The following is a 56,946-nucleotide window of genomic DNA, read 5'->3' on the forward strand; positions in this document are numbered from 1 at the left end:
GTCTAACCGGGCCCGGTCTAAGCCCGGCGGTTCTTTCGGCTGGGTCCCTCCTCCACCGGTTAACCGCGCCGGGCCGGGTTGACGGGTGCCCCCGGGGCGGCCGCACCCCCCCCCCCGGCCCCCGCGGCCAGGTGGTCCAACCCCCTCACGGGCTCAAGATTCCACCCGGACGAGTGGGTTGGCCGCCTGGTCAGGGGCCACGGACCCGGCGCGCCGCTATCAACGTCGCATGACCGACCATCCCGTACGCGGCGCCGCGGCCCGCGCCGTCACCCTGGCCGCCACTCTCGTCCTCGCCGTCGCCCCGCTGCTCACCACCGCCCCCGCGGCCGGAGCGGCACCCGCGTCGTCCACCCAGGTCTACCAACTGGAGGACGCGATCTCCTTCCTCGTCGAGGCCGACGAGGACCGCGGCGGCTACACCACGGCCTCCTTCCCCCACTGGAACCAGGGCCTCGACCCCGCCGACGGCTGCACCACCCGCGAGGAGGTGCTGATCGCGGAGGCCCTGGACCAGCCGGCCGTCTCCGGCGGCTGCGCGCTGAGCGGCGGCCGATGGGTCTCGCCGTACGACAACCAGTCCGCGACCGACATCCGGTCCCTGGTCGTCGCCCACGCCGTACCGCTCGCCGAGGCATGGGGATCCGGGGCCAAGGACTGGACCACCGCGCGCCGGGAGGCGTACGCCAACGACCAGGCCGCGTACCCGAGCCTGAACACCGTGACCGCGCGGACCGTCCGCGAGCGCGCCGACGCGGACATCGCGGGCTGGCTGCCGCCCTACGACGGCGCCGTCTGCCGCTACATCGGCGACTGGGTGGCCACCAAGCTCCGGTGGGGCCTGAACGTCGACAAGAACGAGAACGAGATCCTGAAGCTCTTCGCGGACAACTCCTGCGAGACGACCGTCATCTTCTACCGCCCCGCGCCCACATCCCTTTGATCCAGATGAGCCCGCTTTTTCCTACCGCCGAACGAGTGAATTGTATGTTCGCCGGGTTGTACGCCGTGACCTGTCGGCCGGTTCTGCGGATAACCCCGTGAACAGACCACGGTGCACGAACCGACATGGCTCCCGGAGGCGGAGAATGACCAGGGCGACGACGACCCGGCCGACCGAGAACGACCCCACCACCCACCCCATCGCGGAGAGCGCGGCGGCGCCCGCGCGGCGGTCCGACGCCCGGGGCCCGCGTTCCCGGCGGACCCGGCTCCTGCTGACGGCCCTCGGCGCGACGGCGCTGGCGGCCGCGATCCCGGCCCAACCCGCCGCCGCCGACTCCAGCCGCGAGGGCGACCAGTTCACCCTGATCTCCGTCGACCACATCGAGCTGGACGACCCGGCGGAGGACGTCCTGGAGCACGCGGTGATCCTGGAGAACGCCCAGATCCTGCCGGTCCACCACCACCGCTGACCGGGGCGGCGAGGGTCTGCCCCACAGATCGGGCCCGAGCCGCCCCCGCCGACCCACCGGGGTCCCGTCGTACACGGCGACGGGGCCCCGGTGCCGTTTGTCCGGGCTGTATGTCCGGGCCGAATGTCCGGGCCGGACGTCCGGGGGCCGTACCCGCCCCAAGGGTTATCCACAGGCCGCGGCGTGCCGCTGGCGGCCCGTGCCCGCCCGGGTGACCATCGAGAGCATGAGCACCGATCCCACGGAGAAGACCGGGGCCGCTCCGGCCCTCCACCTCGCCCAGCAGCCGGAGGCCGACGCCCTGCTCAGCCGCAGTCCGCTGGCCGCCCTCGTCGGCATGCTGCTCGACCAGCAGGTGCCCATGGAGTGGGCCTTCTCCGGTCCGTACACCATCGCCTCCCGGATGGGCCGGGACGATCTCGACGCCGCCGAGATCGCCGCGTACGACCCCGACGCCTTCGCCGAGCTGCTGAAGGAGAAGCCGGCCGTCCATCGCTATCCGGGCAATATGGCCAAGCGGGTGCAGACGCTCTGCCACTACCTGGTCGAGGAGTACGGCGGCGATGTCACCGCCCTCTGGCGCGGCGTCGACGACGGCGCGGAGCTGCTGGCCCGGCTGAAGGCGCTGCCGGGCTTCGGGGAGCAGAAGGCCAAGATCTTCCTCGCCCTGCTCGGCAAACAGCTGGGGGTACGTCCCCGGGGCTGGCGCGCGGCGGCGGGGGCGTACGGCGAGGCGGGCTCGTACCGTTCGGCCGCCGATATCACCGGGCCCGAGTCGCTGGCCAAGGTCCGGGCGCACAAGCAGGAGGCGAAGCGCGCGGCGAAGGCCGCGAAGGGCGGCTGACGACCGGATGAACCGGGTCCGGATAGGGCCGACCGGGCGAACCGGGCCACCCCGACACAAGGAACAAGCCATTCCGGGGAAGGAGAAGTATGTCAATGCCCTGACACGGGAAGTGAGTTGAGGCACAGACGTTCCCAGGGACGCACCACCCCGGCTAGCTTCCCGTTCGACATGTCCATTACGGGAAGGAACTCTGTGAAGGCAACCCGTCGCAGAGCCGTGGCCACCCTGGCCGCCGCCGCACTCGCGACCCCGCTGCTGCTGGCCTCCGCTTCACCCGCCGCAACGGCCGACCACCACACGCCGAAGGACCGCGGGAGCAGCGCCGCGAAGCTGGCGGCCAAGCTGGTGAAGAAGTCGTCCGCCGACGACGCCTTCGACCACCTGGAGAAGTTCCAGCGGATATCCGACACCACCGGCAACCGCGCCGCCGGTACGCTCGGTTACGACGCCTCGGCCGCCTATGTGTTCCAGCAGCTGAAGAAGGCCGGCTACAACGTCTCGTACCAGCCGTTCCAGTTCCCCTATATCGAGACGCAGGCCGAGAAGCTCGATGTCGTCTCCCCGGCGGCCCGTCCGGTCGGGGTCGTGGCGATGGACTACACCAAGTCCACCCCCGTCGGCGGTATCACGGCCGATCTGGCGGCCGTCCCGGTCGACGCCACCACCGGCTGCGAGCCCACGGACTACGCCTCCGGGACCTACACCGGCAAGATCGCGCTGATCAAGCGCGGCGGCTGCACCTTCGCGCAGAAGCAGGCCACGGCCGCCGACGCGGGCGCCGTCGCCGCCCTGATCTACAACAACCTCGACGGCTCCATGGGCGGCACCCTGGGCGACCCGGCCGGGGTGAAGATCCCCACCGGCGGAGTCGTCCTGACCGAGGGCGAGCGGCTGGCCGGCGAGCTGGCGAACGGTCCCGTACGCGTCAAGCTGGATCTGCGGCAGCTCCAGGAGACCCGGACCACCCGCAATGTGATCGCCGAGACCAAGCACGGCAACGCCGCCAACACGGTCATGCTCGGCGCGCACCTCGACAGCGTCTCCGAGGGCGCGGGCATCAACGACAACGGCTCCGGCTCGGCCGGTCTGCTGGAGGTCGCCGAGGAGCTGGCGAAGGCCGAGAAGCGGCCCACCAACAAGATCCGCTTCGCCTGGTGGGGCGCCGAGGAGAACGGCCTGCTCGGCTCCGAGGCGTATGTCGCGAGCCTGAGCTCCCTCGGCAAGAAGGAGATCAAGGCGTACCTCAACTTCGACATGATCGCCTCGCCGAACTACGGCATCTTCCTCTACGACGGCGACGACTCGGACGGCGTGGGCGCGGGCCCCGGCCCCGAGGGCTCCGCGCAGATCGAGCGCGATATGCAGAAGTTCCTCGACGGACGGAACACCCCGCACGAGGGCACCGACTTCAGCGGTCGTTCCGACTACGGCCCGTTCATCGAGGTCGGCATCCCGGCGGGCGGCACGTTCACCGGCGCCGAGGTCAAGAAGACGGAGGCCCAGGCGGCGAAGTTCGGCGGGACCGCCGGTATCGCCTACGACCCGAACTACCACGGTGCGGGCGACAATCTGAGCAATGTCAGCATGAAGGCGTTCGGGATCAATATCGGCATCATCGCCAACGCGGCCGGTACCTACGCCCATGACATCAGCTCGCTCACCAAGCCGGTGCCCCCGGCCGGCCCGACCGGCGGCCCGTCAGGCAGCGGCGGACTGCGCGACGGACACACGGTCGTGACCGAGTAACACCCCACGCACCACCCGGCGGAGGCGCGCTCGGCGCCTCCGCCGGAACGTACCGACCCGGATTCCCGGGTTCAGCGCCTCCGCCGGGACGTACCGAAGAGGGAGCGGGTGATCTCCCGCCCCAGCTGGGTACCGACCGAGCGGGCCAGCGACTTGAAGGCACCGCTCCCCACCACCTGCGCCACCAGCGACTCCCGTTCCGGCTCCGTCGGTTCGGGGTGCGGCTCCCGGGCCCGCTCGGGCTCGGCGGACTGGACGGGCTCGGCGGACTCGGCGGACTTCGCGGGCGCCGACGGCGTCGCGGTCAGCTTCTCGTACGCCGACTCCCGGTCCACCGCCCGCGCGTACGTCTCGTACGACGGCGACGACCGCACCGAAGCCTCCAGGGCCGCCGGATCGATCCGCCCCATCAGCGACTCCGGCGCCCGCAGCCGGACCGCGGCGACAGGCGTCGGCGCGCCCGACTCGCTCAGCACGGTCACCACGGCCTCGCCCGTCCCCAGACCGGTCAGCACCTCTTCGAGGTCGTACGGCGAGGTGGGAAACGTCCGGACCGTCGCCGTCAGCGCCTTGGCATCGTCCGGGGTGAACGCCCGCAGCGCGTGCTGCACCCGGTTCCCGAGCTGTCCCAGCACATCGGCCGGGACGTCCTTCGGCGTCTGGGTGACGAAGAAGACCCCGACGCCCTTGGACCGGATCAGCCGCACCGTCTGCGTGATCGACTCCAGGAACGCCTTCGACGCGCCCGTGAAGAGCAGATGCGCCTCGTCGAAGAAGAACACCAGCTTCGGCCGGTCCGTGTCGCCGACCTCCGGCAGATCGTGGAAGAGATCCGCCAGCAGCCACATCAGGAACGTCGAGAACAGCCGCGGCCGGTCCTGCACCGCCGCCAGCTCCAGTACGGAGACGATCCCCCGCCCGTCCGGCGCGGTCCGCAGCAGCTCCGCCGTGTCGAACTCGGGCTCGCCGAAGAAACCGGCCGCGCCCTGCTGTTCGAAGGCGGTCAGCGCGCGCAGGATCACCCCGGCCGTGGCCGGCGAGAGCCCGCCGACGGTCCGCAGTTCGGCCCTCCCCTCGTCCGACACCAGGAAGGCGACGACCGCCCGCAGATCCTTGAGGTCGTACAGCTCCAGACCCTTGGCGTCCGCGTAATGGAAGATCAGCCCGAGGGACTGCTCCTGCGTCTGGTTGAGGTCGAGCACCTTGGCGAGCAGCACCGGGCCGAAGTCGGTGACGGTGGCACGGACCGGGATCCCCGGGCCGATACCGCCGAGCGCGTAGAACTCCGCGGGACGGCCGTCGGCCCGCCACTCCTGCCCCACACCGGCCGCCCGCTCACGGACCTTGTCGCCCGGTTCGCCCGGCGCGGAGATCCCCGACAGATCGCCCTTGACGTCCGCGAGGAAGACGGGGACGCCGTGCGCCGACAGCTGCTCGGCGATCAGCTGGAGCGTCTTGGTCTTGCCGGTACCGGTGGCACCCGCGACCAGACCGTGCCGGTTGAGCATCGCCAGCGGTACGCGGACGGGCGCGTCGGGCCGGGGAACGCCGTCCCACAGCACCGCGCCCAGCTCCAGCGCAGGGCCCTCGAAGGCATACCCCTCGGCGATCCGCCGGACGGGCTCGGCGCTGTCGTCGGCCATGTCGTACCCCGATTTCCCCGGGCGGATTCCTTGTTTGTCAGCCTTCGCCCAGGATCGCACCGGCCCGCCATGGCTGCGCCCGGAGGGGCTTGACCGGTAGGCTTTCCGTGTGATCTTCAAGCGCATCGGAAACGGACGGCCTTACCCCGACCATGGCCGGGAATCCACCCGGCAGTGGGCGGATGTCGCACCGCGCCCGGTCCGCCTCGATCAGCTCGTGACCACCAAGGGCCAGCTGGACCTCGAAACGCTGCTCGCGGAGGACTCGACCTTCTACGGCGACCTCTTCGCGCACGTCGTGAAGTGGCAGGGCGATCTGTATCTGGAGGACGGGCTGCACCGCGCGGTGCGCGCGGCGCTCCAGCAGCGCCAGGTGCTGCACGCCCGCGTCCTCGAACTGGGCTGAGCGACCCGGGGTCGGACCGACGGTCGGACCGGGGATCGGGTCGGGGATCGGACCGCCTGATCGGCGGCGCCCGCTGGGCCTTTCGGGCCCTTTCCGGGGCCGTACGGGCGCAACCCGTAGATCATCTTGTAGGCATGGCGTCCCGGTCGCACTACGCTGCGCCCATGAGCATGCTGACTCCTCCCGGGATGGGGGGAAAGTACCGCATCACGGGCGAGGTGTATCCCCGGATGCGCCGACCCCGCAACCGCCGCAGGATCGTCGTCGCCGCGGTCGGCGCGGTGGTGGCCCTCGGACTGGCCGGCTGGGGAACGGTCCAGCTCATCGACGCCTTTACCGGCGGCTCCGACCAGGAGACCACCGCATCGCGCAAGCCGGGCTGCGCCCCGTCGAAGGGCACGGCCGGGGCGGTGCCCAAACCCCGGGTCACCCTCAAACCCGCGCAGATCACGGTGAACGTCTACAACGCGACCCCGCGCGGCGGTCTGGCGAAGGCCGCGGCCGAGGAGCTGAAGGCCCGCGGCTTCACCATCGGCAAGGTGGGCAACGCCACGGCCGACTACGACAAGAAGGTCCCGGGCGCCGGCATCCTGCTGGGCGCGCCCGGCGCGGTGAAGGGCCCGTTCCCGGTCCTGGGCACCCAGCTGCCCGGGGCGCCCACGAAGACCGACACCCGGACCACGGCCGACATCGACCTGATCATCGGTACGGCTTACAAGGCGCTGGCCCCGCGCCCGGCGGCGGACAAGGCCCTGACAACCCTGGCGAACCCGGCCCGCACCCCGGCCTGCTGACGGCACGCCGGGGCCCCGGCCGCCTGGTGACACGTACCACCGAAATCAAAAGGGCGATCGGGTCCGTCTCGTCGCGCCGTCGCTCCGCCGTGGGTTACTCCGCGGCCCGGCTACTCCGCGGCGCCGTACATCCGGTCGCCCGCGTCGCCGAGGCCCGGCACGATGTAGCCCTGCTCGTTGAGGTGCTCGTCGACCGACGCGGTGACGACGGTCACCGGCGTCCCCGCCAGCTCACGCTCCATCACCTCGACGCCCTCGGGCGCCGCCAGCAGCACGACGGCCGTGACGTCGTCGGCGCCCCGGTCGATCAGCTCGCGGATCGCGGCGACCAGGGTGCCGCCGGTCGCCAGCATCGGGTCGAGCACGTACACCTGGCGCCCGGACAGGTCCTCCGGCATCCGGGTCGCGTAGGTCGACGCCTCCAGCGTCTCCTCGTTGCGGATCATCCCGAGGAAGCCGACCTCGGCGGTGGGCAGCAGCCGCACCATGCCGTCGAGCATGCCGAGACCGGCCCGCAGGATCGGCACCACCAGGGGCCGCGGGTACGAGAGCTTCACACCGGTCGTCGACGTCACCGGCGTGTCGATGTCGACCTGCTCGGTCCGCACGTCCCGCGTCGCCTCGTAGGCGAGCAGGGTGACCAGCTCGTCGGCGAGCCGCCGGAAGGTGGGGGAGTCGGTGCGCCTGTCGCGCAGCGTCGTGAGCTTGTGCGCCACCAGCGGGTGGTCGACAACGTGGATCCGCATGTCCTCCACAGTAGCCCGGCCCCGCGACCCGGCTCGCATCAACCGAGGTGGGCGGGGGAAGGTGGAGGCATACGAGTGGCAGACGCAAAGCCGTTGGGTGGTGAGGCCCCGTGCCGGAACCCGGTCGCGAACGACGCGCGACACCGTGTGAGAAGCGCTACACAGAAGAAGGGGGCGACCCCGCGAAGGCCTGCGGGCCTCCCCCCGACGCCGACGGCGCCGGCGGTGCCGGGGTCGCCGACGGCGCCGGTGACGACCTCGGCGATCCCGAATCGGAGGAGACCCGCCGCAGGCGGCGCGCCGCGTTCCTGCGGGAGCTGAACGAGGCGAAGGCCCTGCGCGAGCGGGTCCAGCCGCGCCGCGCCCGCGCCGCGCGGATGCGCCAGCAGATGCGGATGCGGACCTTCCGCTGGTGATCCGGAAGCCGCCGGTACGGCCGGGAGAGGCTCCCCACCGGGTAACTCCGATGGCGCGCGGAAAAAGAACTGGTGGCCGACGCAACGACGGAAGACCTCTCGCAAAGCCCGGGTTTCTGCCACGATTCCGATTGGGGCGGGGCAGCCACGCCGCGCCGCCGGTCGTCACACCTCTGATCAGTGGGAGAGTCACGGTGTACTTCGCCGCACTGCTCGCGCGCACTCAAGACGGGTGGGAAGCGAGCGACACGGAGCTCGACGATGTGGAGTCCCTGGCCGATCTGGCCGATCTGGCCCGGGAAGCCGCGTCCGACGACGAGACGGTGATCGTCTTCATCGAGCAGGAGGACGTCTGGTTCGGCCTCGTGCGGGTGGAGGGCGAGGAGGACCCCCGGGTCTTCGTCTCGAACGCGGCCCTGGCCGCCCGCTCCTCGTACGGGGAGATCCTGACCAAGGAAGTGCTCGGCGGGGTCGAGGACGACCCGGCCGACGACCTCGACGCGCTCGACCTCGACGGCACCGAGGACGGCGAGCCGGAGCCCGACGCCGCCGAGGGCGATCCGGACGGCCCCGCCGGCCCCGAAGGCACGGTCCCCCCGGGCCCCGTCGGCGACGCCCGTATCCTCGCGGACCTCGGCGTCACGGAGCCCGATCTGCTCGCCCTGAGCGACGACGCCCTCGGCGAGATCGCGGAGGCCCTCGGCGCCGGAGAGGTGCTGGAGGCCGTCCGCTAGGGTCTTTCCTTTCACATCAGGCGGGAAAGAGAGGCCTTGGTGGCGGACGCACTGGATCCGGTACGGGCCCCCTGGGAAGCGCCGATGCGTCTCGCCGTCGCCGAGGCGGGACGCGCGGCGCTCGCGGGCGACGTCCCGGTCGGCGCGCTCGTCCTCGACGCCGACGGCCGGGTCCTGGCCTCGGCCCACAACGAGCGCGAACTGACCGGCGACCCCACGGCACACGCCGAGGTCCTGGCGATCCGCCGCGCCGCCGAACACCGCCCGGGCTGGCGGCTGACCGGCTGCACGCTGGTGGTCACCCTGGAACCGTGCACGATGTGCGCGGGCGCGATCACCCAGTCCCGGGTGGACCGGGTGGTCTACGGCGCCCGGGACGAGAAGGCGGGCGCGGTCGGATCCCTGTGGGACGTCGTACGCGACCGCCGCCTCAACCACCGCCCCGAGGTGATCGCGGGCGTCCTGGAAGAGGCCTGTGCGGCCCCCCTGACCGCGTTCTTCCGCACCCGCTGACCTTCCCTCCGCTCCACCCCTCATAAGGATTTCGGCCCCGGGCACACCTTGGGCTAAGCTCTCTCTCGGTAGCGTGTCCGAGCGGCCGAAGGAGCTCGCCTCGAAAGCGAGTGTGGCGCAAGTCACCGAGGGTTCAAATCCCTCCGCTACCGCTCTTGAAAACCGCCCCTGACCTGCGAAAACAGGTCAGGGGCGGTTTTGCGTTGGCCTCCGCGGCAACACCAGCGGGTCAGTGACGGAGACCGCCGCGCTCCACTGGTCCATGACGTTCCGGTGCGGCCGGCGCGCGGCCTCGCGGGTGTCGGCGAAAGACGCCGAAAGGTGCGGAGGGGCAGCAGGACATGGACCCGGACAGGGACAGAGACCGGGGCAGGAACGAGCCCCGCCGCGAGCCCCGCCGCCACTGGGCCGACCCCCGCTACCGCGATGTCGTGGACCATCTCATGGACGAGGTCCGGGCGACGAACCACGGCCGGGGCGGTCTTGCCTGCGGGCTCTGCGGCGGCCTGCGGGTGGTTCTGATGGTCCACCCGCAGGCCGGGGAGCCGTTCCAGCCGTTCAGCGTCCCCTGCTCGTCCTGCAATCCCGGCGGGGCGTAGCCGGAGGATCGCCTCCACATCACGCCGGCGCCGACCGCCGCGGCGGCCTGCACCACGTTCCCCTTGTCATGTCGTTCCGCACTGTTGTGACCCCGTTCTTACGGAACGGCCATGAGCACGAACGAGGGGAGCAGCGTGGCCAACGCGTTCAGCGGCCAGTACACCACCGCTGTCCACGACCAGGTCCGCATGCGCCCCATTTTTCACGCTCATGCCCGGCGTCACTGGCTGCGGGACATTGCTTCAGGGGGACCGGGCCGCTCCCGGACGGCATCGGACTTCTCGACTCACCTTGGGGCAGTGTCGACCAATCCCAGTACGACCGATTCCGTCGAAGTAGACTTCGACGGAATCGGTCGGAGTCTAGGAGACCTGATGAAGGACAACCTGCCGGCCAAGCCGGATGACGTGGTGGACCGGGACCGGGAGTGGACTCTGCTCACGGAGTTCCTGGCCGATCCGGATCCTGCGATGCGGCTCGGCATCGTGTCCGGGCGGCGGCGGCACGGGAAGTCGTATCTGCTGCAGGCCCTGTCCGAACGAGTCGGCGGTTTGCATGTGACGGCGGTCCGGGAAGAGGGGCGGCTGCCCGCCATCCGCCGGTTCAGTGACGCGATCGCCGCCCACGCCGGCCTGCGGCCGGGCAGCCTGAATCTGACTGACTGGTACGACGTGCTGTCCAATGCCTTGGACGTCACGGCCCGTTCGCCGCATCCGCTGCTGGTGATCGACGAACTTCCTTACCTGCTCCAGCACTCGCCTGAGATCCCGGGGCTGCTTCAGCAGCTCTACGACGAACGCCAGCGCGGCAACCGGCCCGGGGCCGGACCGGGCCCGCGCCTGATCCTGTGCGGCTCCGCGATGAGCGTCATGCACGAACTGCTCTCGGGGACGAAGCCACTGCGCGGCCGGGCCGTCGTCGACCTGCGCCTCGGCCCCTTCGGCTACCGGGACAGCCGCGCCTTCTGGCAGATCGAGGACCCGCTGACCGCACTCAAGGTGCACGCGGTCCTCGGCGGGGCGCCCGGCTACCGGCCGGTGGCCGGCCGTCCGCACCCCGATGACGGGTTCGACACGTGGCTTGCCCGGACGCTTCTCGACCCGGGCCGGGCGGTGTACTCGCGCACCGAGACCGAGTACCTGCTGCGCGAGGATCCAAGGATCACGCAGCACACGCTGTACTACGATGTCCTCACCGCGATCGCGAACGGCGCCACCACCCCCAGCAAGATCGGTGCGGCCCTGGAACGCCCGCGCAATGTCGTCGCACACCCGCTCGGAGTGCTGGAGTCGACCGGGTACATCAAGCGGGAACAGGACATCCTCCGCGCCCGGCATCCGGTCATCACCCTCGCCGACCCGGTCATCCGCTTCAACCAGCTGATCACCCTGCCGCAGGTGGCCGCTGTGGAGCAGGGCTTCGCCGAGCCGGTGTGGCAGCAGGCCACTCCGACCTTCAACTCCAAGATCCTCGGCCCGCACTTCGAGGACTTGGCCCGCGACTTCACGCGCCGTTACTCCCACACCCTGTTGCCCGGTGGACTGACCGGTCCGGTGGGCACGACGGAGGTCGCCGACCAGGCCACCCGGACGAAACACGAGGTCGACGTCATCGCCCTGGCCGCCGGGGAGCGTCCGCAGGCGCCCCGGGCGAGGGTCGCACTCCTCGGCGAGGCCAAGGCGACCGCCGCCCGCCGGGGAACCGGCGACCTACAGCGCCTGGAACGCATCCGCACTCTCCTCGCCGAGCAGGGATACGACGTCGACGGCACCACTCTGGCCCTGTACTCCCTGCACGGTTTCTATCCCGACCTGGCCGAGCTCGCCACCAGGCGCGACGATGTCCTCCTGGTCGATCTGCCTACCCTCTACGGAGGGTGATGCCTGTCGGCGCGGACCGTCGTCGGCCGCCCGCGAGCTGTACACGACGGCTTCCGGAATCCCTGGACAGGGCGCCGTCCAGCAGCGGCCGTGCCATGCATGGGGAGCCTGCCGAACGCCCCTCGGTACCAGCCGGCGCAAGAGGACGCAACAGAGCTCAGCGGGACGGAGACGCCCCAATTTTTCCGGCTCTCAGGAAAAACCGCAGGTGAGACCGGTCATGTGCTCCAGCCGGCCCCGCGGGGCTCACGTCCTCTACTTCGACCGCGGCAGGGGTTGGCTGCGGTTCACCTTCGTGGGCCGTGTGGAGGATCCGCAGATCGTCGTGGAGGAGATCTTCTGGCAGTGACGCGCCGGAGGGGCCGTCCGGCGCGGCGCCGGGACGAAGTCGGGAAGAGGTCGGGGGAAGCGGCATCGGGGGAGAGCCGCTCCCCCCGGCGGGGACCGGTACGTGCTGGTCGGGGCGCGGGCCGCGATCGGGGGAAGCGTCGGACCGCGCGGCCCGGGGCGCGGGCCGGTCGCCGGCCCGGGGATTCCTGCCAGATCCGTCCGGGCCTGTGCCCATCCTGCTGCCCCCGCGGCCCGGATCCGTTCGGCAAAGGGCCCGCGTTCACAGGCCCTTGGTCCATAAAGGCTCGGTTAGACTTCCGCGACCGCGCACGGGAACGGGACGGGGAGGCGTAGCAGATGGCCCAAGTGCAGAAGATCGCGTTCTATCTCGTCATCGTATTCGTGCTGTACACGATCATCACGGACCCGGAGAAGGCCGCGGACCTGGTCCAGATAGGCTTCGAGGCCATATCGGACGCGGCACAGTCCGTCGGTGACTTCATGTCCGGACTCGTCGACTAGACCGGCCCAGGCTCAGGCCCCGGCCCGGTCCAGGCCCGGTCCCGGAAGGCGTCACGGCCGTCCGTCGCCGCCGTCCGTGCCGTTCCTGCCGACCGACCCGATCGAGGAGTCCCGTGATCCGCCACCTGGTGCTGTTCAAGCTGAATGACGGCGTCGTACGGGACGAGCCGCGGGTCGCCGCGGGCGCGGCGGCGTTCGAGGCGCTCGACGGGCAGGTGCCGGAGATCGCGCAGTGGGAGTGCGCGTGGAACTTCTCCGACCGCCCCATCGCCTACGACTACGCGATCAACTGCGCCGTGGCCGACCGTGATGCGCTCCAGCGGTATCTGGAGCACCCCGCGCACCAGGCCGCGGCGGCTCTGTGGCGGGAGTTCGCCACGTGGGTCATCGCCGACTACGAGATCTGAGCCGCCCTCGTCTCACCCTTAAGAAGACGCCCCTTGCCTCCGAGGCAAGGGGCGTTTTGAGGTTTGAACCCCAACTTGCCTTCAACACGGCTTTATCAGGTGCTTGCACACAGTGGACATGTCTTGTGATGCTATGACCGCTTTTGATGGATGAGTTGACCGTAGTTGACCGCGAAGGGGTGGCGTTATCGTGCCGGCCAGTACAGCGCCTCGTCAGGCGCCGCCCCAGACCGCGATCCCGGACGGAAGTCCGGGCGCCGGTCCGCCCGGCCCGGCCCCGGCCCCGGATACCGGACCGGGCGCCGGGCCCGCGCCCGTACCCGCCCCCGGGGCCAGCACGGACTCCGGCTCCGGCGACGGCAACGGCCCGGGCGACGGCAACAGCAACGGCTCCGGCTCCGGCTCCGGCGACACCGCGCCCGCCGCCGATAGTGAGGGTGCCGACCAGGACTCTTCCGCCACCCCCGCCCGCGGCAGCCGGGGCGCCGACACCCGGGCCCTGACCCAGGTCCTCTTCGGCGAGCTGAAGTCCCTCCCGCCCGGCACCCCCGAGCACACCCGGGTCCGCGGCGCCCTGATCGAGGCCAATCTGCCGCTGGTCCGGTACGCGGCGGCCCGCTTCCGGAGCCGTAACGAGCCGATGGAGGACGTCGTCCAGGTCGGCACCATCGGTCTGATCAACGCCATCGACCGGTTCGACCCCGACCGCGGGGTCCAGTTCCCGACCTTCGCGATGCCCACGGTCGTCGGAGAGATTAAACGATACTTCCGGGACAACGTACGGACCGTCCACGTCCCGCGCCGCCTCCACGAGCTGTGGGTCCAGGTCAACGGCGCGACCGAGGACCTGACCACCGCCCACGGCCGTACCCCCACCACCGCCGAGATCGCGGAGCGGCTGAAGATCGGCGAGGACGAGGTGCTCGCCTGTATCGAGGCCGGGCGCTCCTACCACGCGACCTCTTTGGAAGCCGCCCAGGAGGGCGACGGGCTCCCCGGGCTGCTCGACCGGCTCGGATACGAGGACCCGGCGCTGGCGGGCGTCGAGCATCGCGACCTGGTCCGGCATCTGCTCGTACAGCTGCCCGAACGCGAACAGCGGATCCTGATGCTCCGCTACTACAGCAATCTGACGCAGTCCCAGATCAGCCAGGAGCTGGGCGTCTCGCAGATGCATGTGTCAAGACTCCTCGCCCGGAGCTTCGCCCGATTGCGATCCGCAAACAGGATCGAGAGCTAGCCGGAACGGGTAGAGACCGTTCGGAGGCATCCGCGCGGGTCAACATCCGTACACCCCCTGCTTCCTGCGTTGATTCGTTTCTCACATGTCGACTTGTCACTTCAGAGCGTTGCCGACATGTGACATTCTGCGGGAGACGCGTTTGCCGCAGCCTTCCCGCCGGTATCTCAGGGGCAGGCTGCGTTCCTCCGTTGGTCGCGGCCACCGCGACCGACCGCGACCTCTAGGGGGTGGCATGTCCGCAGAACAGGGCAGCTCGAAGGTGCTCACGCGCACGCCCGCGTCCGCGTCCGTATCCGGCTCCGTGTCGGAAGCGCTGACCGGCCTGCCGGAACTGACGGCGATGCCGGAACTGGCCGATCTGACGCAGACCGTTCCGGACCAGCCGGCCGAATCGCGACCCGAGGCGGGAGCCGGTCTCGACTCCGCGCCCGGACCGGACCGCGCCGCGGACGCCGGGGAACCGGCCGACAGCGCCTCCGGTGCCGCCGCCGTGCCCGACGTCGCACCGGTATCGGACGTCATCGACACCCGTACGCTGTCCCGCTCCCTGTTCCTGCGGCTGCGCGCCCTCGACAACCAGGGCACCGGCGACAGCCCGGAGCGCACCTATGTACGCGACACCCTGATCGAGCTGAACCTCCCCCTCGTCCGGTACGCGGCGGCCCGCTTCCGCAGCCGCAACGAGCCGATGGAGGACATCGTCCAGGTCGGCACGATCGGCCTGATCAAGGCGATCGACCGTTTCGACTGCGAACGCGGTGTGGAGTTCCCGACGTTCGCGATGCCGACGGTCGTCGGTGAGATCAAGCGCTTCTTTCGCGACACCTCCTGGTCGGTGCGGGTGCCGCGCCGCCTCCAGGAGCTGCGGCTGGCGCTGACGAAGGCGAGCGACGAGCTGTCGCAGCGCCTCGACCGCTCCCCGACCGTGCCCGAACTGGCCGCGGTGCTCGGGGTGTCGGAGGAAGAGGTCGTCGACGGTCTCGCGGTCGGCAACGCCTACACGGCGTCGTCGCTCGACTCCCCCTCCCCGGAGGACGACGGCGGCGAGGGCTCCCTCGCCGACCGCCTCGGATACGAGGACACGGCGCTGGAGGGCGTGGAGTACCGCGAGTCGCTGAAGCCGCTGCTGGCCAAACTGCCGCCCCGCGAGCGGCAGATCATCATGCTGCGTTTCTTCGCCAATATGACCCAGTCGCAGATCGGCGAGGAGGTCGGCATCTCGCAGATGCATGTCTCCCGGCTGCTGACGCGGACGCTCGCCCAGCTCCGCCAGGGCCTGACCGCCGACTGATCACCCGTCCGACCACCTGTCCCACCACCTGTCCGATCACCCGTCCGACCACCCGCCGGGGCCGTCGACCGGTCGTTCCGCACCCGGCCCGTCGCCTCCGGAAGGAACCGTGCTCCCGGGCGCCCCGCGCCCGGCGCCCGGCCCCTGTGGCGGAGGTGCGCCGTCGTGACCGGAGGTTCCCGGCCGAGTCCGGGGGGACCGGGTGCCGCGGGGTTCCGTGTTGACGGTGTGTCAGCCAGACTGGCGCGATGCGACGACGTCAGAAGGCGGTCATCGTGGTGACGGCGCTCTGTCTGGGCGGGGCGCTGACCGCGTGCGGGGGCAGTGACGACGACGGTTACGCGGCGGTCGGCCCGGCCGGTCCGGGGGGCGCGTCGCAGGGCGCGGTGCCGCCGAAAGGCGGGGTGACCCTGCTGCCGCTGCGGCCCGGGGCGCCGTCCGGCGGCCAGCCCTCCGCCGTGTCCGGCTCCGCGTCTCCCCCTTCTTCCGCCGCCGCCCCCGCCACGGACCCGCCGACCCGCCCCGGACCCATCCCGGGCGCCGACGCGCGCGGCGACACCGGTGACGGTGGGGCCGGAAGGACGAACGGAAGGACGAGTGGCGGCGGTACGGCTCCGGGGCCGGGCGCCCCCGCCACCACCCCGGAAGGCCCGGACGGTCCACAGGACCCCGGCGGCTCGGGCGGTTCGGGTGGTTCGGGTGGAACGGGCGGCTCCGGCGGGTCGGGAGGGTCGGCCCCGCCCGGCGGCAGCCCGCCGCCCGCCGGAACCCCGACGCCGAAGCCACCGCCCGGCCCCGCGGTGATCGCCGTCGGCGACCCGGTCCTGGCGAAGACGGACCGGCGCTGGTGCGAGCGGGTGACCGTGGAACTCCGGAACACCGGCGGCAGGCCCGCCACCGCCGGCACGGTCGTCTTCGAGACCCACATCATCGGCGCGCTCGGCTTCGACTGGGCCACCGTCACGACCCGGCAGGCGCTCCCGGCCCCGATCGCGCCGGGGACCGTACGGGACGCGTCGTACACCGTGTGCGTTGACTCCTGGCGCGTACCGCTCGGAATGCGGATCGAGACCCAGGACGTGACGGCCGACTGGACGTAACCGGGTAAAAGCCACCCCCACCCGGCCCGGGATCGCCGAACCACCGGCTCACAGCGTCACCGGGTTACCGGCTCACCGCGTCACCGGGTCGCGACCTCAGCCCAGGGCGAGCCAGAGCGCTCCGCCGAGCACGGCAAGGGCGACGACGATCCCGGCGATCAGGCCGGTCCGGGACGACGAACGCCCGGCGCCCGCGCCCCGCCGGCGCCCCTCGGGCGCCCCCTCGTCGACGAACGCACGGAACATCTGGGTACTGCCCGCGGGGTCGTGCGCGCCCTCGGGGCCCTGGCCGTGGGGAACTTGGGGGTTGTGTGCCATGGGCCCCGACCCTAGCGAACCGGCCGTGACGCCCCAAGCCCCCCGGTCTCCGGCCCCCGTGGGCCGATCTCCCCTTGGCGATTTCTTTACTGCCGCAAGCCCCGCCGTGAACAGATTTCATTTGCCTTGAGCAACCACCTAATCTATGGTTGCTCTAAGCAACAACAATGACCACACCTGTCAGGGGGGAGTCCGGGCCATGGCAGCCCAGAGCCGATACGCCGATCTGGCCCGCCAGCTGAACTCGATCGGCGCCCTGCGGCGCGGTCTGCTGCGCGCGCTGCCCGCCGACTGCCCGTCAGGCCCCGCCGCCACCCTCGCCCTGCTGCACCGCCACGGCGAGATGCGGCTGAGCGGGCTGTGCGAGCTGCTCGCCGTCGATATGTCGGTGACCAGCAGACATGTGGCCCACACGGTGGACCGCGGCTGGGTGGAGCGGGCCCCCGACCCCGGTGACCGCCGCTCCCGGCTGCTGCGGCTCACCCCTGCGGGCACGGCCAAACTCGGCGAGCTGCACGACCGCAGCGCCGATCTGCTGGCCCGGCGGCTCGCGGACTGGTCGGACCCGGAGATCGGCGAGCTGATCAGGATGCTCGAACGGCTGCGGGAGTCCTTCACCGGCGACTGCCGGCCCCCGGGCGGCACCGGGCCCGACGCCCCGTACGACGCGCCCGCCCCCGTACCCCCCGCGCAGGGCGCCCCCGGCTGACCGGCCGCCTCCGCGACCCCGGCCGACCCCCGGAACGAACCACCGGCAGCGGCACCCCACCAACCCCACTGCCCCCAAGACCCCCACGACCCCCACCCGAAGGACGGACGAGGACGGACATGGCTGCGACCAACCAGCGCGCCGCGACGGGAGACGGCGTCGCCCCGATGACCCACCGGCAGATCATGGAGGCGCTCTCCGGACTGCTGATCGGGATGTTCGTCGCGATCCTGTCGTCCACGATCATCTCCAACGCCCTGCCGCAGATCATCACGGATCTCGACGGCGGCCAGAGCGCCTATACCTGGGTGGTCACGGCCGCCCTGCTGTCGATGACCGCGACCACCCCCCTCTGGGGCAAGCTGGCCGACCTGGTCAGCAAGAAGCTGCTGGTCCAGATAGCCCTGCTGATCTGGATCGCGGGCTCGGTGGCCGCCGGTCTGGCGACCAGCACCGGCGCGCTGATCGCCTGCCGAGTGGTGCAGGGCATCGGGGTCGGCGGACTGAGCGCGCTGGCACAGATCATCATGGCCGCGATGATCGCCCCCCGTGAGCGGGGCCGCTACAGCGGTTATCTCGGTGCCACCTTCGCGATCGCGACGGTCGGCGGCCCGCTGCTCGGCGGGGTGATCACGGACACCTCGTGGCTCGGCTGGCGCTGGTGCTTCTACGTCGGCGTACCGTTCGCGCTGCTCGCGCTGGTGGTCCTGCAGAAGACCCTGCGCCTGCCCGTGGTGAAGCGGCGTGACGTCAAGGTCGACTGGCTGGGCGCCACGCTGATCAGCGCCGCGGTGTCGCTGCTGCTGATCTGGGTGACCTTCGCCGGGGACTCGTTCGGCTGGGCGTCGTGGCAGACGTACGCCATGCTCGGCGGTACGGCACTGCTCGTCGCCGTCTTCCTGTGGGTGGAGTCCCGGACGCGCGAACCGATCATCCCGCTGCGTCTCTTCCGCAACCGCACCATCGCTCTCGCCTCCGGCGCGTCGCTCTTCGTGGGTGTCGCGATGTTCGCGGGCACGGTCTTCTTCAGCCAGTATTTCCAGCTCGCCCGGGGGCTCTCACCGACGATGTCCGGGGTGATGACGATCCCGATGATCGCGGGAATCTTCCTCTCCTCCACGGTCTCGGGCCGGCTCATCACCCGAACGGGACGGTGGAAGTCATGGCTGGTCGTCGGCGGCGCGCTGACGACGGCGGGCCTGGGACTGCTGGGGACCGTCCGGCACGACACCGTCTACTGGCACATCGCCGTCTATATGGCCGTCCTCGGCCTGGGCATCGGGATGACGATGCAGAATCTGGTGCTGTGCACCCAGAACCAGGTCGACGCGGCCGAACTGGGCGCGGCGTCCTCCGTCGTCACCTTCTTCCGGTCCCTCGGCGGCGCGATCGGGGTCTCGGCGCTGGGCGCGGTCCTCGGTACCCGGGTCAACCGCTATGTCGAGGACGGACTGGCCGGTCTCGGCCCGGCGGGCGCGGCGGCCGGGCAGAGCGCGGCGGTGGGCGGCGGGATCCCCGACCTCGATCTGCTGCCGGAGCCGGTGCGCGGGGTGGTGGAGAGCGCGTACGGCCACGGGGTGGGCGACGTCTTCCTCTACTCGGCGCCGTTCGCGCTGCTGGCGCTGGTGGTGACGGTCTTCATCAAGGAGGTGCCGCTGAGGTCGCGTACGGTCGCGTCCGACCAGGAGCCGGACGCGGCACCGACCGTCGAGGCGACGGAGGCGGCGACGGGGGCGGGGGCGGTCGGCCGGAGCGGGTGAGGGCCCGCGCACCGGACCGTACGGCTCCGGTGCGCTCCGGCTCGTACCCCTTAAGGTCGCCGGACTGCTCACCCCCCGCCGCGTTCCACCATCCGCTCGATGCCCGCGATCAGCAGATCCAGGGCGAAATCGAAGTCGTGCTGCCGCATCTCCGGAACCGCCGTCACCCCGCGCGCGTCCAGCAGCTCGTTGGCGGCCTCCGCGTACTCGCCGAGACCGGGCACGGCGTCGACCAGCGTCATGGCCCGCGCGAGGTACTCGTCCTCGGTCACTCCGGCGGCGGCACAGCGGGCGATGAACTGGCCCTCGATGGTGCCGAAGCCGTAGACGAACTGGAAGACGGCGGCCAGCCCGCCGAGCCGTACCCCGGACGGCAGTCCGGCGTGCCCCATCACCTTCTGGGCGGTGAGGCCGAAGGAGACGGCGTTCGGCCCGATATTGAGGAAGTGGCCGACGAGGGCCGGGGTCCACGGGTGCCGGACCAGCAGGGTGCGGAACTCCAGAGTCAGCCGGCGGAGCTGTTCGCGCCATAGCGCCGGGTCCGAGACGTCGGGCAGCTCCAGATCGCCGTAGACCGCGTCGAGGGCGTACTCCAGGAGGTCTTCCTTGTTGTCGACGTACCAGTAGACCGACATCGCGGTGACGTCCAGTTCGGCGGCGAGCCGACGCATGGAGAACTTCGCGGCGCCCTCGGCGTCGAGGAGCCGTACCGCCGTCTCCACGATCTTCGTCCGGTCGAGGGCGGCGGACTGCCCCGAGCGGCGGTGCCGGTCGGGCCTTCCGCCGCCCTGCCAGACACTGACGCGTACGGGAGGCCCGGGCGCGTCGCCACCCGTCGCGCCGGCACCGGTCGCCTTCCGGTCGCTGTCGGACCGGTGCGCACCGTCCGCACCGTCCGCGCTGTCGGGACCGCTGGGACTGCTGGGACTGCCGGGTTCTCCGCCCTCGTCGGCCGCGCTCGCCATCACACCACCCTGCTCCTTCTCCGCAGCTGCCACCTTTGTCGATGGTATGCCGCAGCGGTGGTACCGCAGGTGCCCGGGCACCGCCCGGCGCCGCCACTCCCCGTGTCTCCCGGTGATCATCGCCGTCTCCCCCTCTCCCCCTCTACCGCCCCGCCGTGTCGAGCCGGTCGTACTGTTCGGCCCGCCACAGCAGGGCGGCGGCCAGCAGACCACCGGCGAGGACGGCGACGGCCCCGACGAGCTGGCTGGTCTCCAGACCGGAGGCGAAGGCGTCGGCGACGGCGGCGCGTTCGGCTTCGCCGTTCGCCGCGGCGAGGGCGGCGGGCAGGGACGCGGCACCGACGGCCGCGGGGACGAGCGCCGCGAACCGGGCGTTGAGGACCGCGCCGAGTACGGCGACCCCGAGCCCGTTGCCGAACTCGGCGAGGGCGCTGTTGATCCCGGCGCCCACCCCGGCCTTCTCCGGCGGGATGGCGCTCATGATGGCGTTGGCCATCGCGGGCATCGACAGGGCGACACCGGCGCCCATGACGACCAGGCCGAGCAGGGTGCCCTCGTATCCGCCGTCGCCGAGCAGCGCTATCGCGGCGAGTCCGGCCGAGACCAGGGTCATACCGAGGGCGATGGCCGCGGGCGTGCCCGTCTTCCGCACCAGCCACGCGCCACCGCCGCTGAGGTTGATGGCGAAGACCGCGAGCGCGAGCGGAGCCGTCCGCAGTCCGGCGTCCAGGGGGTCGTAGCCGAGGACGAACTGGAGGTGCTGGGTGAGCAGGAAGAGGGAGCCCGTCATGCCGAAGGCGACGAGGATGGCGCCCGCGACCGCGCCGACGAACTTCCGGTTGCGGAAGAAGTGCATGTCGAGCATCGGATACGGGATGCTCAGCTCCCACCGGACGAAGGCCGCCATCACACCGACGCCGATGGTCGCGGCGATCAGCACCTGCGCGGAGGTCCAGCCGTGCTCGGGCCCGGAGATGATCGCGTAGACGACGGAGGTCATACCGATCGTGGAGAGCACGGCGCCCACCAGGTCGGGCCGGTCACCCTGCGGATTCTTGGACTCCGGTACGAGTGCGGCGACGGCGATCAGCCCGAGCGCCACCACCGGCAGGTTGATCAGGAAGATCGCGCCCCACCAGTAGTGGTCCAGCATGAAGCCGCCGAGCAGCGGACCGCCCGCGAACCCGACGGCACTGACGGTCGACCAGATGCCGATCGCCTTGATCCGCTCGTCGTCGTCGAAGACCTGCACGATGACGGCGAGGGTCGTGGTGAGCAGCAGCGCTCCGCCGACGCCCATCCCGGCCCGGGCGGCGATCAGCTGCCCGGAGGTCTGGGAGAGCCCGGCGGCGAGGGACCCGATGCCGAAGAGGAAGAGCCCGGCGAGGAGCAGCTTCCGGCGGCCGTAGCGGTCGGCGGCGTTGCCCGCGGTCAGCAGCAGACCGGACTGGACCAGGGAGTAGGCGTTGATCATCCACTGGATGTCGGAGGTGGAGGCGTCCAGCTCCCGGGTGAGGGACGGGATGGCCACGCTGAGCACGGTGTTGTCGATCAGCACGACGAGCTGGGAGAGGGAGATCACCCCGAGGATCAGCCAGCGCTGGGGATGACCGCCGGGGGCCTTGAGGGGGGTCTCGGGCCCGAACGAGGTGGCGGGAGCAGCCATACGGGCACCTCCTTGTACGGCGTAGGGGAGTAGGTCCCGTACACCGTACAAGAACTTCCTGTACGCCGTATAACTCTTTTCCGGTCACCCTGCCGCGCCCCCTCCCTTACCCCCTCCTCTACTCCTCCTCCCCGGACCGGATGAGGTACCCCGACCCCCGCCGGGTGTGGATCATGGGCGGACGCCCGGCGTCGATCTTCTTGCGCAGATAGGACACATACAGCTCGACGATGTTGGCCTGGCCGCCGAAGTCGTAGGACCAGACGCGGTCGAGGATCTGCGCCTTGCTCAGCACCCGCCGGGGGTTGCGCATCAGATACCGCAGCAGGGCGAACTCCGTCGCCGTCAGCCGGATCGGATCACCGGCACGCCACACCTCCCGGGTGTCCTCGTCGAGGACCAGGTCCCCCACGGTGAGCCGCCCCGCCGGCCGGGCCGTACGGGCGAGGGTCTGCTGCGATATCGGCGTCATGCACCGGACGCTAGGCGGCCACGCTCAGAAGGACCTTGCGGCAGGATGGGAATTGCCTGAGAAAACGCCCCTGTTCACGGCGGCGCTCAGAACAGCCCGTCCTGCACGCTGCGCGCCCCGATCTCGGTCAGGGGTACGGAGATCCCGGTGGCGGGATCCGCCCCCACCAGCGACCATCCGGCCAGCAGCCGGGTATCGAGGACGACCTGCCGCTCCTCGGCGACCCAGAGATACAGATCGGGCCCGGCCACGGCGACCAGGGTCCCGGCGACGGCCCCGCCGTCCACCAGCTCCCGCACGACGGGCGCGGCCGGGGCGATCCGGTCGAGACCGAACGCCGCGGCGTGATCGACGGCCTCGTACGGCAGCGGCTCCAGGGTCTCGCCCCACCCGCCGACCGCGCGGGCCCGCCCGTACCACTGGGCGACCTCGGCGGCCCGCTCGTCCGCGTCCCCGGACAGCAGCGCCCGTACGGCCCGCTTCTCGGCATACGGAATACGGTCCCGGACCCCGAGCGCGCTCCGCAGCACCTCCTCGGTCCGCCGCGCCGCCATCAGCGGCCCGCGCCCCAGCCAGCTGAAGACCACGGCCCCCTGCTCCAGCAGCCGGGCCCGCCCCCGCTCCTCGGCGGTGATCCCGACCTTCACCATCCCCGGCCCGAACCAGGCCAGATACACCCGGTACGTCCGCGGATCGTCGGGCACCCCGTCGGCGGCCACCGACCCCACCCGGTCCAGCCGCCCGCACTCCCCGCACAGCGCCCGCGTCACCCGCCCGGCCACCACCACCCGCCCGGGACACGGATTCCCCCGCGCCCCCACACACATCCGCGCCCCCTCGGCCCGGAACCCCAGCCGCTTCCCCGCGGTCAACGGACTGACCCGCCCGCCCTCCCACCGCAGCACCGCTATCCGCGCCTCGGGGGGCCAGGCGAGCCCGGTGCACCGCCACGTCATACGCACCTCCGGGCGCACACGGTCACGACCAGAACGACCAAAGATCCACAACGAACACAAGCACGAAAGCGCAGAGGGTACCCGAGGCAACCGACCCACCCCCGCCGACCCACCACTTTCCAGCCGCCCCGATCCCCCGCCCACCTCCTACCCGCCCACGTCACCCCCGAACACCTCGGACGAACCCCTGTCCGAAACCACATGCGTGGTTCCGGCTGTCCGCCTCATGCGCCACACCCGCACCTGAAGACGATCACGATGTGTGCGGACGCGAAGAAGAGGAAACAGGAAACCTGTCGGCACTGCGGCACACGCGCTGCCCTTCGTGCCAGACTCGCACCTCGAAAGCAGCCCGCCCACTCCCTGAAGGAGGCTGCTACCAGGAGAAGGGGGAGGAATGGAAGGGCCGTTACTGTTCGGATCCGAGTTGCGCCGCCTGCGGATGCAGGCCGGATTGACTCTGCAACAGCTCGCCCAGGAGATGAACTACAGCAAAGGACACCTGAGCAAGATCGAAAGAGGCGGAAAGCGCCCTCCGATGTCCCTGGCCCGGCGGTGCGACGCCTACTTCTCGGCGAGGGGGCGCCTGTCCCGGCTGGCCGAGCCCCGGGGCACCCGGAGCACCCGGAGCACCCGGGACGAGAACACTCCGTCCGCGATGGCACGCCGCGAAATCCTCTCCGCCGGTGTGAGTACCTTGGTCAGTGCCGGGGTCGCGAGCCAAGGGTCCGCGGACGACCGGGGCCACAGCGACCCTCATCTGCTCCATCTGTTCAGGCAGCAACTCGACGAGATGCGGCGGATCGGCCAGACCGCCTCGCCCGCGATGCTCGTACCGCTGCTCCGCGCCCAGGTGTCCACGGTCACCACCCTCGCGGTCCGGGCCGCCGGCACCACCCGGGCGCCGCTGTTCCTGATCGCCGCGCGCTTCGCCGAGTACACGGGTTGGCAGGCGCAGGAGGCCGGGGACGACACGGCGGCGCTGAGGTGGACCGCCGAAGCGGTGGAACTCGCCCGGGCCGGAGATGACCGCCATCTCGCCGACTACGCGCTGGTCCGTCAGGCACTGATCACCTTCTACAACGGAGCCGCCGCGGAGACCGTCGAACTGGCCCGCCTGGCTCAGCGGAGCTCGGCCCCGCCGCGTGTCAGGGCTCTCGCGGCCCAGCGTGAGGCGCAGGGGCACGCCCTGGCCGGTGACGAGGCGCTGTGCCTCCAATCACTCGACCGCGCACGGACACTCTTCGGACAGGACGAACCCTCCGCCGAGAGCCCCGTCCTGGGGCCCACCCATCTGTCCGACCCGGCGGCCATGGTCACCGGCTGGTGCCTCTACGATCTCGGGCGCCCTCGGGAAGCGGCGTCCGCGCTCGACCGCGAGTGCGAACGGATCCCGCGCCATGCGCTCCGTACCCGGGCCCGTTACGGCATACGCCGGGCGCTGGCGCACGCGGCCGCGGGCGAGGTCGAGCACTCCTGCCACATCGCAGGAGAGCTGCTCCCCCTCTTGGACACGGCCCCTTCCGCCACCATCCGGGCCGATATCCGCCGGCTCGACCGGGAGCTGTCGCGCTCCCGTACGCAACGCGCCGTACGCGACCTCCAGCCCGCGCTCGCCCGGGCCGTCGCCGCCGTCGGCTGACTCCTCCGTCCACACGGCGCGGGCTTCATGAGCCCGCGCCGAGTCCGGCGCTGCCCTCCTGTGTTCCGAACCCCGCAGGGCTACAGCCATCGCCTTCACCCCGCGTCCGTGAAAGGACATGCCGTCATGACTTTGATCTTCGTGAACTACCGAACGGGGGACGAGGAAGGCACGGCGACCCTCGTCGAGCGGGAACTCTCCCGCCGATTCGGCAACGACAACGTCTTCCGCGCCAGCAAGTCGATCGAACCCGGTCGGCGCTTCCCTCAGGAGATCATCACCGCCGTGCGCCGCAGCCGGGTGCTGATCGCCGTGATCGGACCGCACTGGATCGACGCCTCCTCCTCCGACGGCCGCCCCGCTCTCGCGAACCCGGACGACTGGACCCGACGGGAGATCCGGGAAGCCTTCGAGAGCGCGGCCATCGTCATTCCCCTCCTGGTCGACAAAACCGAGCGGCTCCGCCATGAGGACCTGCCGGAGGACATCGGCGGGCTCGCGGACTGCCAGTACCTCCGGTACAACCACCGCGACGCCGACTCCGGAATCGACCGGCTCGCAGGCAAGCTGACAGCCCTGGTACCCGAACTGGCCGAGGCGGCGGAGCGATACGGCCCCGGACAGCCCCCCGCCCGTCCCGGCGAGACGCGGAGCGCCGGGAACCAGGTGGCGGACCAGAGCCCGCCCGGGCCGGTCCACCATCAGCAGAACGGCGGTATCGGCAATGTTCACGGCGGTTTCTCGGGTACCTATGTCAGCGACCCCCAGGGGCCTGTCCACACCGGCAGCGGACACCTTTATCAGGCACACGAGCAGCAGTTCGGCCCGCAATTCACCGGTGACGGCCAAGGGGTCAATTACATCGCGGGTGACAACAGCGGAACCGTCAACCACCGCATCGTCCACGGCCGGCCGCCTCAGAACCCTCAGGACTCCCAGGACCTTCAGGACGAGGAGCGGTGAACGGGCCCGAAGGCGCGACCAACGTCAACAATCCCCGGGGATCGACCCACACGGGCAGTGGGAACCAGTACATCGGCAACTGGTACATCACGAATGAGCGTCTGGTACGGACCGGCGTCCCCCGTCTGAACATCGTGCGGGAACACCGGCGCCGTCTGGCCCGTTGCTTCGTCCACCCCCGGTTCTACGGAATGGCCGCCGACCGATTGCGAGGTCCCGGTGGTGTCGCCCTCATCGACGGGCCTCCCGGCAGCGGACGCCGCGCCGCCGCGACCATGCTGCTCGGCGATGTGTCGACGGAAGGCAGCCGGATCGAGGAGTTGTCCTCCAAATGGGAGGAAGACGCTCTGGAAGTCTCTTCCGAGGGCCGGTATCTCCTCGATCTGTCCCATGTGACCGACGCCGAATATCCGGATGCGCAAAAGGCGTTGGGTCACTATCGGTCGCTGATCGAAGAACGAAGCGGCGCCCGGATGGTCGCGGTACTCCCCTCAGGCCTGGACTGGATGCTGGATATCGGTCTTTCCTCCACGGTGGTGGGCTTGGAACGGCCGCCGGGAAGGACCGTCTTCATCCGGCATCTACGGGTCGGTGGGATCGAGACCGTGCCGGAGGATCTCGACACCGAGTCACTGACCCATATGTTCGCCACCTCACCCCTGCGGGATCTGGCCCGCCTGGCCGAACTCGTGGCACAGGCCCGGGCGAGCGGACGGTACGGCACTGACTTCGCCCAGTGGCTCGCCGTGGCGCTGGACGCCGTGACGAACTGGTCGAAGCAGGTTTCCCAGCAGTTGCGGGACCATCGCGACGTCATGTCTCGAGCCCTGCTGCTCACCACCGCCATGGTCAGCGGTGGCCGGGCGGAAGCGGTGCTGTCCGGCGCCCAGCGCCTCATCGATCTCCTGGGCTATGAGACAGATGAGACCCCGCGACTCGCGCAGGATGACCTAGGCGAACAGCTGACCAAGCTGAGAATCATCCGCGAAGACGACGGCCGGGTGGGCTTCGCACAGCTCGCCTACGACGGAGCCGTACGCGGCCACTTCTGGCGCAATTACCCCGACTTACGGGAGAGATTCCGCGATTGGGTCGTGCAATGTGTGGGGTTGCCCGAGCTCAGCCGGGAGGACCGGATGCAGCTCGTGGCCCGCTTCACGGAGCAGGCCCTCGAATACGCACGCCCTGACGACCTGTACAAGCTCGTGGAGCGATGGACCCGAACCGGGAGCGGCCTGCGAGCCGAGGCCGCCGCCGTTCTGGAGCTGGGGCTCAGCCATGATCGATACGGGGCGAAGGTGCGGGCCCGGATCTACACCTGGGCCACGTCGCCCGGGCTCGCGCCGGATCTCGCCCGGGTACTGGCCGACGTCTGCCGACAGGTGGTGGCGGTGACCCATCCCGATCAGGCTCTGGTCAGGCTGCGGCATCTGGCGCTTCGGCACAACGGAGCGGCCGGGGAGACGGCCAGGTCGGCAGCGGCGGAAGTGGCCAGGGGAAACCGGCGACAACTGGCCCGGCTGATCGACCGCCTTCTGCGGTACCAGCCCGTGCCGGACGCCGCGGCGAACCTCCTGCTCGACCTGCTCGAACCGGGAACCCGTTTCCCGCCGCCCTGGAAGGAGTACACCCTGGCCTGGCGCGCCGTCATGATCGCGTCATCGGCACCCGCCTGGACGGCACTGGCACAACGCTGGCTCTCCCACACGGCGGACCACCCCGGGGACGACCGCGGCGTCAACGTCCTCGTCCTCGCGGCCGCCTACGACCCCGCCCTGCTCACTCGCCTCTATGTGACGGCCCGCGAGTGGGCGAATCAGCCGCCTGCCACAGCGCCGTATGACGTATCGGCCGGACACCCCGCCCGACTGCGCGTCGCCGCACGGTTCTGCCACAGGATCGATGTGCTGCAGGGCATCGAAGTACCGGACATCGACTCGGACACCCGAGACTCCCAGGAGGGTGCATGAGCCCCCGCAGTACGACCCGTCTATGCCTCGTCCTGCTGGTCGTGGCACTGATCCTCGGCATCGGTACGGCCCTGGCATGGCCGGGCTGGGTCTGGTTCCTCCTGCCGACCCTCGTGGCCGGCGTGTTCCTCGCGACCATGGGTCTGTCCGACAGCAGCCGGTCGTCCGATGACGGCGAAGCGGATCCGGCCGGACTCGAACCTCCGCCCGAGCCGCCCTACGCCCAGAGCTTTCTGACGGATGTGCCTCTGCCGAGTGCCATGCCCGGCTACCCCTTCCTGTTCTCGGCGACTGTCTCGTGGCGGACCACACCCGAGTTCTCCCCCGCGACACACAACAATCCGGCAGGTCTGGCGGTCAGCTCCATCCTCCGGCGGGCCCAGGACGCGATCGCGGCCGAGCATCCCCGTCGCACTCATTTCCTGGGGCATTGGCTGGACGGCGTACTGGGCATCGCGACGACAGACGACTCGGGCCTGGTCAACGTCTTCGCCAGCGGAGTACGAATGACGCTGCGGCCACCCGATCAGCAACGACTGGACGAGATCGACGACGCGCACAAGTCGAGAGATGTCTGGGAGAGCCGCCGCCAGCACGAACTCGACCGCCGTTCCTACCTCGGCGACGACGTACTGAGCACCCCGGGTAGCGCCCTGGTGTGGTGGCTGGCACGCCACGAGGACGACATCGAGCGAGCCGTCGAGATGGTCGCCCCGCTCAGCTGCCTTTCCGCGGCGGCCAACGACCGTGAGCTACCCGAATCCTTCCGCCATCTGTTCCTCCCGCCCGAACCGCCCACCGACCCGGCCTCTTCGAACAGCTTCGACCATCCGAGCCCATCCGGTGGTCCCGCGCCCCGGACCGCCGGGACGGACGTTCCCCCCGGGCCGAGCAAGCACGTCTCGGCGCTCATCAACGAAATGGGACTCACCGAGGGGTCCCCGGAGCGTCAAGCGTTCATCGACCGCCTGGCCCGGTTGTCGGAGGCTTCCGGAAGCCCCGGCACGGCCGCGGATCTCCGCCGTGACCTGCTGTCCGATCGATTCTCACCACCGCCGCCCGCCCCCGCGTCGGACGGGTCTGCCGAAGCGGACCCTCCGTCCGCACCCACGGCGCACTCGAACGGCTACGCCCCGAACGGAACGACTCGGCCGGCCGACCACCTGAACGGCGACGACGGCCTCCCACCGCTGTGGACCCCATCCATGTGGACGGAACCGGACACCCCCGATGACGAGCCCCCCGGATGAGCGCGTCACCGCCCCGACGGTCTCCACCCGGCTGAACACCTGGGCGACGATCCACAGCGACCAGCACGAGCGAGCCGCGGAACACCAGGCCCCGTCGCCCCCTACCCGAGGATCCCGAGCCCTCTCGGCGGCATATCGAGATCATCGAGGCGACATCCCCGGCTCAAGCCCTGATGTGTCAGGTGCCGCCGGTACAACCGATGATCAACTCGTCCTTCCGTCGTGATGATCGGCGCGGTGGCTGTACTGCGCTGCCGTACGGCACAACGCGAGAGGCCCCGGACTCTCGTCCGGGGCCTCTCGCCTGCTGTGCACTCGGCAGGATTCGAACCTGCAACCTTCTGATCCGTAGTCAGATGCTCTATCCGTTAAGCTACGAGTGCTCGACGTGCTCCGCTTTCCGGGCTTTTCTTCCCTGTCGGCGTTGCGGGAACAACATTACATGACCTGCGCCGCCACGCGAAATCCATTAGCTACACCCCTTCTGACCTGCGAAAACAGCATCCCGGGTGGGTGTGTGCGAGGCGGGTCGGGGTCCCTCGGACGGGGGATGGCGGAGGGGGTGGGGGTGGACGCATAAGAGCCCCGGGCCGGGGCCCGGGGCTCTTATGATCTTGCGTGGCGGAGGCGGAGGGATTTGAACCCTCGATGGGCGGTAAAACCCAAACCGCATTAGCAGTGCGGCGCCATAGACCGGACTAGGCGACGCCTCCAGCACCTCGCGCGATCGCGCGTGGTGAGCCGATGATGTCACAGCCACACGGGCTGTCACCAATCGCCGTCCACCGTACTAGGCGGCCGGGGCCGGGGGCAAAGAGGAATCCGGGGCGCCGGGGGTCGCGGAGGGGAGCGCAACGACACGGGGCGGGACGCGTTAGACGCGGTGGAGCCCTCGGGCCGTTCCGTACCCGTACGAGCCGAACTGGAGCGTTCTTCATGCTGCGCCGCATCGTTCTCACCGCCACCGCCTCCGCCGCCGCCCTCGCCTCCTTCGCGGGGGCGCCGGCCGCCTCGGCGCTGCCGCTGCTGCCCGTACCGCTGCCGCCGCTGCTCGACTGGGAGGCGCCGGAGGACCGGCTGACCGTGGTGGTGTCGGAAACGGGGAACACCAGGACCGACGGGCGGTACGAGCTGGAGTGCGGGCCGACGGCCGGGAACCATCCCGCCGCCGAGGCCGCCTGTGACCGGCTCGACGAGCTGGCGCGGGCCGGGGGCGACCCCTTCGCGCCGGTGGACCGGGATGTCTTCTGCACCCAGCAGGCGGGCGGTCCCGCCACCGCGTACGTCACCGGTGTCTGGCAGGGCCGCCGGGTCGACGCCACCTTCTCGCGGCAGAACGGCTGCGAGATCCACCGCTGGAACAATCTCCAGCCCGTGCTGCCGAGCGCGGGGGCGTGACGGCCGCCGGTGAGCGGTGGCTCGTACGGGAAACGGTCACGGGGGACACACCGGTCCCTCACACCGAGGGGCGGGAGCCGACCCTCAGCCCCCGCCCCGGTACACCCACTGCCCTAGACTCCCTCCAGTGACAGACTGATGTCCGTAGTTCAGGAGGAACCGTCGTCGTGAGCAGCAGGCCATCCCGAGGCGCTGCTCGCCTCGCAGCCATACTCGACGCACTCCCCGACGGTCTGGTGCTGGTCAACTGCAACGGCACCGTCGTCAACGCCAACACCATCGCCCTCGGGCTGTTCGAGAGCCCCGGCACCGCGCTCGTCGGGCGCGGGCTGCTGGATCTGCTGCCCGCGTTCGACTCCCGGCTGATCCCGGGTTCGATGCGCCGCCCGGAGGCCGCCGATGTCCGGGGCCGGACGAAGCCGACGCGGATGACGGCGCGGCGGACGGACGGCAGCGAGTTCCCCGTGGAGGTGACGAGCGCCAGTCTGGAGGACGGGCGCGAGGCGTACGACGCCCACTCCACTTACACGGGCGACGAACTGCTGATGCTGGTGGTGCGGGATCTGTCGGGCACCGTGGACACCGAGGCGGAGCTGGCGCGATCGCAGCGGCAGACCGAGATGATCCTGCGCGCGGCGGCCGAGGGCGTCGTCGGCACGGATACCGAGGGCCGGGTCGTCCTCGTCAATCCGGCCGCGGCACAGATCCTCGGCTATCGCGCCAGTGACCTCGGCGGCCGGGAGTTGCACGGTCTCGTGCTGCACTCCCGCGAGGACGGCAAGCCGTTCCCGTACAACGAATCGCCTCTCGCGGACACCCTCAGGTCGGGGCGGAAGCACCGGGTCCGGGGGCAGGTGCTGTGGTCGAAGGACGGCTCGCGCGTTCCGGTGGACCTGACCACGGCGCCGGTACGGGACGGGGACCAGCTGGTCGGCGCGGTGATGACCTTCACCGACCGCAGGCCGGCCGAGAAGCTGGCCGAGCGGCACGCGGCGGAGCTGGCGCGGCTCACCGAGCGGCATACGGCGGAGCTGGCCCGGACGACCGAGCGGCTGACGTCCGAGCACGAGAAGACCAAGGAGGAGTACGCCGCCGAACGCGCCGACAAGTCGGAGCGGTACGCCGCCGAGATCGAGGCCGGGGCCGAGCACCGGCGTGAGCTGGCGGCGCGGCACGAGCAGTTGGCGGCGGTCCTGGGCGGCGCCCTCCGCGGCCCGCTGGAGGAACTCCGTACGGAGCTGGGCATGCTGGCCGCCGATCCGGCGGGGCAGCTGTGGCCCGAGGCGAACCAGATCCTCCATCATCTCGCCGCCGGGTACGCCCGGATGACGACCCTCATCGACAACGTCCTGGGCTATCAGCGCCTCGACACCGGCGACGAGCGGCTCCTCAAGACGAACGCCCTGCTCGACGCGGTGGTCGCGGTGGCCGTCGAGGGCGCGGTGGAGCTGATCGGGCCGGGGCGGGCGCAGTTCGCGGTGCACGCGCCGCCGATCGAGGCCGAGGTGGACGCGGGGCGCCTGGCGACGGCGCTGGCGCATCTGATCGCCGATGTGGCCGGGGTCGACGCGACGGGCAAGGCCCGGCAGCCGGTGCTCGCCGACGGTACGGCGCCCGGGTACGCCGACTCCACGATCGTGGTCGCGGCGGCCCAACGCGGCGATGTCGTACGGATCGAGGTCCGCGGGCCGTTCGCCGGGGGCGACCCGGTGCATCAGCCGATCGTGCGCGGGATCGTCCGGGCGCACGGCGGGGTGGTGCAGACGCACGAGGTGCCGGGGACGAGCGGCGGCGCTTATGTGGTCGAGGTACCGCTCGGCGACGGCTCGGGCGCGGTGACGGCACCCGCGGGCGGTTCCGGGGCGGGTGTTCCTGGTGAGCCGCGTGAGGGTTCGACCGGTGGTGTCGGGCAGGCGTTGGCCCTGCCGGAGCAGGCGCAGGCGTCGGCACAGATGTCGGCGCAGGCGTCGGACGAGACGATGGGCGGTGGCCGCCGACGGGCCCGCCGGGGGTCCACGGACGCGTTCCTGGAGAGCCCGCTGGTGGCGGAGTCCCGTGATGACACCGTGGACGGGGTTGATGGTGACGGCGGTACGGGGCGTCGGCGCGGCGCCCAGGGCGATGTACCGGCCCATGAGCTGATCCCGGCGCAGGACGCGGGGGGTACGGGGCGTCGGCGCGGGCGGCCCAGTCCGGCGGAGGGCGCGGTCGTGACCGCCGCCGAAGGGGCCGCGGCCGGCGGGCGGGCCGCGCCCGGGGCCGCCGTACCTCCGCAGGGTGTGCCGGTGGCCCCGGGTGGGGCCACCGGTGGTGACGCCTCGGCCGGACACCGGGCCCGGCACGGAGGGATGCCGGAGCTTCCGGCCGGACCCGGGGCGCCCGGGGTGCCAGGGGCACCTGCCGCGTCTATCGCGCCCGTCGTGACGCCCGACGCGCCGGAGTCCGCCCAGGGGTCGGTGCCGGGTGCCGTGGCCGTGCCCGCCGTGCCCGTTCCGGGGCAGCCCGTTCCGGCTCAGGGGCTGCCCGCGCAGGCGGCGCCCACGGCCGAGGGGCGGCGCGCCCGGCGCGCGCTGGCGCCCGCGCCGGTGGACGGGGGCGATCCGCAGGCGCGGTCCCCCTTCGCGCTGCCGCCCGCGGCCGCCGACAGGGCCCCGGGCGCCGGGGACACCGGACAGCACGACATGGTCCGTACCGAACCCGGCATGGATCAGCACACGCCCCCGCAGCCGCATCCGATCCAGATTCCGCTTCCCGGTCCCGCCGCCGACGGCGCGCCGACCGGCCGCCGCCGGGCCCGCCGCCCGGAGGGGGGCGACGACACGTCAGGGCACGGGCAGCCGCTCGCCCCGGAGGCCCCGGGAGTCCCAGGGGCCCCGGGCGACGGAGCCGTACCGGCGTCCCATCCGCACAGCACGGGGTCGCTGTCCCTGCCGCTCCCGCCCGCGGAGCCCGTGACACCCATGGGACCCGTACCGCCGGTGCCGCCCGCCCCGGCCCCGGCCGTACCGGTGCACGGCACGCCCGCTCAGGGTGTTCCGGCGCAGCCCGGCGACACCGGTCAGGGGCGTACCGGCGCACAGCCGCTGCCCGCCGAGACCTCGCCCGTCGCCGGTGGCGCCCCGCTCCCGGCGGACGCGTCGCAGGGCCGGGCGTTCAGCGTGCGGGCCCTCGGTCAGGCCGTGGCCGCTCCCCGGACCGCCGCCGCGCCCGGTCCCGTACCCGCTCAACCGCAGGGCTCCGGTTCCGGTTCTGCCGGTTCCGGTTCCAGTTCCGGTTCCGGTCGGCGCCGGAAGCTGGGGACGCCGCCGACCGCCGACCGGCCCGAGACGGAAGCCGACACGGGTACGGAGGCGCAGGCGCAGGTGCAGGCGTCCGCCGTGGCCCCGGGCGGCACGGGCGCCCCGGGTGCGCCGCCGGTCACCTCCGTACCGTCCGGTCTCGACCGGGAGGGCGAGGCGCCGGGCCGTGCGTACGCCATCAGCGCGCCCGACGCGGGCGCCGAGGGTCCCGAGCCGCTGGACGGCGCGTTCGAGGTCGACAACCGGCCGCCGCCGCAGCCCGTGGACGACGAGCTTCCGCCCGAGCCGCTGGACAATCCGCGCCGGCTGCTGGTCTGGCCCGCGCCCGACGTCTCCACCCAGCAGGCGTTGAGCGAGCGGGGTTACCGCCCCGTCGTGGTCCATTCGCGCGAGGAGGTCGACGCGCAGATAGCGGCGTTCCCGGCCGCGCTGTTCGTGGATCCGCTGACCGGCCCGATCACCCGTACCGCCCTTCAGTCACTGCGCCAGGCCGCCGTGGCGGCGGAGGTTCCGGTGCTGGTCACGGCCGGTCTGGGGCAGGCGACACGGGAGGCCGCGTACGGCGCCGACCCGGCCGTCCTGCTGAAGGCGCTCGCCCCGCGCGACAGCGACCAGCACCCCTCCCGGGTACTGCTGATCGAGGAGCACGAGGAGATCGCGCTGGCGCTGACGGACGCGCTGGAGCGCCGGGGGCTCCAGGTCGCCCGCGCGGCGGCCGACGCGGACGCGGTCACGCTCGCCACCCGGATGCGGCCGAACCTCGTGGTCATGGATCTGATGCAGGTACGGCGCCGCCGGGCCGGGATCATCGACTGGCTGCGCGCCAACGGCCGCCTCAACCGCACCCCGCTCGTCGTCTACACCTCGGCCGGGCTCAACCGGCCCGAACTGCCCCGGCTGTCGTCGGGGGAGACGGTGCTGTTCCTGGCGGAGCGCTCGACCAGCGCGGAGGTGCAGTCGCGGATCGTCGACCTGCTCGCCAAGATCGGGACGAACTGACGCCGCCGTACCGGGTGTCGGGTGGTACCGGGTGTCGGGTGCCGGGTGTCAGGCCTCGGGTGCCGGGTGAACGCGGTACGCAGTAAGCGGTACGCGGAACCGCGCCCGCCGATGTGATGGCGGGCGCGGTTCTCCGTACCGCGGGAAGACGGCGCGTCGGCTACACCTCGACGACGTCCAGCTCACCGTCCGCGTACCGCTTGCGGATCACCCGCTTGTCGAACTTGCCGATATTCGTCTTCGGCACCTCCCGCACCAGGGACCAGCGCTCCGGGAGCTGCCACTTCGCGACCGACTCGGCCAGGAACGCCTTCAGGGCGGCGAGGTCGGCGGTCGCGCCGTCCTTGAGGACGACGGTCGCCAGCGGGCGCTCGTCCCACTTCGGGTCGGGCACCGCGACCACCGCCGCCTCGACCACATCGGGGTGCGCCATCAGCGCGTTCTCCAGCGCGATACTGGAAATCCACTCGCCGCCGGACTTGATCACGTCCTTGACCCGGTCGGTGAGGGTGAGGAAGCCGTCGTGGCTGATCACCCCGACATCACCGGTCTTGAGCCAGCCGTCGTCGCTGAACTTGTCATCGGGCCGCAGCGGCTCGGCCCCGACACCGCCGAAGTACGACTCCGTGATCCACGGGCCGCGTACCTCCAGCTCACCGACCGACTCGTTGTCCCACGGCAGGATGTCGCCGCCCGGGCCGACGATCCGGGCCTCGACACCGGCCGGGAAACGGCCCTGCGTATTGCGGTAGGGCCACTCCTCCTCGGGGCTGAGCCCGCCCGGCGGGTGGGCCATCGTGCCCAGCGGGGAGGTCTCCGTCATGCCCCACGCCGGGCAGAGCTTCACGCCGAGCGCGTCGTACGCCTTCATCAGCGCGGGCGGGCAGGCCGAGCCGCCGATGGTGACCAGGGCGAGGGAGGACAGATCGCGGGGGTTGGCGGTGACCTCGGCGAGCAGGCCCTGCCAGATGGTGGGGATCGCGGCGGCGTGCGTCGGCTTCTCGCGCTCGATCATCTCGGCGAGCGGGGCCGGCTGGAGGAAACGATCCGGCATGAGCATATTGACGCCGGTCATAAAGGTGGCGTGCGGTATGCCCCAGGCGTTGACGTGGAACTGCGGGACGACGACGAGGGTCGTGTCCTTGTCGGTCAGACCCATCGACTCGGCCATGCCCACCTGCATCGAGTGCAGATAGATCGAACGGTGGGAGAAGACCACGCCCTTGGGGTCGCCGGTGGTGCCGGAGGTGTAACACATGGCGGCGGCGGTGCGCTCGTCGAGGTCCGGCCAGTCGAAGGTGGTCGGGCGGCCCGCGAGCAGCTCCTCGTACTCGTGGATCCGCGCCTCGGAACCGATATCCGCCAGCAGGGCGCGATCGCCGGGCCCGGAGACCACGACGTGTTCGACGGTGGGCATATGCGGCAGCAGCGGGGCGAGCAGGGGGAGCAGCGAGCCGTTGACGATGACCACGCGGTCGGCGGCGTGGTTGGCGATCCACACCAGCTGCTCGGCGGGGAGGCGGAGATTGAGCGTATGCAGGACGGCGCCCATGGAGGGGACGGCCAGATACGCCTCAAGATGCTCGGCGTTGTTCCACATCAGGGTGGCGACCCGCTGATCGCCGTCGACACCCAGTTCGTCGCGGAGCGCGTTCGCCAGTCGTATCGCCCGTTCGCCGACTTCCCGGAAATTCCGGCGGTCCGGTTCGGGCCCGCCGGTCCAGGTGGTGACCTGGGACCCGGCGTGAATCCTCATCCCGTGTTCCAGGATGCGGCTCACGGTCAGCGGTACGTCCTGCATGGTGCTCAGCACGGCGTCCTCCCGATGGGCGCAGTGATGCTACGCGGCAGTAAGGTGTTGCGATTCTGCTCGCGTACCAGGCGGTATGTCACTACCCGGGGGAGAAGGAAAACGCCGCCGGAGGCGGGTGACGGCCGCGGCCGGGCCGTGAGCACCGGGAGAAGCGGTGGCAGGCGGCGCGAGGGGTGGTGCGGAAAGCTCCACGACGACCTTGCGGCGTTCGGGTGGCACACCTGATGACACCTTGATGACACCTGATAGCACCTGATAGCACCTGATAGCACCTGACGACGCCTGATGACATCGGCCGATGTCGCGGCGGGATCCGGTCCGTGGGCGGGATCGACCGGTAAACGGGACGGGATCGGTCAGTGGGCGGGATCGGTCAGTGGGCGGGGGTCAGCTCCGGGTCCTCGCGGAGTTTGCCGAGCGCCCGGGAGACCGCGCTCTTCACCGTTCCCACCGAGACCCCGAGCACCTCGGCCGTCTGGGCCTCACTCAGGTCCTCGTAATACCGCAGCACCACCATCGCCCGCTGCCGGTCCGGGAGCTTCATCACCGCACGCCACATCGCGTCGTGCAGCACCTGCTGCTCCGCCGGGTCGGGCGTGGGCGAGGTCTCCCGCTCGGGCACCTCCTCACAGGCGAACTCGTCGACCTTGCGCTTGCGCCACTGCGACGTCCGGGTGTTCAGCAGGGCCCGGCGGACGTAGCCGTCGAGCGCCCGGTGGTCCTCGATCCGCTCCCAGGCGACATAGGTCTTGGTGAGGGCGGTCTGGAGCAGGTCCTCGGCGTCACTGGGATTCGCGGTGAGCGATCGCGCGGTCCGCAGCAGCACGGGCCCCCGCGCCCGTACATACGACGAGAACGACGAGTAGCGTGAGGAGGTCGCGTACCGTGCGTCGGTCGTGCCGTACGACGGAGGCACCGACAGGGCGGCCTTCGAAGCGCTTGTGCAGACTGGCGTGGTCATAGCTACACGCTAGAAGCGGCCCCCGCTCCGGGGGATCGGCCCGAGGTCCCGAAGGCATGTCCCCCTCAGGTTGTAGTGGTGGTGCCGGCCCCACCTCCTCTAGGTGGAGAAGACCCTCAGGGACGGAGGAGGGGCACCGGGCACAGGGATGTCCGTTCCGTCGGGATAGCCCGGACCGGGGAGGGTTTTTCGGGCCGGGGCAGGGCCTCCCGAGGCGTACGACCCGGGTGGACCTCCGTACACCTCCAGGTGGAGAACCACTACGTCTCCCCCTGATACCGCGGCACACGGGCATACGGCTCCGGGCGCGCACCGGCTCAGGCGTCGGCGCCCAGGACCAGACCCGAGGTCGGGACTCCCGTACCGGCCGTGACCAGGGTCCGGGCCGCGCCCGGTATCCGGTTCACCGACGTACCCCGGATCTGCCGGACCGCCTCCGCTATGCCGTTCATCCCATGGAGGTACGCCTCACCGAGCTGGCCGCCGTGGGTGTTCAGCGGCAGCGAGTCCGCGGCCACGAAATCGGCCGCCTCCCCCGGCCCGCAGAAGCCGAACTCCTCCAGCTGCATCAGCACGAAAGGGGTGAAGTGGTCGTACAGAATGCCGACGTCGATATCGGCGGGGCCGAGCCCCGAGGTCCGCCAGAGCTGCCGGGCCACCACACCCGTCTCGGGCAGCCCGGTCAGACCGTCCCGGTAGAAGCTGGTCATCTGCTCCTGGGAGCGTCCGGCGCCCTGCGCGGCGGCCAGGATCACCGCGGGGGGCCCGGGCAGATCGCGGGCGCGCTCGGTACTGGTGACGACGATCGCCTGACCGCCGTCGGTCTCCTGACAGCAGTCCAGCAGTCGCAGCGGCTCCACGATCCAGCGGGACGCCGCGTGGTCGGCGAGGGTGATCGGCTTCCCGTGGAAGTACGCGGCCGGATTACGGGCCGCGTGCCGGCGGGCGGTGACCGCGACCGGGCCGAAGGCGTCGGGCGTCAGTCCGTACGTGTGCAGATAGCGGCGGGCTGCCATGGCCACCCAGGAGGCCGGGGTGAGCAGCCCCGACGGGAGGTTCCAGCCGAGGGCCGTCCCCTCCGCCGACGGCTCGCGCCGCTGCACCCCGGCGCCGAAGCGTCGGCCCGAGCGCTCGTTGAACGCCCGGTAGCAGACGACGACGTCGGCCACCCCGGCCGCGACCGCCAGGGCCGCCTGCTGGACGGTGGCGCACGCCGCCCCGCCGCCGTAGTGGACCCGGGAGAAGAAGGACAGCTCGCCGATCCCGGCGGCCTGGGCCACGGTGATTTCGGGGCTGGTGTCCATGGTGAAGGTGACGAGCCCGTCGACGTCCGCGGGTACGAGACCCGCGTCGTCCAGCGCCGCGCGCACCGCCTCCACCGCCAGCTTCAGCTCGCTCCGCCCCGAGTCCTTGGAGAACTCGGTCGCGCCGATCCCGACGATCGCCGCCCGCCCGCCGAGGGCGTCCCGGTCCCGCAGGCTCATCGGTCACCACCTCCGTTCCCGGCGCTCCCGGCACCACCGGGGTTCTCGCCGACCGCGACCGGCTCGGTCGCCGCCGGGTGGGCGGCTGGGAGGGCGGCCGGGAGGAGCACCGTCACCGTGCCCGTGACATGGCGGCCGAGGGAGTTCGTCCCGACGATCCGCACCTCCGCGATCCGGGTCGCCTCCGTACCGCCGGTGTCCGGCGCGGCAAAATCCGGGGCGGCGGCGGGGCACTCGTCGACCGAGGCGACCGTGCCGCGCAGCACCATCGTGTCGCCCGGGTAGTTGGGCACCCCCAGCCTGATGGCGACCCGGCGGAGTGCCGCCCGCGTCCCCAGGCAGTCGGTGACATAGCGGCCGACCAGGCCGTTCGTCGTCAGAATGTTCATGAAGACATCGGGCGACCCCTTGCTCCGCGCCGCCTCCGCGTCGTGGTGCACGTCCTGAAAGTCCCTGGAGGCCATGGCCCCCGCGACGATCAGTGTGCGGGTGATCGGGATCTCCAGCGGGGGCAGTTCGTCCCCCACCCGCGGCCCCGGGCCGCTCCCGCTCCCGCTCCCACTCGTACCGCTCACGCCATCCACACCGTCTACGCCGTCTACGCCATCTGCTCCGTCCATGAAACCGCCCTCCCCTCGTCGGCGAGCAGTGTTCCCAGCTCCGCGAGGAGTTGGCTCCCGCAGCCCAGATAGGCGTCGAGCTGCCGCCCCCACAGGAAGTGCCGGTGCACCGGGTGGTCGAGATCGGCGCCCATGCCGCCGTGGAGGTGCTGGCCGGTGTGCACCACCCGCTTTCCCGCCTCGGACGCCCACCAGGCGGCGGTGAGCGCGTGGGCGGCGTACGGGAGGCCCTCGTCGCGGCGCCAGGCCGCCTCGTACGCCGTGACCCGTATCGCCTCCGTGTCCATATACGCGTCGGCCGCGCGCAGTTGGACGGCCTGGCGGGCGGCGAGCGGGCGGCCGAACTGTTCACGTGTGCCGGTGTACCGGACCGCGCGGGCCAGGGATCCGGCGCAGACCCCCGCCTGGAGTCCGGCGAAGGCCACCCGCGCGGTGGCGAGCACGTCCTCGTACGCCCCGGCGCCGGACCCGGCCGCACCCAGTCGCTCGGCGGGGGTCGCGTCCAGTGTCAGCCGGGCGGCCGCCCACGGCGCCGTGGTCTCCACGTCCTCGGTCCCGGCGTCCTCGACCCGTATCCACCACATCTCCCGGTCGTCGTCGGCGACCAGGACATGGGTGGCGTCCCTGAGCCACGGCACCCAGGGGACCGTACCGCTGAGGCGCCCGTCGCCCACCCGCCGTACCGCCGCGCCCCCGCCGAAGGCACCCGTCGCGACCGCCGTCCCGTCCCGCAGGGCGGGCAGCAGCCGGGCGCGCTGCTCCGCCGTACCGTGAGCGGCCATCGCCAGCAGCCCGTAGACACAGCTCGCCGCGAACGGGGTCTGCGCCGTCGTACGCCCCTGCTCCTCCAGCACCAGGACCAGCCCCAGCAGGCCGATGTCCTCGACCGCCTCCGGCAGACCGGACGCGCACAGGGCCTTCCACAGCGCGCGGTCGCTGCCCGTGCCGACGGCCGCGAGACGGTCGTACGTCGCCGGATCGCCGAAGATCCCGGCCGCCAGCCCACGCGCCGCCGCCTGCTCCTCCGTAGGGGTGAAGTCCATATCAACCCGCCTCCTCACCGGTCGAGACCACCCGGAAGACCGGGACCACCCCGTCCCCGCCGCTCTCCGCCACGTCGAGGAAGTCCAGCTCGACCGGCAGCCCGATCCGTATCTCGTCGTACGGCACCCCGGTCACCCCGGCGACGATCCGGACGCCCTCGCGCAGTTCGATCAGCCCGACCGCGTACGGCGGATCGAAGGCCGGGAACGCCGGATGGTGCATGACCACATACGAGTACACGGAGCCGGACCCATCGGCCTCGACCGTCTCCCAGGCGTCCGAGCCGCAGTCGTTGCACCCCGGGAGCCACGGGAAACGGAGCCGTCCGCACTCCGCGCACCGCTGGATCAGCAACCGGTGCTCCGCGACCCCCTGCCAGAACCCGGCGTTGTCCCGGTTGACCACCGGGCGCGGGCGAGCCGCCCCACGCCGCTCACCGGCGGCACCGGTGCCGACACCGGAACCGGAAGGCCGGGGCGGCGGAGCGTACTTGAGGATGCGGAAGCGGTGGACGCCGGCGGGCTCGCCGTCGGCCCGTACATCCATCCGCGTCGTGATGAAGAACCCCGTACCGAGCTTGGTCTCCTTCCGCTCCGACACGGACTCGATCACCGTGTCGAAGGTGATCCGGTCCCCGGGACGCAGCGGGCGCAGATACTCCTGCTCGCAGTCCGTGGCGACGACGGAGGTGTACCCCGCCGCGTCCAACAGGCCGAACAGCTCCTCACGGGCCGGTGTCACCCCTCCCCCGTCCGAACCGGCCCCGGAACCGGCCCCCGTCCCGGCATGGCCGGACAGCCCGCCCATCGTCCATACCTGGAGCATGGCCGGCGGAGCGACGGCGTCCGGTCCGCGATACGCCGGATGCGTATCTCCCACGGCCTCGCACCAGTGCCTGATCATCGGCGCGTTCACCGGGTCCTTGCCGACCGCGCCCACCATCGCCGCGCAGCCCTCGTACTCCTTCAGCCGAGCGGACAGCACCGCCACCGGATCCCCCGCCCGGTCCGACCGCTCGGCGACCGTCGTCACCGCCTCACCGCTCATGTCCGCCTCCTCTTCGGACCCCTCATCCCGAGCCGCGTCATCGCGACGATCTCGCGCTGCACCTCACTCACCCCGCCGCCGAAGGTGTTGATCTGCGCCGCCCTGTTCATCCGCTCCAGCTCCCCGTCCGTCTCGCGTGTCCCGTCCGTCCCGTCCGACCGCTCCGGCCCCGCCGGGCTTGCGCGGAGCGCGCCGGGCGATCCGCCCCGTATCAACGCCTCGTCTCCCGCGATCTCCTGGCACATGCGATACACCTCGACCGCCGATTCGGTTCCCGCGAACTTCACCCCCGCCGCATCTCCCGGCGCGAGCCGACCGGCCCCCACATCGGCCACCAAACGCCAGTTGAGCAGGCGTGTCGCGGAGAGTCGGGCATGAGCTTCGGCGGCCCGGATCCGGATCCAGGGCTCGTCCATACGACGCCGCCCCGTCACGGGATCGGGCGTACGGGCCCGGGTCAGCGCCGCCGCGAAGAAGTCCTCGGCCTGCATACCGATGGCGGCGAGGGCGACCCGTTCGTGGTTGAGCTGCTCGGTGATCAGTCCCCATCCGGCGTTCTCCTCGCCGACGAGGTTCCCGGCCGGGACGCGCACGTCCTCGTAGTACGTCGATGTCGTGGTCAGCCCGCCGACGGTCCGGATCGGCGTCCAGGAGAAGCCCGGGGCGCCGGTCGGGACCAGGATGATCGAGATGCCCCGGTGCGGCGGTGCGGTGGGATCCGTACGGCAGGCGAGCCATATCCAGTCGGCGTTCTGGGCGTTGCTGGTGAAGACCTTCTGCCCATCGACAACCCAGCTCCCCCCGCAACCGGAACCGCAACCAGAACCGGAATCCGAACCGAGACCCGTACCAGGTCCGGCCGGCGGAGGCGCCGAGTCGCGTACGGCACGCGTCCGCAGCGCCGCGAGATCCGTCCCCGCCTCCGGCTCGGTGTACCCGATGGCGAAGACGGCGTCACCGCCGAGGATGCGGGGCAGGAAGAAGGACTTCTGGGCATCGGTGCCGTACTTCATCAGTGTCGGGCCGACGGTGTTGAGGGTCACCATGGATACGGGCGCGCCCGCGCGGTACGCCTCGTCGAAGAAGACGAACTGCTCTTCGGGACCGCGCCCCCGGCCGCCGTACTCCTCCGGCCAGCCGAGGCCGAGCAGCCCGTCGGCGCCGATCCGCCGGAGCAGGGCGCGCTGAGCCTCAGGATCGTCCGCGGGTGGCGGGCCTCCGGGCATCAGGGACCGGAAGTAGGAGCGGAGTTCGGCGCGCAGCTGCTGCTGGCGCCGGGTCGGCGCGAGATGCACGGCGGCCTCCCCGAAGAGGGATCACGGCGGTCGGAGCGGGGGTCGGGACAACCGGCTCCCGGACAACCGGATTCCGGATCGCCGGATTCCGGATCGCCGGGGTTCGGATCGCCGGGGTTCGGACAACCGGTGGCCCGGGCATACGAAAACCGGTTTCTGACTGTCCGTCAGAAACCGGTTCCATGTCAAGGCCCACTGCGACCGCGGGGCGCGCGAACACGCCTGCGCGGCGGCGCTCTCGGCGCCGCCGCGCAGACGGCATCACCCCTCGGTCATCCCCCCGTCGGGCCGGACATCACCACCACAGGTGACCGAAGTGCACATTCACGTTGTCCTGGTCGATGGCGGTGAAGGCGGAGCCGTTGACACTGGCGATATTGCTCTGGTTCGAGGAACCGGCACCGCTGGCGACCTGCTGACTGGTGGTCGAGTTGCCCAGATTGTCGCCGACCACACCACTGCCGACGATCGAGGCCACCGTCGCGTTCGATCCGTTGTCCGCGAAAGAGCCGTTGTCGGCCGCGGCGACCCCGGTGAACAGGGCGGCCGTCAGGGGCAGGGCGGCAACAGCGGCGAGAACGCGGATCGTACGGATGCTTGCCATGTCTTCTCCTCCGAAAAATCAAGCTACGGCTTGCTCCCGGCGCGAACGGCCCGCGAAGGGTCGTCCGCGCCGGATCGTGACGGCGACGTCGCGCCCTCAGAGTCGCCCAACGAACCCCCGCCGATCCACCCAAGCCGGGTCGGTTCCCCCTGAAGCGTGAGGACAAGCAGATAAACCCCTTTCACGCCCGCAGAACGGGACGAAGGACGAACCCGGACCGGCCCCGCCCCACCGGATGCCCGGCGCCGCAAGAGGTGAACCGATACGGCACCCCCCGAGCCCTTCACCCCCCTCTACCGATCATCGAACACAAGTACGAAAATGGTCCCATGGCCCTGCCCGACAGACAGACCTCCACCCTCGCCCTCGCCCACGCTCTGGCCGCCGCCGAGCGCGGCCTCCCCGTCATCCCTCTGTCCGCGTCGAAGCTCCCGGCCCTGCGGTCCCCGCACCGCGAGGAGCCGGAGCCCGGTCGGTCCCCGGACGCCGCTCGACCGGTGCGGTGCCGCGGCGCCTGCGGACTGCCCGGGCACGGCGTCCACGACGCCACCACCGATCCGGCGGCCGTACGAGCCCTGTTCGCCGCCGCGCCCAGAGCGACCGGCTACGGCATCGCGTGCGGCAGGCCACCGCACCGGCTGATCGGCATAGACCTCGACGTCACGACCCCCGTCATCCCCGACGACCAGGGGTTCTCGCCGTACGCCACGCCGTCACCGGCCTCGTTCTCGGCGCTGCGGGACCTCGCGCTGCGGCACCTGTTCACGATCCCGGAAACGGTCACCGTCATCACCCCGTCCGGCGGCCGCCACCTCTGGCTCACCGGCCCGCCCGACGTCACGGTCCCGAACTCCGCGAGCCGGCTGGCGCCCGGCATCGACGTACGCGGGTACGGGGGATATCTCGTCGGCCCCGGCTCGGTGACCGACCGGGGGACGTACCGCCTCGCCCCCGGTACGGCCCGGCTCGCGCCCGCGCCCTGCCCGCGTACGCTCCTCCGGCTGATCGCGCCGCCCGCGCGCCCTCACCACCCCGAAGCTCCGCACGCGCGCCCCACCCATGGCCACGGCCTGGTGCACTTCGTCCGGGCCGCCCACGAGGGCCAACGGAACACAAGACTCTTCTGGGCGGCCTGCCGCGCCTACGAGAACGGCATCGGAGACATCCTCGCGAACGCCCTCACCCGGGCCGCCGTCCACGCCGGACTCCCCGAACGCGAGGCCCGCGCCACGATCGCCTCCGCCCGCCGTCTCACCTCGGACGGGCGGGAACTGCGGTCCTGACGACCGGGACGACGTGAAGGGGTGCCCCGCCGGGGGCACCCCTTCACAGTCGCTCCGGCGTACCGGTACTACTTCTTCTTGCCGAAGAGTCCGCCCTCGAACTTGGCCCAGTCGTACATCTGGTGCACGGCCTGCCCGAAGATCGGGATGCTGATGTGCTCGAAGACGTCTTCCAGCAGGTCGATGTCGCCGGTGTTGTAGATCAGCGGTCCATTGATGTTGATCAGACCGCCCCCGGCACGGGGAGCCGCCTGCTTCTCCTGGGCATGCGCGGTACCGCTCGACAGGGTGAGGGCGACACCGGCCGCCACAGTCGCCACAAAAGCCGCACAACGAATACGACGCTTCACGAGCACTCCGATCCAGAGGGTGGGTTCCACTGAAATCAGCCCAGGGTCAACCCCCGTGTGCACTACGGGAGTTGAGAAGGTTTCGCCTGTGGGGGGCTGAGATGGACGTCAGCCTGCCAGTAGGTCAAGGGCAAGTAAAGTACCTGAACAGGTTGATGTGATCATGACCTAAACCCCACCCCCTGTCCGAATCCCGACGCCCGGGCCCACCCGGTTGCGCAGATTGTCGGGACTGCCGTGGGTCAAAGGCATTGACGCTCATGAGCGCCTCGGTCGACACACCGGCGACCACCACGATGTGGTTCGCCCGGACGATGTTCAGAGCCCCGGAAAACAAACTTGTGGCAGACGGGTGATGCTGCACGCCGCTATTGCGCAGGGACACGAAGGGACACGAAGAGGTACGTGGTAGCAGGACTCATCGGCAGACGAGGATGCCGCCAAGACAAGTAACGCGGAAGGCGCCCTCTGACCGAATCGTCTCGTTGACCCGCTCCCGGGCGCGCTCGATCGTCTCCAGGAACGGAACGCCCATCTTGTCGGCCCAGGCTTCGTACGAGGCCAAGTATGCGACGACCGGTTCCGCGTCGGCCACCTCGATCACCCCGGGAAGGGGGATCGTGCGGATCTCGCCGAATACCGTACCGAGGACCGCCGGCGCGTCCTCCAGGGTGAAGCGGGCGGACAACTGCACTCGGGCCGGTCCCTCCTGGATGCCCAGCACATCGCCCGCGGCCCGGCGCCAAAGGTGCTCCAGTTCGCGCTTGTCGGTCTGACTGTTCGTGGAGACAATCGCGATGCCGCCCGGCGCCAGTACGCGGCCCAACTCCCGTACAGCCCGGGCCTGGTCCTCGACGTGGTACAGCATGTGCAGCGCAAGAGCAGCACCGAGGGCTCCATCCGCAATGGGCAACTGCTGGACGTCCGCGACGACTGCTCCGGGAATGGCGCCGAGAATGCCGTGAGAGACGTCCATGGGCAGCACGTTCAGGTCGGGACGGTCGTCCCGCACCCGGGCGACGAACTTCCCGTTACCGCAACCCACGTCAGCTATCACACCGCGTACGTCGGCCAGTTCGTTCACGACGATGCCCGGAAGGTCGTGGCTCGGGGTCTGCCATTGGTAGAGGGACTGACGGGCGGCGAGGTGCTGCCCCGTGCCGTACGCCTTGGTGGAAAGAAGGCTGCGATCGGTGACCAAAGAATCATGCGTGGGCCGGGCGGTCATCGGGGCTCCGTAGGATTGCTGGCGAGAGCGGGCCGGACGGTCACCTCCTGAATGTGCGCGCGGAGATCGACCGCCGACTGTGCGCCACGGTACGGCTCGCTTCCGAGGAGCGCGGCCGGATTGCGAAGCCTGATACTGATGCTCGCGGTGTATCCCTCGGCGGTGAACACCTCCGAGAGCTTCGCACCGGCTCCCTCGACGTCGCTGTCGGCAAGGTAGGCCGTGGCCAGGTCCAGATGGGCGGCCTGTAGATCGCCGGGGGAGCGGTCGCCTTCCGGCCCGGCCCGGTACAGCTCCACGGCGCGATTGGACGCGCTTATAGCGTGCCGGATCTGCTCGTCGCCCCCGATGGCCAACAGGGTGGTCCCGGCATAGGCCCACTGCTTGGCCTCGGGGAACGAGAAGACCCCGGGCAACTCGTCGGGTCCCGCGGCACCCCGTGCCTCATGGGCCAGTGCAAGTATCCTCAGCGCGCTGTGAGTGTCCCCTTCGGCTGCGCGGGCCCGTGCCTCCAAGCTCAGCAGCCGAGCCTTGATCGTTCCCGTACCGGGGCCCCGACCCTCGTTCTGCCCGGCCTGCGCAAGGTCTCCTGCCCGCCGGTAGTCCCCCGCCCAGTAAGCGGCCAGTGACTGGAACGACTGTGCCCATGCGCGTAACGGTGAGTGCTCCGAGATCTCCGCACACTGCACCACAGTGCGGACATGCGTAGCTGCGGCGGAGCGGTCCCCCAGGTCAAGTGACACATGGGCCGCAAGACCGGATAGCCACCCTGCGACCACGTACAGATGACGGGTCTGACTGGGGTGCTGTCGGCCCTCCAGCAACTGGAACGCTCCACCCCGAGCTGCGCGAATCTCCGGGATCAGAAGAGGCAGGGGCCGGCTGACGAAGTCCCGGGCAAGTCGTTCAACATCAGCATCGAGCTGCTCCAGTACGAGCGTGTTGACGTTGGTCTCCGCCGCGTGACGAGCGAGCCTGGCAGAGAGCTCCGTACCGGCGGCCAGGGATCGGGCATCTGCGTCCGCCCCCGGCAGTCCGGTGGCCAGCGGCTCCGCAGCTGAGGCCGGCACCTCGGCCGGTTCGCGGGGCGTGACCATCAGGCTGGGCGGCGTCTCCCAGGAACGCCGGGCAAGTCCGAGCATGTGTCCGGGAATGCGTAGCCCATCCGAGATCCGTTCGATCACGTCCAGGTGCAGCAACTGCCGCCGTCCGGCGACTACCTCGCCCACGCGGCTCGGGGTCAGGTCACAGCGGCGCGCAATCATCGACGGATAGATGCCTGCTCGTGCCTTGACCAGCTGAAAGATGCGGCCGAAGTCTCTGGCCTGGCATGCCTCGATCATGACTGGGTCTGTGAGCAGGCTGACCGGGAGTTCCTTCGAGCGAGGTGGCTCGGGCATCGGGCACGCTCCGGCATGAAGACTACGGACCGCTGCACTTGGTCAACCGAGGGTGATGTTACCCAAGTTGGGTAATCCGCTTGACCTTTCTGTCCGGGCCCGCGGATCGCGATGCTCCTGACCATGGCGAACGGACAGAACGACGTACGGATGACGCTGCGGGTCTCCCGCGACTCCGGCCAGACGTGGGGGCCTCTCACGGAGGTACGCGTGGGCGAGGACCCGGTGGTCCCGGAGAACTCGAGCCGCTACCCGCTGTGCAGCTGCCCCCGGTGCTCGCAACAGACCCGGAATGCCGTCGCGTCCTTCCGAATGGTGTCGTGATGCGGTGCGTGCACTGGCGCCGGGTGCCCCTCGACCTGCCGCGAGAAGCGCGGGAGAAGTCGGCCGCCACATACATCGACAGAGCGGTGCAGTGTCAGCTGTCCGCGCACGACGAGGTTGAGCACTTCGGTCTTCTCACCGACACCGGCGCGTACGGGACCGCACTGTGGCTCCGCTGGCGCGGGACGGACGATGCGGAGCTTGTCGTGCTGTCGGACTGCCCGGTGGCCGCCCCGGGGACCGACGGTGAGGGCTGCTGTCTGTTCACCGACCACGCCAAGCAGCACACCTGGGAAGACGCCCAGGAGGAGGTCTCGTGCACCAGCTGTCCCGCTCCGTGATCCGGAAGGAGGGCCATCGATGGCCCACGCTCTGATCGCCTCCCCGTTCCTCGACGGACACCTTCTCCTCAAGCCGGGGGCACGGACCGGCGCCCGAATCTCCGCCGACCACTTCGAGGGCCTGCACCAGGCCGCCACCGGCGGAGCGTCGCTTCCCGTATGGGCGGTGGAGACCGCCGCCGATGTGTGGGGCCTGGATCTGGGCGGCCGACCCGCGCAGGGCACGGTGCTGGTGCGCGAGCCGTCCCCGTACGGCTACTGCCGGGCGTCCTGGGAGATCAACCTCGGTTGCAACTTCGGCTGCAAGCACTGCTACCTCGGCGAGCGGCCCTTCTCCGGCCTCGGCTGGGACGACAAAGTGCGACTGCTCGACATCATGCGTGAGGCCGGCGTCCTCTGGCTCCAGATCACCGGCGGCGAGCCCACCATGGATGCCCACTTCCGGGGCGCCTACCGGTACGCCTGGCAGGCAGGGATGATGCTCACCGTCTCCACCAACGGCTCCCTGCTCTGGCGGCCCGACCTCCTCAAACTCTTCCGGGACTGCCCGCCCTACCGGCTGGTCGTCAGCATGTACGGGGCGAGCGAGGAGTCCTTCGACACGCTCACCCGGCGCCGCGGGGCCTGGAAGGCGTTCCGGCGTGGCATGGACGCCGCGCGCGAGGCGGGCCTGCCGCTGCGCATCAACGTCGTGGTGACCGAGGACAACGCGGCCGAGGCCGACGAGATGGCCGCCCTCGCCGAGACGTGGAACGTCGAGAACCACGCGTACACGAACATGACGCCCACGATCTACGGCGGCGGAGAGCCGCTCCTCGCCCAGTCCGCCGCCCACCTGCGGCAACGCAAGCCGTTCGCCGGCTGCAACGCGGGACACACCTTCTTCCACGCCGACCCCCACGCCAAGGTCTCGATCTGCAAGGTCGGCCGCGACGACCAGATCGACCTGATGGCCGAAGGCATCGACGGGCTCACCCGGCTCGGGGCCATTGCCGACCGCCTCATGCTTCGCACCGGTGGGTGCGAGGGCTGCGCCCTGTCCGGCACCTGCCGGGTCTGCCGCCCCCTGGCCAAGCACTACCAGGAGGCGAAGGCGCCGCTGCACAGCTACTGCCAGCACGGAGACAAGGAGAACGCCTCATGACCCCACCCGTACCGGTGACCATCCTCCCCGGCCCGCTGCCCTCGGCCCGCCGCGCGGCCCCGCCCGTCGCGACGCCGTCGATCAACGCCGTCCAGGATCTCGACGCGATCGTGGAGAGCGCGGAGTGCTCCTGCGACGCCGGTGACGACAACCCCCACTGACCGACACGACCCGGTCAACTCCGCTCAGGCCCCGGCGCACTCGCGTCGGGGCCTGAGCCCTGCCCGGCCCGCCACTAGGGTGCCGCTCATGTTCTTCCGCTGGGACTGGCTCCGGCCCCAACTGACCGCGCCGATCGTGCCGACCCTCGGCCCGGTCCACCCCGACGCCCTGACCGTAGGCATCTTCGAGGACACCCTGCGAGCAGCCGCCACCGGAGAGTTCCTGCCCTACGACAAGGACCGGCGCTGGGGTGGTGAGAAGGACGAGAAAGTCCTACGCGAAGCCGTGGTCCATCAGCCCGAGCACACCCTCGTCCCCACCCTGACACGGCGGGGACACGGCGCGGTGAAGGTCTTCGCCTTCGGACTCCGTGACAGCGTCGTGGAGGAGGCCGCCGAACTGGCGACCAAGCTCGCCGCCGCGCACGACGTGGCGGGCGCCCGGGTCGTACGCCCCCTCGGCCCCGAGACCGCGCACCCGCGCGGCACCCGCATCCAGATGAAGGACTTCACAACCGACGCCTGCCCCGCCCCTGACGGCCCGGTTCGGCCAGTCACCACTTGGCCGGCCGCCGTGCAGGAGACCTTCGCGCCGTTCTCCGAGGCCATGGCAGGCGATGGCCTGGCCTTCCTTCACACCCAGATGCAGGCCGGCCAGTGCGGCCCGGTCCTTGCCGCCGCCATCGAGAACCGCATCGTGGGCGCGATCGGCCCCATGGACGTACGTCCTGACGCCATTGGTCGCCCCCAGCTAATGCCCCAGTACTTCGCAGTCCTGCCCGAGGCCCGGGGCCGGGGACTGGGCCGCGTCTTGTGGCGGGCAGCGATGCACTGGGGCCAATCCCATGGCGCCGCCTACCAGCTCCTCCAGACCGAGGTCGACGGCTCCTCCGACCGCCTGTGTCAGTCCGAAGAACTAGCCTCCCTGGGCTTCACCCACACCACGTCCGCGTAGCTCCGAACCGCGCCGCCGTTTCTGGCCGGATGACCCCTGGCAACCTCAGCCACAGAAAGCCGGCCACGACGGCGGGTGCGCCGACCGAGCACCCGCCACGTGTGTCTCCAGCAACCACCCACCGGCCCCAGCCACGCTTTCAGCTGAGGCGGTCGCTACGGTGCAGCTCTCGGAGCGAGCAACAGCAGGGGCAGCCATGGGTACAGACGCACCACATCACGAGTTCCAGGTGGGCGACGTTCTGAGAGTCAGCTGCCCGCCGGCTGAGGGCCGAGTGGCCGATGTGTCCCGCTTCCACGCCTCGGTTGAGTGGCCATGGGCCGAGATCGATCCGCAGTCCCAGTTCAAGTGGAACGGGCAGAGGGCCTTCGCGATGTCGCCCGACTCTTCGGACTGGACCATGAGCCTGTTCAAAACCGACCCTGCGCCATGGAACTTGCACGTCGGTGATAGCTGCCTCGTAGGCATACCTGAGACGCTGGTGCGGATCATCGATATCGGCCGCTTTGACCCTCCGCAGGATGTCGGCTGGCTTCCCCGCCCTCACACGATGCTGATCGTCGTACCCGCCGACTACCCGGACGAGGCTCTTTCCGAAGACGACGGAGACACGATCGACCTTGAATCAGCGGCACCGGTGACAATCGAGCTGGTGTCTCGGAGCTGATCGGGTCTGCATGCCCCGCACGTGCCATGCAGACTCGATCAGCCCCCAGCCTCGCAACAGCCCGGACGCACCCGGGGTGAGTGTCCAAAACTGCGTAACAACGCCGACGAACAGGCGGCGGACGAGCACAATTGTCTGCGGACCATCAGTACAGATGAGAGCCACACCAGGCCAGGGCAGTGCTCGCCCCGAGCTGCTTCGGGACGAAAAGGTCCGTGCCCCATCCATGCCCGATCCCTCGGGGCACCACGGTGAACCACAGCCCAGAGGGGCAACCCATACGAGAACGACCCCCGACCATTCATGCTGGTCAGGGGCCGTTTCATCGGGCGGTGGGTGTGGGATTTGAACCCACGGTGACATCGCTGCCACGACGGTTTTCAAGACCGTTCCCTTAGGCCGCTCGGGCAACCCACCCCGTCCGCGCGTCGACCGGCGCGGAGCGGCCTACAGAGTACCGGGACGACGGAGGGTGTCGCAGCAGACTTCCGGGGTGGGTGAGGCGGGGTCAGCTGTCGCCGGTGCGGGAGCCGAGGGTCAGGGTGGCGGTGGACTCCTTGCCGGCGCGTTCGTAGGTCAGGGTGACCTTGTCGCCCGGCTTGTGGTTCCAGATCTCGCTGATCAGGGTCGGGCCGCTGTCGATGGGCTTGTCGTCGAACTTGGTGATGACGTCGCCCGACTTGAGACCGGCCTTGGCGGCCGGGCCGGACGGGGGGAGCGCCGGGGTGCCGTCGTTGCCGCGGGAGGCGATCTTGGCGCCCTCGGCGGACTCGGACATGTCGACCGTGGCGCCGATGACGGGGTAGACGGGCTTGCCGGTCTTGATCAGCTGGTCGCCGACGTTCTTCGCCTGGTTGATCGGGATGGCGAAGCCGAGGCCGATGGAGCCGGCCTGGCCCAGGGCGCCGCCGGTGGACTGGATGGCGGAGTTGATGCCGATGACCGCACCGCGGGAGTCGAGCAGCGGGCCGCCCGAATTGCCGGGGTTGATGGAGGCATCGGTCTGGAGGGCGCTCATATAGGAGCTTCGGCCCGCGCTGCCGTCTCCGGAGGCGACCGGGCGGTTCTTGGCGCTGATGATGCCCGTGGTGACCGTGTTGGAGAGCCCGAAGGGGGCGCCGATCGCGATCGTGGAGTCGCCGACGGCGACCTTCTCGGAGTCGCCCAGGGCCAGCGGGGTCAGCCCCGCGGGGGCGTTCTTCAGCTTCAGTACGGCGACGTCGTAGCCCTGCGCGCGGCCGACGACCTCGGCGTCGTACTCCTTGCCGTTGGAGAACGTGACCGCCAGGGTGCCGTTCTCCCCCGCGGTGGCCACCACATGGTTGTTGGTGAGGATGTGGCCCTGCTGGTCGTAGACGAAGCCGGTGCCCGTGCCGCCGCCGTCGGATCCGCCCGGAAGGTCCGCACCGCCACCGCCACCGCCACCGGACTTCACCTCGATGGTCACGACGCTCGGCAGCGCCTTCGCGGCGACCGCGGCCACCGTGTCGGGGGCGCGCTTGAGGTCCTTCGGGATCTCCGACGCCGTGACCGTCGTCGAGGCGTTGTCCTCCTTGCGCTCGTTCGCCGCCCAGTAGCCGGCCGCGCCGCCGACGCCGCCCGCCACCAACGCGGCGACCAGGACCGCCGTGACCAGGGCCGTCCCCCGCTTGCGCGGAGGCTTGGCGTCGCCACCGGCCGGGGCGGGGGCACCCCAGGCGGGGCCGTCGCCGCCGGGCGCGGGGGAGGGGAACGCGGCATTCGGGGGAGGCGGGGAGGCCCAGCCCGCGCCCGTCGGGTGCGGGTCCGCTCCCGGACCGGCAGCCGTGTACCCGTCCGGCTGCTGCTGCGGCGGCTGGGGCGGTGGTGTGTGCGCGGCCGCGCCGGGCGCCGACGGGGTGTATTCGGGGTGCGGGGGGTGCTCGGCGTGGGCCGCGGGCGCCGGGGGTGCGGACGGAGGAGCCGGGGGTACGGAGTCGGTGGGCGCCGGATCCGCGAGCGCGAAGTCGGACGCGGGCGCCGGGGGCGCGGCGGGTGCCGGAGGCCGTCCCTCGGGAGAAACCGGCGGCACGGGGGGTACGGGTGGGGCAGACGGGGTCGCCGACTGCTGCGACGGACCCTCGGTGCCCTCGTACTCGGTGCTCACAGCTATTCTCCTCCGGTCGCGAAGTCCGCGCGGTACTGTCTCGGATCAGCATTTCCCACAGCCCGTCAGACCACGGTAAGCGGGAGCTGTGCCTCTTCCGTCATTCCTTTATAAGCGACAAAGCGGGCGGATGGCGGAGCGGGCGGGGATCTGCCGCGCCGGACCTTTCCGTGCCCCCCGCACCCGCCCCGCCCACCACGGTGGCACCATGTCGCGGTGACCCCAGCACGGCAGCAGAACATCCAGGTCGTGGCCCACCGCGGCGCCTCCGAGGAGGCCCCCGAGCACACGCTGGCCGCGTATATGAAGGCGATCGAGGACGGTGCCGACGCGCTCGAATGCGATGTACGGCTCACCGCGGACGGGCATCTCGTCTGTGTGCACGACCGGCGGGTGAACCGGACGTCCAACGGGCGCGGCGCCGTCTCCGCGCTCGAACTCGCCGACCTCGCCGCACTCGACTTCGGCACCTGGAAGGGGCGCGAGGACTCCGCCGAGAGCCCCGACTGGGGCGATCCGTCCCTCACCTCGGTCCTCACCCTGGAGCGGCTGCTCGAACTCGCCGCCGACTCGGGCCGCCGGATCGAGCTGGCCATCGAGACCAAGCACCCGACGCGCTGGGCCGGGCAGGTGGAGGAGCGGCTGCTCCAGCTCCTCGGCCGGTTCGGACTCGCCGCGCCCGCGTCGCCCGAGGAGTCGGCCGTACGGGTCATGAGCTTCTCGGCCCGGTCGCTGCACCGGGTCGCGGCGGCGGCGCCGACCCTGCCCGCGGTCTATCTGATGCAGTTCGCCGGGCCCCGGCTGCGCGAGGGGCGGCTGCCCGCGGGCTCCCGGATCGCCGGTCCTTCCATCCGCATGGTGCGCAACCACCCGGAGCACGTCGAGCGTCTCCACCGGGCGGGGCACCGGGTCCATGTGTGGACCGTCGACGACCCGGCCGACGTGGACCTGTGCGTCCGGCTGGGTGTGGCGGCGATCATCACCAACCGGCCGCGGCAGGTGCTGGCGCAGCTCGGCCGCTCCGGCGGCTGAGGACCGGCCCGCGCCGACCGGTCGCGAGCTTTCGGCGACCGCGACCTTTCGGCGACCGCGCGCGTCCGTCGTGTAACTCCGGACACAGATCACCACACACATCTCCTTCACATATGCGCCCGCCTCCTTCGGGAAAGCCCTGATATCGAGGGGTACGACCCGCCATAGGTGCACATGACACCCACTACAAGGAGTGCACCGGCGCGTTCGCACCGTACTCCCCGGTCAGTAGTGACCCCATCCGGCCACCCGGGCTCGGTTTCCGGTCCAGTCCATCGGGGCATTCACACGGTGGCGTGGGGCAAAGGAGGTCTCGGGGGTGGCGTTGGTGGTGGCACAGCACGTGCCCACGTCGTCGAGCATGGCCGTACCCCATGGCCCTGCGGGCGTGGGTGAGGCGAGGCATCGGATGCGTGAGCAGCTACGCATGAGCAAAGTGCCCGAATCGGTCATCGACGACGCGATGCTGATTCTTTCCGAACTACTGAGCAATGCCTTCCGGCACGGCAGGCCCCTGGGCCGCGCCGACCGGGGCGACGGCGACATACGCGCGGCCTGGCGGGTGGACCGGTCGGGCCGGCTGGCGGTCGAGGTGACGGACGGCGGCGGACCCACGCGGCCCGTGCCGTCGACGCCCTCGGTGACCGCGCGCGGGGGCCGCGGCCTCCAGATCATCACGGCACTGGCCCGGGAATGGGGCGTACGCGACCATCCGTCGGGCGAGGTGACCGTATGGGCGCTGGTGACGCAGGGCAGCGCCCACGATCCGTACGCTACGCGCGTCACCGGCGGTGTGCCGGGCGGCGGGTTCGGCTTCGCGGACCCGTACGAGGGCGTTCCGTACGACGGTGTGGCGTATGACGGTGTGACGTACGACAGAAGGTCGGGGGGCGCTTCCGGCGGGGAGCCGCGCGACGCCTCCTGAGCACGACGCCTCCGGGCGATCCCGGGGCCCGCGGTCCGGCACCGCCGGCATCACCGACACCGCCGGTTCCGCCCCGGGTCCCGTACGACGGTCCCGGCACGGGCGAGCCGCCGCGTACCCCCACGGCGCGGCGAATCGCGCGTGCCGGATGTCGCGGGCCGGACGGGACTTTCCCGGCATGGCCTAGGCTCGCGCCAGCACCGCCGACCGAGAATCGCCCCGAGCACCAGCCATCACGCGTCACGTGCCCGCGCGCCGACCCAGGACGCGTACGGGCACCGCACAAACGCCGTATCCACGGGAGAAGCCACACCATGGCCAAGAAGCGCCCCCAGACCACGTCCGCCAGGCAGCAGCCGCAGGGCCGGAGCAGGACCGTCGGCGCCAATGAGCCCGTGCCGGTGGTCGGCGCCCGGGAGCCGTGCCCCTGCGGGTCGGGCCGCCGCTACAAGGCGTGCCACGGCCGCGCGGCCGCCCAGGCCGTCGCCGAGCTGGTCCAGCGGCCCTTCGAGGGGCTGGCGGGCGAGGCCGACTGGGTCGCCCTGCGCGAGCTGGTCCCGGCCGCCACGATCCCGCTGACGCTCAAGGACGGACTGCCCGACGGCGTCCCGTCCGTGACGCTGGCGACCGTGCTGCCGATGGCCTGGCCGGCGCTCCGCCGCGACGACGGCTCGGTCCTCGTCGGGCTGCAGAACGACACCGCGTCCGGCGATCTCAGCCGCGATCTCGCGGACACGCTCAGCCGCGCGCTGCGGGCAGAGCCCGGCACCCCGGTCGGCGCCGAGCGCGCCGCGTCCGGCGACGGCCCCCGGCTCCAGGACCTGCTCGACCCGGCCGCCCCCTTCGAGCCGGTGGTGCACACCGGGTTCGAGTTCTGGGTGCCGGAGGCCGAGTCCGCCGACGCGGATGTGACCGCGTCCCTGGAGCGGGCGAACGCCGCGGCCATCCCGACCGTCAGGCTCACCGGCGTCGACGCCGCCTACTGGTGCGAGACCCCGGAGAAGAACCACCTCCGCTGGGTGATGACCCACCCCGAGGAGAAGCTGCTCGACGCCCTCGCCCGGCTCCACGCCGCGGGGACCGCGTCCCTCGGCGACGGCACCCGTCTCGTCGGCTCGTTCCGGGCGCACGGCCTGACCGTCC

At 71.0% G+C, this 56,946-nt stretch carries 52 protein-coding genes, 4 tRNA genes and 1 pseudogene (1 of these 57 only partly in view); 35 read left to right on the top strand and 22 right to left on the bottom strand.

The features are described 5' to 3' along the window. Nucleotides 1-229: 229 nt before the first annotated feature. From ACFXG1_RS13745 to ACFXG1_RS13760, 4 genes are all read left to right on the top strand, one after another. Entirely contained in the window at nt 230-943 is a 714-nt protein-coding gene (locus tag ACFXG1_RS13745) for an HNH endonuclease (protein ID WP_384708124.1), read from the top strand. A 145-nt stretch (nt 944-1,088) separates the two neighbouring features. Continuing rightward, nucleotides 1,089-1,415 (top strand): hypothetical protein, encoded by a 327-nt coding sequence (locus tag ACFXG1_RS13750; protein ID WP_384708127.1) that lies wholly within the window; start codon nt 1,089-1,091, stop codon nt 1,413-1,415. 226 nt (nt 1,416-1,641) lie between these two features. Continuing rightward, entirely contained in the window at nt 1,642-2,259 is a 618-nt protein-coding gene (locus ACFXG1_RS13755; protein WP_384708130.1) for an HhH-GPD-type base excision DNA repair protein, read from the top strand. A gap of 219 nt (nt 2,260-2,478) precedes the next feature. Further along, on the top strand, nt 2,479-4,008 hold the full coding sequence (locus tag ACFXG1_RS13760) for a M28 family metallopeptidase (RefSeq protein WP_384708197.1): 1,530 nt from the start codon (nt 2,479-2,481) through the stop codon (nt 4,006-4,008). A gap of 71 nt (nt 4,009-4,079) precedes the next feature. On the opposite strand, the gene ACFXG1_RS13765 is transcribed toward ACFXG1_RS13760, so the two are convergent. Beyond that, nucleotides 4,080-5,651 carry a helicase HerA-like domain-containing protein gene (locus ACFXG1_RS13765; protein ID WP_384708133.1) on the bottom strand — a complete coding sequence of 524 codons (1,572 nt, stop codon included), beginning with the start codon at nt 5,649-5,651 and terminating at the stop codon, nt 4,080-4,082. 109 nt (nt 5,652-5,760) lie between these two features. Here ACFXG1_RS13765 and ACFXG1_RS13770 point away from each other — a divergent pair, with 109 nt between their 5' ends. Together ACFXG1_RS13770 and ACFXG1_RS13775 are read left to right on the top strand one after the other, a co-directional pair. Further along, nucleotides 5,761-6,057: a type II toxin-antitoxin system VapB family antitoxin gene (locus ACFXG1_RS13770; protein WP_003955420.1), complete on the top strand. Its 297-nt coding sequence runs from the start codon at nt 5,761-5,763 to the stop codon at nt 6,055-6,057. 164 nt (nt 6,058-6,221) lie between these two features. Then, on the top strand, nt 6,222-6,851 hold the full coding sequence (locus ACFXG1_RS13775; RefSeq protein WP_384708136.1) for a LytR C-terminal domain-containing protein: 630 nt from the start codon (nt 6,222-6,224) through the stop codon (nt 6,849-6,851). Nucleotides 6,852-6,961: 110 nt separating this feature from the next. Here the strand turns inward: ACFXG1_RS13775 and upp are convergent, their stop codons facing one another. Next, nucleotides 6,962-7,597 (bottom strand): uracil phosphoribosyltransferase, encoded by a 636-nt coding sequence (gene upp, locus ACFXG1_RS13780; protein WP_384708139.1) that lies wholly within the window; start codon nt 7,595-7,597, stop codon nt 6,962-6,964. 110 nt (nt 7,598-7,707) lie between these two features. Between upp and ACFXG1_RS13785 the strand changes: the two genes are divergently transcribed. The 12 genes from ACFXG1_RS13785 to ACFXG1_RS13840 all read left to right on the top strand — a co-directional run bounded on the left by ACFXG1_RS13785 (nt 7,708) and on the right by ACFXG1_RS13840 (nt 16,633). Beyond that, nucleotides 7,708-8,013: a hypothetical protein gene (locus ACFXG1_RS13785; protein WP_384708142.1), complete on the top strand. Its 306-nt coding sequence runs from the start codon at nt 7,708-7,710 to the stop codon at nt 8,011-8,013. Nucleotides 8,014-8,207: 194 nt separating this feature from the next. After that, the gene (locus ACFXG1_RS13790; RefSeq protein WP_384708146.1) at nt 8,208-8,747 is read left to right on the top strand and encodes a hypothetical protein; all 540 of its coding nucleotides are present in this window, start codon (nt 8,208-8,210) and stop codon (nt 8,745-8,747) included. A gap of 84 nt (nt 8,748-8,831) precedes the next feature. Continuing rightward, nucleotides 8,832-9,260, top strand: a complete 429-nt coding sequence (gene tadA / locus ACFXG1_RS13795; protein ID WP_384708200.1) for a tRNA adenosine(34) deaminase TadA — start codon at nt 8,832-8,834, stop codon at nt 9,258-9,260. Nucleotides 9,261-9,327: 67 nt separating this feature from the next. Beyond that, a tRNA-Ser gene (locus ACFXG1_RS13800) sits at nt 9,328-9,412 on the top strand. 189 nt (nt 9,413-9,601) lie between these two features. Further along, entirely contained in the window at nt 9,602-9,859 is a 258-nt protein-coding gene (locus ACFXG1_RS13805; RefSeq protein WP_384742459.1) for a hypothetical protein, read from the top strand. A gap of 375 nt (nt 9,860-10,234) precedes the next feature. Next, the gene (locus ACFXG1_RS13810) at nt 10,235-11,740 is read left to right on the top strand and encodes an ATP-binding protein (protein WP_384708149.1); all 1,506 of its coding nucleotides are present in this window, start codon (nt 10,235-10,237) and stop codon (nt 11,738-11,740) included. A gap of 220 nt (nt 11,741-11,960) precedes the next feature. Beyond that, on the top strand, nt 11,961-12,089 hold the full coding sequence (locus ACFXG1_RS13815; protein WP_384708152.1) for a hypothetical protein: 129 nt from the start codon (nt 11,961-11,963) through the stop codon (nt 12,087-12,089). 338 nt (nt 12,090-12,427) lie between these two features. Continuing rightward, entirely contained in the window at nt 12,428-12,592 is a 165-nt protein-coding gene (locus tag ACFXG1_RS13820) for a hypothetical protein (protein ID WP_384708155.1), read from the top strand. A 113-nt stretch (nt 12,593-12,705) separates the two neighbouring features. Further along, nucleotides 12,706-12,999 (top strand): Dabb family protein, encoded by a 294-nt coding sequence (locus ACFXG1_RS13825; RefSeq protein ID WP_384708158.1) that lies wholly within the window; start codon nt 12,706-12,708, stop codon nt 12,997-12,999. A gap of 187 nt (nt 13,000-13,186) precedes the next feature. Beyond that, nucleotides 13,187-14,239 (top strand): RNA polymerase sigma factor SigF, encoded by a 1,053-nt coding sequence (locus tag ACFXG1_RS13830; RefSeq protein WP_384708203.1) that lies wholly within the window; start codon nt 13,187-13,189, stop codon nt 14,237-14,239. A gap of 235 nt (nt 14,240-14,474) precedes the next feature. Continuing rightward, nucleotides 14,475-15,533 (top strand): RNA polymerase sigma factor SigF, encoded by a 1,059-nt coding sequence (locus ACFXG1_RS13835; protein WP_384708161.1) that lies wholly within the window; start codon nt 14,475-14,477, stop codon nt 15,531-15,533. Nucleotides 15,534-15,781: 248 nt separating this feature from the next. After that, complete coding sequence (locus tag ACFXG1_RS13840) at nt 15,782-16,633, top strand: hypothetical protein (protein WP_384708164.1); 852 nt, start codon at nt 15,782-15,784, stop codon at nt 16,631-16,633. A gap of 96 nt (nt 16,634-16,729) precedes the next feature. Here the strand turns inward: ACFXG1_RS13840 and ACFXG1_RS13845 are convergent, their stop codons facing one another. Next, a complete protein-coding gene (locus tag ACFXG1_RS13845; RefSeq protein ID WP_384708167.1) occupies nt 16,730-16,951 on the bottom strand; it encodes a hypothetical protein in 222 nt (73 codons plus the stop codon). A gap of 199 nt (nt 16,952-17,150) precedes the next feature. Here ACFXG1_RS13845 and ACFXG1_RS13850 point away from each other — a divergent pair, with 199 nt between their 5' ends. Beyond that, nucleotides 17,151-17,660 carry a MarR family winged helix-turn-helix transcriptional regulator gene (locus ACFXG1_RS13850; RefSeq protein ID WP_384708170.1) on the top strand — a complete coding sequence of 170 codons (510 nt, stop codon included), beginning with the start codon at nt 17,151-17,153 and terminating at the stop codon, nt 17,658-17,660. Between the two features lie 119 nt (nt 17,661-17,779). Then, nucleotides 17,780-19,420: an MDR family MFS transporter gene (locus ACFXG1_RS13855; RefSeq protein ID WP_384708173.1), complete on the top strand. Its 1,641-nt coding sequence runs from the start codon at nt 17,780-17,782 to the stop codon at nt 19,418-19,420. 68 nt (nt 19,421-19,488) lie between these two features. On the opposite strand, the gene ACFXG1_RS13860 is transcribed toward ACFXG1_RS13855, so the two are convergent. The 4 genes and pseudogenes from ACFXG1_RS13860 to ACFXG1_RS13875 all read right to left on the bottom strand — a co-directional run bounded on the left by ACFXG1_RS13860 (nt 19,489) and on the right by ACFXG1_RS13875 (nt 23,479). Further along, nucleotides 19,489-20,418 (bottom strand): TetR/AcrR family transcriptional regulator, encoded by a 930-nt coding sequence (locus tag ACFXG1_RS13860; RefSeq protein ID WP_384708176.1) that lies wholly within the window; start codon nt 20,416-20,418, stop codon nt 19,489-19,491. A gap of 109 nt (nt 20,419-20,527) precedes the next feature. After that, nucleotides 20,528-22,051, bottom strand: a complete 1,524-nt coding sequence (locus ACFXG1_RS13865; RefSeq protein WP_384708179.1) for a DHA2 family efflux MFS transporter permease subunit — start codon at nt 22,049-22,051, stop codon at nt 20,528-20,530. Nucleotides 22,052-22,169: 118 nt separating this feature from the next. Then, nucleotides 22,170-22,484: pseudogene (locus ACFXG1_RS13870) on the bottom strand (winged helix-turn-helix domain-containing protein); the annotation flags it as partial. Nucleotides 22,485-22,609: 125 nt separating this feature from the next. Next, nucleotides 22,610-23,479: a DUF2797 domain-containing protein gene (locus ACFXG1_RS13875; protein WP_384708182.1), complete on the bottom strand. Its 870-nt coding sequence runs from the start codon at nt 23,477-23,479 to the stop codon at nt 22,610-22,612. Between the two features lie 397 nt (nt 23,480-23,876). On the opposite strand from ACFXG1_RS13875, the gene ACFXG1_RS13880 reads away from it, so the two are divergent. The 4 genes from ACFXG1_RS13880 (at nt 23,877) to ACFXG1_RS13895 (ending at nt 29,304) form a co-directional block, all read left to right on the top strand. Next, the gene (locus tag ACFXG1_RS13880) at nt 23,877-25,121 is read left to right on the top strand and encodes a helix-turn-helix domain-containing protein (RefSeq protein WP_384708185.1); all 1,245 of its coding nucleotides are present in this window, start codon (nt 23,877-23,879) and stop codon (nt 25,119-25,121) included. A gap of 126 nt (nt 25,122-25,247) precedes the next feature. Further along, nucleotides 25,248-26,084 carry a toll/interleukin-1 receptor domain-containing protein gene (locus ACFXG1_RS13885; protein ID WP_384708188.1) on the top strand — a complete coding sequence of 279 codons (837 nt, stop codon included), beginning with the start codon at nt 25,248-25,250 and terminating at the stop codon, nt 26,082-26,084. Next, the gene (locus ACFXG1_RS13890) at nt 26,081-28,054 is read left to right on the top strand and encodes a hypothetical protein (protein WP_384708191.1); all 1,974 of its coding nucleotides are present in this window, start codon (nt 26,081-26,083) and stop codon (nt 28,052-28,054) included. Before ACFXG1_RS13885 ends, ACFXG1_RS13890 begins: the two co-directional genes overlap by 4 nt. Next, the gene (locus ACFXG1_RS13895; protein WP_384708194.1) at nt 28,051-29,304 is read left to right on the top strand and encodes a hypothetical protein; all 1,254 of its coding nucleotides are present in this window, start codon (nt 28,051-28,053) and stop codon (nt 29,302-29,304) included. Before ACFXG1_RS13890 ends, ACFXG1_RS13895 begins: the two co-directional genes overlap by 4 nt. Before the next feature lie 310 nt (nt 29,305-29,614). On the opposite strand, the gene ACFXG1_RS13900 is transcribed toward ACFXG1_RS13895, so the two are convergent. Then, nucleotides 29,615-29,687: transfer RNA gene (locus ACFXG1_RS13900), tRNA-Arg, on the bottom strand. Nucleotides 29,688-29,923: 236 nt separating this feature from the next. Next, nucleotides 29,924-30,017 (bottom strand) — tRNA-Ser (locus ACFXG1_RS13905). 223 nt (nt 30,018-30,240) lie between these two features. Between ACFXG1_RS13905 and ACFXG1_RS13910 the strand changes: the two genes are divergently transcribed. Further along, nucleotides 30,241-30,702: an SSI family serine proteinase inhibitor gene (locus ACFXG1_RS13910; RefSeq protein WP_384720398.1), complete on the top strand. Its 462-nt coding sequence runs from the start codon at nt 30,241-30,243 to the stop codon at nt 30,700-30,702. A 167-nt stretch (nt 30,703-30,869) separates the two neighbouring features. Continuing rightward, complete coding sequence (locus ACFXG1_RS13915; protein ID WP_384742466.1) at nt 30,870-35,000, top strand: PAS domain-containing protein; 4,131 nt, start codon at nt 30,870-30,872, stop codon at nt 34,998-35,000. Nucleotides 35,001-35,160: 160 nt separating this feature from the next. On the opposite strand, the gene ACFXG1_RS13920 is transcribed toward ACFXG1_RS13915, so the two are convergent. The 8 genes from ACFXG1_RS13920 to ACFXG1_RS13955 all read right to left on the bottom strand — a co-directional run bounded on the left by ACFXG1_RS13920 (nt 35,161) and on the right by ACFXG1_RS13955 (nt 43,868). Continuing rightward, a complete protein-coding gene (locus ACFXG1_RS13920; RefSeq protein WP_384715118.1) occupies nt 35,161-36,813 on the bottom strand; it encodes a long-chain fatty acid--CoA ligase in 1,653 nt (550 codons plus the stop codon). 373 nt (nt 36,814-37,186) lie between these two features. After that, nucleotides 37,187-37,774, bottom strand: coding sequence for a SigE family RNA polymerase sigma factor (locus ACFXG1_RS13925; protein WP_384715121.1), 588 nt, complete (start codon nt 37,772-37,774; stop codon nt 37,187-37,189). Between the two features lie 317 nt (nt 37,775-38,091). Beyond that, on the bottom strand, nt 38,092-39,258 hold the full coding sequence (locus ACFXG1_RS13930; protein WP_384715124.1) for a lipid-transfer protein: 1,167 nt from the start codon (nt 39,256-39,258) through the stop codon (nt 38,092-38,094). After that, nucleotides 39,255-39,833, bottom strand: coding sequence for a MaoC family dehydratase (locus tag ACFXG1_RS13935; protein WP_384742469.1), 579 nt, complete (start codon nt 39,831-39,833; stop codon nt 39,255-39,257). Before ACFXG1_RS13935 ends, ACFXG1_RS13930 begins: the two co-directional genes overlap by 4 nt. Nucleotides 39,834-39,856: 23 nt before the next feature. Continuing rightward, nucleotides 39,857-40,921, bottom strand: coding sequence for an acyl-CoA dehydrogenase family protein (locus ACFXG1_RS13940; RefSeq protein ID WP_384715129.1), 1,065 nt, complete (start codon nt 40,919-40,921; stop codon nt 39,857-39,859). A 1-nt stretch (nt 40,922) separates the two neighbouring features. Beyond that, nucleotides 40,923-41,969, bottom strand: coding sequence for a bifunctional MaoC family dehydratase N-terminal/OB-fold nucleic acid binding domain-containing protein (locus ACFXG1_RS13945; RefSeq protein WP_384715132.1), 1,047 nt, complete (start codon nt 41,967-41,969; stop codon nt 40,923-40,925). Next, the gene (locus ACFXG1_RS13950) at nt 41,966-43,264 is read right to left on the bottom strand and encodes an acyl-CoA dehydrogenase family protein (RefSeq protein ID WP_384715135.1); all 1,299 of its coding nucleotides are present in this window, start codon (nt 43,262-43,264) and stop codon (nt 41,966-41,968) included. Before ACFXG1_RS13950 ends, ACFXG1_RS13945 begins: the two co-directional genes overlap by 4 nt. Nucleotides 43,265-43,559: 295 nt before the next feature. Continuing rightward, nucleotides 43,560-43,868: a hypothetical protein gene (locus ACFXG1_RS13955; protein ID WP_384708518.1), complete on the bottom strand. Its 309-nt coding sequence runs from the start codon at nt 43,866-43,868 to the stop codon at nt 43,560-43,562. A gap of 329 nt (nt 43,869-44,197) precedes the next feature. Between ACFXG1_RS13955 and ACFXG1_RS13960 the strand changes: the two genes are divergently transcribed. Further along, nucleotides 44,198-45,151, top strand: coding sequence for a bifunctional DNA primase/polymerase (locus tag ACFXG1_RS13960; RefSeq protein ID WP_384708515.1), 954 nt, complete (start codon nt 44,198-44,200; stop codon nt 45,149-45,151). 68 nt (nt 45,152-45,219) lie between these two features. On the opposite strand, the gene ACFXG1_RS13965 is transcribed toward ACFXG1_RS13960, so the two are convergent. The 3 genes from ACFXG1_RS13965 to ACFXG1_RS13975 form a co-directional block, all read right to left on the bottom strand. Beyond that, nucleotides 45,220-45,471, bottom strand: coding sequence for a hypothetical protein (locus ACFXG1_RS13965; protein WP_384708512.1), 252 nt, complete (start codon nt 45,469-45,471; stop codon nt 45,220-45,222). Between the two features lie 448 nt (nt 45,472-45,919). Then, a complete protein-coding gene (locus ACFXG1_RS13970) occupies nt 45,920-46,729 on the bottom strand; it encodes a class I SAM-dependent methyltransferase (protein ID WP_384708510.1) in 810 nt (269 codons plus the stop codon). Next, nucleotides 46,726-48,129: an XRE family transcriptional regulator gene (locus ACFXG1_RS13975; protein WP_384708507.1), complete on the bottom strand. Its 1,404-nt coding sequence runs from the start codon at nt 48,127-48,129 to the stop codon at nt 46,726-46,728. Before ACFXG1_RS13975 ends, ACFXG1_RS13970 begins: the two co-directional genes overlap by 4 nt. 323 nt (nt 48,130-48,452) lie before the next feature. Here ACFXG1_RS13975 and ACFXG1_RS13980 point away from each other — a divergent pair, with 323 nt between their 5' ends. The 5 genes from ACFXG1_RS13980 to ACFXG1_RS14000 all read left to right on the top strand — a co-directional run bounded on the left by ACFXG1_RS13980 (nt 48,453) and on the right by ACFXG1_RS14000 (nt 51,721). Further along, entirely contained in the window at nt 48,453-48,794 is a 342-nt protein-coding gene (locus tag ACFXG1_RS13980; protein WP_384708504.1) for a hypothetical protein, read from the top strand. A gap of 19 nt (nt 48,795-48,813) precedes the next feature. Beyond that, entirely contained in the window at nt 48,814-49,938 is a 1,125-nt protein-coding gene (locus tag ACFXG1_RS13985) for a radical SAM protein (protein WP_384708501.1), read from the top strand. Further along, on the top strand, nt 49,935-50,099 hold the full coding sequence (locus tag ACFXG1_RS13990; RefSeq protein ID WP_384708498.1) for a hypothetical protein: 165 nt from the start codon (nt 49,935-49,937) through the stop codon (nt 50,097-50,099). Before ACFXG1_RS13985 ends, ACFXG1_RS13990 begins: the two co-directional genes overlap by 4 nt. Nucleotides 50,100-50,187: 88 nt before the next feature. Then, entirely contained in the window at nt 50,188-51,054 is an 867-nt protein-coding gene (locus tag ACFXG1_RS13995; protein ID WP_384708495.1) for a GNAT family N-acetyltransferase, read from the top strand. Between the two features lie 274 nt (nt 51,055-51,328). Continuing rightward, complete coding sequence (locus ACFXG1_RS14000) at nt 51,329-51,721, top strand: hypothetical protein (RefSeq protein WP_384708492.1); 393 nt, start codon at nt 51,329-51,331, stop codon at nt 51,719-51,721. A gap of 330 nt (nt 51,722-52,051) precedes the next feature. Here the strand turns inward: ACFXG1_RS14000 and ACFXG1_RS14005 are convergent. Both ACFXG1_RS14005 and ACFXG1_RS14010 read right to left on the bottom strand, forming a co-directional pair. Then, nucleotides 52,052-52,138: transfer RNA gene (locus ACFXG1_RS14005), tRNA-Ser, on the bottom strand. 91 nt (nt 52,139-52,229) lie between these two features. Then, on the bottom strand, nt 52,230-53,846 hold the full coding sequence (locus ACFXG1_RS14010) for a S1C family serine protease (RefSeq protein WP_384708489.1): 1,617 nt from the start codon (nt 53,844-53,846) through the stop codon (nt 52,230-52,232). 216 nt (nt 53,847-54,062) lie between these two features. Here ACFXG1_RS14010 and ACFXG1_RS14015 point away from each other — a divergent pair, with 216 nt between their 5' ends. The 3 genes from ACFXG1_RS14015 to ACFXG1_RS14025 form a co-directional block, all read left to right on the top strand. After that, a complete protein-coding gene (locus tag ACFXG1_RS14015; protein WP_384708486.1) occupies nt 54,063-54,878 on the top strand; it encodes a glycerophosphodiester phosphodiesterase in 816 nt (271 codons plus the stop codon). A 319-nt stretch (nt 54,879-55,197) separates the two neighbouring features. Further along, on the top strand, nt 55,198-55,803 hold the full coding sequence (locus ACFXG1_RS14020; protein ID WP_384708483.1) for an ATP-binding protein: 606 nt from the start codon (nt 55,198-55,200) through the stop codon (nt 55,801-55,803). Nucleotides 55,804-56,117: 314 nt separating this feature from the next. After that, nucleotides 56,118-56,946, top strand: partial view of a DUF5926 family protein gene (locus ACFXG1_RS14025; RefSeq protein ID WP_384708480.1) — the 5' portion only. Its footprint extends 164 nt past the window's final position; 829 of the gene's 993 nt are visible here — the first part of the coding sequence; it begins with the start codon at nt 56,118-56,120; its stop codon lies off the right edge, out of view.

Source organism: Streptomyces sp. NPDC059248, assembly GCF_042753905.1.
GTDB lineage: Bacteria > Actinomycetota > Actinomycetes > Streptomycetales > Streptomycetaceae > Streptomyces.

Bases quoted from the DNA above. Each gene is read 5' to 3' on its own strand.
- ACFXG1_RS13925 (WP_384715121.1), bottom strand. From the start codon at position 37,774: ATGACCACGCCAGTCTGCACAAGCGCTTCGAAGGCCGCCCTGTCGGTG.
- ACFXG1_RS13985 (WP_384708501.1), top strand. From the start codon at position 48,814: ATGGCCCACGCTCTGATCGCCTCCCCGTTCCTCGACGGACACCTTCTC.
- tadA (WP_384708200.1), top strand. From the start codon at position 8,832: ATGCGTCTCGCCGTCGCCGAGGCGGGACGCGCGGCGCTCGCGGGCGAC.
- ACFXG1_RS13980 (WP_384708504.1), top strand. From the start codon at position 48,453: ATGCGGTGCGTGCACTGGCGCCGGGTGCCCCTCGACCTGCCGCGAGAA.
- ACFXG1_RS13820 (WP_384708155.1), top strand. From the start codon at position 12,428: ATGGCCCAAGTGCAGAAGATCGCGTTCTATCTCGTCATCGTATTCGTG.
- ACFXG1_RS13755 (WP_384708130.1), top strand. From the start codon at position 1,642: ATGAGCACCGATCCCACGGAGAAGACCGGGGCCGCTCCGGCCCTCCAC.
- ACFXG1_RS13875 (WP_384708182.1), bottom strand. From the start codon at position 23,479: ATGACGTGGCGGTGCACCGGGCTCGCCTGGCCCCCCGAGGCGCGGATA.
- ACFXG1_RS13960 (WP_384708515.1), top strand. From the start codon at position 44,198: ATGGCCCTGCCCGACAGACAGACCTCCACCCTCGCCCTCGCCCACGCT.
- ACFXG1_RS13885 (WP_384708188.1), top strand. From the start codon at position 25,248: ATGACTTTGATCTTCGTGAACTACCGAACGGGGGACGAGGAAGGCACG.
- ACFXG1_RS13930 (WP_384715124.1), bottom strand. From the start codon at position 39,258: ATGAGCCTGCGGGACCGGGACGCCCTCGGCGGGCGGGCGGCGATCGTC.
- ACFXG1_RS13975 (WP_384708507.1), bottom strand. From the start codon at position 48,129: ATGCCCGAGCCACCTCGCTCGAAGGAACTCCCGGTCAGCCTGCTCACA.
- ACFXG1_RS13850 (WP_384708170.1), top strand. From the start codon at position 17,151: ATGGCAGCCCAGAGCCGATACGCCGATCTGGCCCGCCAGCTGAACTCG.
- ACFXG1_RS13990 (WP_384708498.1), top strand. From the start codon at position 49,935: ATGACCCCACCCGTACCGGTGACCATCCTCCCCGGCCCGCTGCCCTCG.
- ACFXG1_RS13910 (WP_384720398.1), top strand. From the start codon at position 30,241: ATGCTGCGCCGCATCGTTCTCACCGCCACCGCCTCCGCCGCCGCCCTC.
- ACFXG1_RS13895 (WP_384708194.1), top strand. From the start codon at position 28,051: ATGAGCCCCCGCAGTACGACCCGTCTATGCCTCGTCCTGCTGGTCGTG.
- ACFXG1_RS13855 (WP_384708173.1), top strand. From the start codon at position 17,780: ATGGCTGCGACCAACCAGCGCGCCGCGACGGGAGACGGCGTCGCCCCG.
- ACFXG1_RS13945 (WP_384715132.1), bottom strand. From the start codon at position 41,969: ATGAGCGGTGAGGCGGTGACGACGGTCGCCGAGCGGTCGGACCGGGCG.
- ACFXG1_RS13805 (WP_384742459.1), top strand. From the start codon at position 9,602: ATGGACCCGGACAGGGACAGAGACCGGGGCAGGAACGAGCCCCGCCGC.
- ACFXG1_RS13745 (WP_384708124.1), top strand. From the start codon at position 230: ATGACCGACCATCCCGTACGCGGCGCCGCGGCCCGCGCCGTCACCCTG.
- ACFXG1_RS13940 (WP_384715129.1), bottom strand. From the start codon at position 40,921: ATGGACTTCACCCCTACGGAGGAGCAGGCGGCGGCGCGTGGGCTGGCG.
- ACFXG1_RS13815 (WP_384708152.1), top strand. From the start codon at position 11,961: ATGTGCTCCAGCCGGCCCCGCGGGGCTCACGTCCTCTACTTCGACCGC.
- ACFXG1_RS13995 (WP_384708495.1), top strand. From the start codon at position 50,188: ATGTTCTTCCGCTGGGACTGGCTCCGGCCCCAACTGACCGCGCCGATC.
- ACFXG1_RS13775 (WP_384708136.1), top strand. From the start codon at position 6,222: ATGAGCATGCTGACTCCTCCCGGGATGGGGGGAAAGTACCGCATCACG.
- ACFXG1_RS13865 (WP_384708179.1), bottom strand. From the start codon at position 22,051: ATGGCTGCTCCCGCCACCTCGTTCGGGCCCGAGACCCCCCTCAAGGCC.
- ACFXG1_RS13765 (WP_384708133.1), bottom strand. From the start codon at position 5,651: ATGGCCGACGACAGCGCCGAGCCCGTCCGGCGGATCGCCGAGGGGTAT.
- ACFXG1_RS13835 (WP_384708161.1), top strand. From the start codon at position 14,475: ATGTCCGCAGAACAGGGCAGCTCGAAGGTGCTCACGCGCACGCCCGCG.
- ACFXG1_RS13750 (WP_384708127.1), top strand. From the start codon at position 1,089: ATGACCAGGGCGACGACGACCCGGCCGACCGAGAACGACCCCACCACC.
- ACFXG1_RS13970 (WP_384708510.1), bottom strand. From the start codon at position 46,729: ATGACCGCCCGGCCCACGCATGATTCTTTGGTCACCGATCGCAGCCTT.
- ACFXG1_RS13955 (WP_384708518.1), bottom strand. From the start codon at position 43,868: ATGGCAAGCATCCGTACGATCCGCGTTCTCGCCGCTGTTGCCGCCCTG.
- ACFXG1_RS13810 (WP_384708149.1), top strand. From the start codon at position 10,235: ATGAAGGACAACCTGCCGGCCAAGCCGGATGACGTGGTGGACCGGGAC.
- ACFXG1_RS13880 (WP_384708185.1), top strand. From the start codon at position 23,877: ATGGAAGGGCCGTTACTGTTCGGATCCGAGTTGCGCCGCCTGCGGATG.
- ACFXG1_RS13840 (WP_384708164.1), top strand. From the start codon at position 15,782: ATGCGACGACGTCAGAAGGCGGTCATCGTGGTGACGGCGCTCTGTCTG.
- upp (WP_384708139.1), bottom strand. From the start codon at position 7,597: ATGCGGATCCACGTTGTCGACCACCCGCTGGTGGCGCACAAGCTCACG.
- ACFXG1_RS13845 (WP_384708167.1), bottom strand. From the start codon at position 16,951: ATGGCACACAACCCCCAAGTTCCCCACGGCCAGGGCCCCGAGGGCGCG.